62 protein-coding genes (1 of these 62 only partly in view) are annotated in these 54,177 nt (G+C 63.6%); 28 read left to right on the top strand and 34 right to left on the bottom strand.

The window, feature by feature from the left end:
- Positions 1–1,195 carry the 5' portion of an APC family permease gene (locus FDP28_RS14215; protein ID WP_144662098.1) on the bottom strand. The gene continues 155 nt to the left of window position 1, outside the view, so 1,195 of the gene's 1,350 nt are visible here — the first part of the coding sequence; its start codon is at positions 1,193–1,195; its stop codon lies off the left edge, out of view.
- Positions 1,196–1,401: 206 nt separating this feature from the next.
- Between FDP28_RS14215 and FDP28_RS14210 the strand changes: the two genes are divergently transcribed.
- Entirely contained in the window at positions 1,402–2,493 is a 1,092-nt protein-coding gene (locus tag FDP28_RS14210) for an amidohydrolase (RefSeq protein WP_144662097.1), read from the top strand.
- 12 nt (positions 2,494–2,505) lie between these two features.
- Here the strand turns inward: FDP28_RS14210 and FDP28_RS14205 are convergent, their stop codons facing one another.
- The 5 genes from FDP28_RS14205 to FDP28_RS14185 form a co-directional block, all read right to left on the bottom strand.
- Positions 2,506–3,102: a phosphatase PAP2 family protein gene (locus tag FDP28_RS14205; RefSeq protein ID WP_144662317.1), complete on the bottom strand. Its 597-nt coding sequence runs from the start codon at positions 3,100–3,102 to the stop codon at positions 2,506–2,508.
- A 37-nt stretch (positions 3,103–3,139) separates the two neighbouring features.
- Positions 3,140–4,672, bottom strand: a complete 1,533-nt coding sequence (locus FDP28_RS14200) for a dihydrolipoamide acetyltransferase family protein (RefSeq protein ID WP_144662096.1) — start codon at positions 4,670–4,672, stop codon at positions 3,140–3,142.
- A 58-nt stretch (positions 4,673–4,730) separates the two neighbouring features.
- Positions 4,731–5,711 carry an alpha-ketoacid dehydrogenase subunit beta gene (locus FDP28_RS14195; protein WP_144662095.1) on the bottom strand — a complete coding sequence of 327 codons (981 nt, stop codon included), beginning with the start codon at positions 5,709–5,711 and terminating at the stop codon, positions 4,731–4,733.
- Complete coding sequence (gene pdhA, locus FDP28_RS14190; protein WP_144662094.1) at positions 5,711–6,904, bottom strand: pyruvate dehydrogenase (acetyl-transferring) E1 component subunit alpha; 1,194 nt, start codon at positions 6,902–6,904, stop codon at positions 5,711–5,713. The genes FDP28_RS14195 and pdhA overlap by 1 nt, the downstream gene beginning before the upstream one ends.
- 150 nt (positions 6,905–7,054) lie before the next feature.
- Positions 7,055–8,173, bottom strand: coding sequence for a histidinol-phosphate transaminase (locus tag FDP28_RS14185; protein ID WP_186313637.1), 1,119 nt, complete (start codon positions 8,171–8,173; stop codon positions 7,055–7,057).
- Positions 8,174–8,263: 90 nt separating this feature from the next.
- Here FDP28_RS14185 and FDP28_RS14180 point away from each other — a divergent pair, with 90 nt between their 5' ends.
- Positions 8,264–8,692, top strand: coding sequence for a phage holin family protein (locus tag FDP28_RS14180; protein ID WP_144662092.1), 429 nt, complete (start codon positions 8,264–8,266; stop codon positions 8,690–8,692).
- Between the two features lie 3 nt (positions 8,693–8,695).
- Here the strand turns inward: FDP28_RS14180 and FDP28_RS14175 are convergent, their stop codons facing one another.
- Together FDP28_RS14175 and FDP28_RS14170 are read right to left on the bottom strand one after the other, a co-directional pair.
- Complete coding sequence (locus tag FDP28_RS14175; protein WP_144662091.1) at positions 8,696–10,042, bottom strand: alpha/beta fold hydrolase; 1,347 nt, start codon at positions 10,040–10,042, stop codon at positions 8,696–8,698.
- Positions 10,042–10,353 (bottom strand): hypothetical protein, encoded by a 312-nt coding sequence (locus FDP28_RS14170; protein WP_144662090.1) that lies wholly within the window; start codon positions 10,351–10,353, stop codon positions 10,042–10,044. The genes FDP28_RS14175 and FDP28_RS14170 overlap by 1 nt, the downstream gene beginning before the upstream one ends.
- Before the next feature lie 166 nt (positions 10,354–10,519).
- On the opposite strand from FDP28_RS14170, the gene purB reads away from it, so the two are divergent.
- The 4 genes from purB (at position 10,520) to FDP28_RS14150 (ending at position 14,072) form a co-directional block, all read left to right on the top strand.
- Positions 10,520–11,926, top strand: coding sequence for an adenylosuccinate lyase (purB, locus tag FDP28_RS14165; RefSeq protein ID WP_144662089.1), 1,407 nt, complete (start codon positions 10,520–10,522; stop codon positions 11,924–11,926).
- A gap of 308 nt (positions 11,927–12,234) precedes the next feature.
- Complete coding sequence (locus tag FDP28_RS14160) at positions 12,235–12,891, top strand: histidine phosphatase family protein (protein ID WP_144662088.1); 657 nt, start codon at positions 12,235–12,237, stop codon at positions 12,889–12,891.
- A gap of 182 nt (positions 12,892–13,073) precedes the next feature.
- A complete protein-coding gene (locus tag FDP28_RS14155; protein WP_144662087.1) occupies positions 13,074–13,577 on the top strand; it encodes a GNAT family N-acetyltransferase in 504 nt (167 codons plus the stop codon).
- 60 nt (positions 13,578–13,637) lie between these two features.
- Positions 13,638–14,072, top strand: coding sequence for an acyl-CoA thioesterase (locus FDP28_RS14150; RefSeq protein ID WP_144662086.1), 435 nt, complete (start codon positions 13,638–13,640; stop codon positions 14,070–14,072).
- A gap of 136 nt (positions 14,073–14,208) precedes the next feature.
- On the opposite strand, the gene FDP28_RS14145 is transcribed toward FDP28_RS14150, so the two are convergent.
- The 5 genes from FDP28_RS14145 to FDP28_RS14125 all read right to left on the bottom strand — a co-directional run bounded on the left by FDP28_RS14145 (position 14,209) and on the right by FDP28_RS14125 (position 18,971).
- A complete protein-coding gene (locus FDP28_RS14145; protein ID WP_144662085.1) occupies positions 14,209–14,958 on the bottom strand; it encodes an SDR family oxidoreductase in 750 nt (249 codons plus the stop codon).
- A gap of 68 nt (positions 14,959–15,026) precedes the next feature.
- Positions 15,027–16,367 carry an MFS transporter gene (locus FDP28_RS14140; protein ID WP_144662084.1) on the bottom strand — a complete coding sequence of 447 codons (1,341 nt, stop codon included), beginning with the start codon at positions 16,365–16,367 and terminating at the stop codon, positions 15,027–15,029.
- A 57-nt stretch (positions 16,368–16,424) separates the two neighbouring features.
- On the bottom strand, positions 16,425–17,438 hold the full coding sequence (locus FDP28_RS14135; RefSeq protein ID WP_144662083.1) for a 5-oxoprolinase subunit C family protein: 1,014 nt from the start codon (positions 17,436–17,438) through the stop codon (positions 16,425–16,427).
- A complete protein-coding gene (locus FDP28_RS14130; protein WP_144662082.1) occupies positions 17,435–18,181 on the bottom strand; it encodes a 5-oxoprolinase subunit B family protein in 747 nt (248 codons plus the stop codon). Before FDP28_RS14130 ends, FDP28_RS14135 begins: the two co-directional genes overlap by 4 nt.
- Position 18,182: 1 nt before the next feature.
- Positions 18,183–18,971, bottom strand: a complete 789-nt coding sequence (locus FDP28_RS14125; protein WP_144662081.1) for a LamB/YcsF family protein — start codon at positions 18,969–18,971, stop codon at positions 18,183–18,185.
- Between the two features lie 265 nt (positions 18,972–19,236).
- Between FDP28_RS14125 and FDP28_RS14120 the strand changes: the two genes are divergently transcribed.
- On the top strand, positions 19,237–20,181 hold the full coding sequence (locus tag FDP28_RS14120) for a LysR substrate-binding domain-containing protein (protein ID WP_144662080.1): 945 nt from the start codon (positions 19,237–19,239) through the stop codon (positions 20,179–20,181).
- A gap of 126 nt (positions 20,182–20,307) precedes the next feature.
- Entirely contained in the window at positions 20,308–20,529 is a 222-nt protein-coding gene (locus FDP28_RS14115) for a hypothetical protein (RefSeq protein ID WP_144662079.1), read from the top strand.
- Between the two features lie 199 nt (positions 20,530–20,728).
- Here the strand turns inward: FDP28_RS14115 and FDP28_RS14110 are convergent, their stop codons facing one another.
- Positions 20,729–21,403, bottom strand: coding sequence for a 4-carboxy-4-hydroxy-2-oxoadipate aldolase/oxaloacetate decarboxylase (locus FDP28_RS14110; RefSeq protein ID WP_144662078.1), 675 nt, complete (start codon positions 21,401–21,403; stop codon positions 20,729–20,731).
- Between the two features lie 22 nt (positions 21,404–21,425).
- A complete protein-coding gene (locus FDP28_RS14105; protein ID WP_144662077.1) occupies positions 21,426–22,634 on the bottom strand; it encodes an aspartate transaminase in 1,209 nt (402 codons plus the stop codon).
- Between the two features lie 286 nt (positions 22,635–22,920).
- Between FDP28_RS14105 and FDP28_RS20815 the strand changes: the two genes are divergently transcribed.
- The gene (locus tag FDP28_RS20815) at positions 22,921–23,421 is read left to right on the top strand and encodes a hypothetical protein (protein WP_260842477.1); all 501 of its coding nucleotides are present in this window, start codon (positions 22,921–22,923) and stop codon (positions 23,419–23,421) included.
- Between the two features lie 31 nt (positions 23,422–23,452).
- A complete protein-coding gene (locus FDP28_RS14095; protein WP_144662076.1) occupies positions 23,453–23,812 on the top strand; it encodes a nuclear transport factor 2 family protein in 360 nt (119 codons plus the stop codon).
- Positions 23,813–23,825: 13 nt separating this feature from the next.
- Here the strand turns inward: FDP28_RS14095 and FDP28_RS14090 are convergent, their stop codons facing one another.
- The 7 genes from FDP28_RS14090 to FDP28_RS14060 all read right to left on the bottom strand — a co-directional run bounded on the left by FDP28_RS14090 (position 23,826) and on the right by FDP28_RS14060 (position 31,171).
- Positions 23,826–24,635 carry an aldolase/citrate lyase family protein gene (locus FDP28_RS14090; RefSeq protein WP_144662075.1) on the bottom strand — a complete coding sequence of 270 codons (810 nt, stop codon included), beginning with the start codon at positions 24,633–24,635 and terminating at the stop codon, positions 23,826–23,828.
- 87 nt (positions 24,636–24,722) lie between these two features.
- On the bottom strand, positions 24,723–25,526 hold the full coding sequence (locus FDP28_RS14085) for an HpcH/HpaI aldolase family protein (protein WP_144662074.1): 804 nt from the start codon (positions 25,524–25,526) through the stop codon (positions 24,723–24,725).
- Positions 25,511–26,296 carry a 2-oxo-hept-4-ene-1,7-dioate hydratase gene (gene hpaH, locus FDP28_RS14080; protein ID WP_144662073.1) on the bottom strand — a complete coding sequence of 262 codons (786 nt, stop codon included), beginning with the start codon at positions 26,294–26,296 and terminating at the stop codon, positions 25,511–25,513. The genes FDP28_RS14085 and hpaH overlap by 16 nt, the downstream gene beginning before the upstream one ends.
- A gap of 3 nt (positions 26,297–26,299) precedes the next feature.
- Positions 26,300–27,388, bottom strand: a complete 1,089-nt coding sequence (gene hpaD, locus FDP28_RS14075) for a 3,4-dihydroxyphenylacetate 2,3-dioxygenase (protein ID WP_144662072.1) — start codon at positions 27,386–27,388, stop codon at positions 26,300–26,302.
- Positions 27,389–27,419: 31 nt separating this feature from the next.
- Positions 27,420–28,931 (bottom strand): 5-carboxymethyl-2-hydroxymuconate semialdehyde dehydrogenase, encoded by a 1,512-nt coding sequence (gene hpaE / locus FDP28_RS14070; RefSeq protein WP_144662071.1) that lies wholly within the window; start codon positions 28,929–28,931, stop codon positions 27,420–27,422.
- Between the two features lie 85 nt (positions 28,932–29,016).
- The gene (locus FDP28_RS14065) at positions 29,017–29,682 is read right to left on the bottom strand and encodes a GntR family transcriptional regulator (RefSeq protein ID WP_144662070.1); all 666 of its coding nucleotides are present in this window, start codon (positions 29,680–29,682) and stop codon (positions 29,017–29,019) included.
- On the bottom strand, positions 29,675–31,171 hold the full coding sequence (locus FDP28_RS14060; RefSeq protein WP_144662069.1) for a fumarylacetoacetate hydrolase family protein: 1,497 nt from the start codon (positions 31,169–31,171) through the stop codon (positions 29,675–29,677). The genes FDP28_RS14065 and FDP28_RS14060 overlap by 8 nt, the downstream gene beginning before the upstream one ends.
- A 157-nt stretch (positions 31,172–31,328) precedes the next feature.
- Here FDP28_RS14060 and FDP28_RS14055 point away from each other — a divergent pair, with 157 nt between their 5' ends.
- The gene (locus tag FDP28_RS14055) at positions 31,329–32,033 is read left to right on the top strand and encodes an alpha/beta fold hydrolase (RefSeq protein WP_144662068.1); all 705 of its coding nucleotides are present in this window, start codon (positions 31,329–31,331) and stop codon (positions 32,031–32,033) included.
- Positions 32,034–32,097: 64 nt separating this feature from the next.
- On the opposite strand, the gene FDP28_RS14050 is transcribed toward FDP28_RS14055, so the two are convergent.
- Entirely contained in the window at positions 32,098–32,523 is a 426-nt protein-coding gene (locus tag FDP28_RS14050) for a hypothetical protein (protein WP_144662067.1), read from the bottom strand.
- Between the two features lie 208 nt (positions 32,524–32,731).
- Between FDP28_RS14050 and FDP28_RS14045 the strand changes: the two genes are divergently transcribed.
- Positions 32,732–33,001 carry a GlsB/YeaQ/YmgE family stress response membrane protein gene (locus FDP28_RS14045; protein ID WP_144662066.1) on the top strand — a complete coding sequence of 90 codons (270 nt, stop codon included), beginning with the start codon at positions 32,732–32,734 and terminating at the stop codon, positions 32,999–33,001.
- Positions 32,994–33,254 carry a hypothetical protein gene (locus FDP28_RS14040; RefSeq protein ID WP_144662065.1) on the top strand — a complete coding sequence of 87 codons (261 nt, stop codon included), beginning with the start codon at positions 32,994–32,996 and terminating at the stop codon, positions 33,252–33,254. The genes FDP28_RS14045 and FDP28_RS14040 overlap by 8 nt, the downstream gene beginning before the upstream one ends.
- Positions 33,255–33,353: 99 nt before the next feature.
- On the opposite strand, the gene FDP28_RS14035 is transcribed toward FDP28_RS14040, so the two are convergent.
- The 5 genes from FDP28_RS14035 to FDP28_RS14015 form a co-directional block, all read right to left on the bottom strand.
- The gene (locus FDP28_RS14035; RefSeq protein ID WP_144662064.1) at positions 33,354–33,914 is read right to left on the bottom strand and encodes a cysteine hydrolase family protein; all 561 of its coding nucleotides are present in this window, start codon (positions 33,912–33,914) and stop codon (positions 33,354–33,356) included.
- Between the two features lies 1 nt (position 33,915).
- On the bottom strand, positions 33,916–34,851 hold the full coding sequence (locus tag FDP28_RS14030; protein ID WP_144662063.1) for an SDR family oxidoreductase: 936 nt from the start codon (positions 34,849–34,851) through the stop codon (positions 33,916–33,918).
- A gap of 86 nt (positions 34,852–34,937) precedes the next feature.
- Positions 34,938–35,738, bottom strand: coding sequence for a DUF1206 domain-containing protein (locus FDP28_RS14025; protein WP_144662062.1), 801 nt, complete (start codon positions 35,736–35,738; stop codon positions 34,938–34,940).
- 129 nt (positions 35,739–35,867) lie between these two features.
- The gene (locus FDP28_RS14020; protein WP_144662061.1) at positions 35,868–36,053 is read right to left on the bottom strand and encodes a hypothetical protein; all 186 of its coding nucleotides are present in this window, start codon (positions 36,051–36,053) and stop codon (positions 35,868–35,870) included.
- A gap of 118 nt (positions 36,054–36,171) precedes the next feature.
- Complete coding sequence (locus FDP28_RS14015) at positions 36,172–36,444, bottom strand: hypothetical protein (RefSeq protein ID WP_144662060.1); 273 nt, start codon at positions 36,442–36,444, stop codon at positions 36,172–36,174.
- Between the two features lie 189 nt (positions 36,445–36,633).
- Between FDP28_RS14015 and FDP28_RS14010 the strand changes: the two genes are divergently transcribed.
- The 9 genes from FDP28_RS14010 to FDP28_RS13970 all read left to right on the top strand — a co-directional run bounded on the left by FDP28_RS14010 (position 36,634) and on the right by FDP28_RS13970 (position 41,786).
- A complete protein-coding gene (locus FDP28_RS14010; RefSeq protein ID WP_144662059.1) occupies positions 36,634–37,116 on the top strand; it encodes an Asp23/Gls24 family envelope stress response protein in 483 nt (160 codons plus the stop codon).
- Positions 37,113–37,304 (top strand): DUF2273 domain-containing protein, encoded by a 192-nt coding sequence (locus tag FDP28_RS14005; RefSeq protein ID WP_144662058.1) that lies wholly within the window; start codon positions 37,113–37,115, stop codon positions 37,302–37,304. The genes FDP28_RS14010 and FDP28_RS14005 overlap by 4 nt, the downstream gene beginning before the upstream one ends.
- Positions 37,301–37,696 carry a hypothetical protein gene (locus FDP28_RS14000; RefSeq protein ID WP_144662057.1) on the top strand — a complete coding sequence of 132 codons (396 nt, stop codon included), beginning with the start codon at positions 37,301–37,303 and terminating at the stop codon, positions 37,694–37,696. The genes FDP28_RS14005 and FDP28_RS14000 overlap by 4 nt, the downstream gene beginning before the upstream one ends.
- Complete coding sequence (locus FDP28_RS13995) at positions 37,693–38,274, top strand: Asp23/Gls24 family envelope stress response protein (protein ID WP_144662056.1); 582 nt, start codon at positions 37,693–37,695, stop codon at positions 38,272–38,274. The genes FDP28_RS14000 and FDP28_RS13995 overlap by 4 nt, the downstream gene beginning before the upstream one ends.
- A 13-nt stretch (positions 38,275–38,287) precedes the next feature.
- Positions 38,288–38,893, top strand: a complete 606-nt coding sequence (locus FDP28_RS13990; RefSeq protein ID WP_144662055.1) for a hypothetical protein — start codon at positions 38,288–38,290, stop codon at positions 38,891–38,893.
- Positions 38,894–38,962: 69 nt separating this feature from the next.
- The gene (locus FDP28_RS13985; protein ID WP_144662054.1) at positions 38,963–39,559 is read left to right on the top strand and encodes an RNA polymerase sigma factor; all 597 of its coding nucleotides are present in this window, start codon (positions 38,963–38,965) and stop codon (positions 39,557–39,559) included.
- Positions 39,556–40,161: an Asp23/Gls24 family envelope stress response protein gene (locus FDP28_RS13980; protein WP_144662053.1), complete on the top strand. Its 606-nt coding sequence runs from the start codon at positions 39,556–39,558 to the stop codon at positions 40,159–40,161. Before FDP28_RS13985 ends, FDP28_RS13980 begins: the two co-directional genes overlap by 4 nt.
- Entirely contained in the window at positions 40,158–40,487 is a 330-nt protein-coding gene (locus FDP28_RS13975) for a hypothetical protein (RefSeq protein ID WP_144662052.1), read from the top strand. The genes FDP28_RS13980 and FDP28_RS13975 overlap by 4 nt, the downstream gene beginning before the upstream one ends.
- Positions 40,488–40,556: 69 nt before the next feature.
- Positions 40,557–41,786 carry a GAF domain-containing sensor histidine kinase gene (locus FDP28_RS13970; protein ID WP_144662051.1) on the top strand — a complete coding sequence of 410 codons (1,230 nt, stop codon included), beginning with the start codon at positions 40,557–40,559 and terminating at the stop codon, positions 41,784–41,786.
- A 12-nt stretch (positions 41,787–41,798) separates the two neighbouring features.
- Here the strand turns inward: FDP28_RS13970 and FDP28_RS13965 are convergent, their stop codons facing one another.
- Complete coding sequence (locus FDP28_RS13965) at positions 41,799–43,211, bottom strand: serine/threonine-protein kinase (RefSeq protein ID WP_260842476.1); 1,413 nt, start codon at positions 43,209–43,211, stop codon at positions 41,799–41,801.
- Between the two features lie 305 nt (positions 43,212–43,516).
- Here FDP28_RS13965 and FDP28_RS13960 point away from each other — a divergent pair, with 305 nt between their 5' ends.
- Positions 43,517–44,110: a histidine phosphatase family protein gene (locus FDP28_RS13960; RefSeq protein ID WP_144662050.1), complete on the top strand. Its 594-nt coding sequence runs from the start codon at positions 43,517–43,519 to the stop codon at positions 44,108–44,110.
- Between the two features lie 340 nt (positions 44,111–44,450).
- On the opposite strand, the gene FDP28_RS13955 is transcribed toward FDP28_RS13960, so the two are convergent.
- The 3 genes from FDP28_RS13955 to FDP28_RS13945 all read right to left on the bottom strand — a co-directional run bounded on the left by FDP28_RS13955 (position 44,451) and on the right by FDP28_RS13945 (position 46,097).
- A complete protein-coding gene (locus FDP28_RS13955) occupies positions 44,451–44,735 on the bottom strand; it encodes a hypothetical protein (protein ID WP_144662049.1) in 285 nt (94 codons plus the stop codon).
- Positions 44,736–44,842: 107 nt separating this feature from the next.
- The gene (locus tag FDP28_RS13950; protein WP_144662048.1) at positions 44,843–45,073 is read right to left on the bottom strand and encodes a DUF6458 family protein; all 231 of its coding nucleotides are present in this window, start codon (positions 45,071–45,073) and stop codon (positions 44,843–44,845) included.
- Between the two features lie 127 nt (positions 45,074–45,200).
- A complete protein-coding gene (locus FDP28_RS13945) occupies positions 45,201–46,097 on the bottom strand; it encodes an SDR family oxidoreductase (protein WP_144662047.1) in 897 nt (298 codons plus the stop codon).
- Between the two features lie 134 nt (positions 46,098–46,231).
- On the opposite strand from FDP28_RS13945, the gene FDP28_RS13940 reads away from it, so the two are divergent.
- Together FDP28_RS13940 and FDP28_RS20575 are read left to right on the top strand one after the other, a co-directional pair.
- On the top strand, positions 46,232–48,082 hold the full coding sequence (locus FDP28_RS13940; protein WP_144662046.1) for a glycoside hydrolase family 15 protein: 1,851 nt from the start codon (positions 46,232–46,234) through the stop codon (positions 48,080–48,082).
- 10 nt (positions 48,083–48,092) lie between these two features.
- Complete coding sequence (locus tag FDP28_RS20575; protein WP_186313636.1) at positions 48,093–48,281, top strand: hypothetical protein; 189 nt, start codon at positions 48,093–48,095, stop codon at positions 48,279–48,281.
- 149 nt (positions 48,282–48,430) lie between these two features.
- Here the strand turns inward: FDP28_RS20575 and FDP28_RS13930 are convergent, their stop codons facing one another.
- Positions 48,431–49,267 carry a DUF2382 domain-containing protein gene (locus FDP28_RS13930; protein WP_144662044.1) on the bottom strand — a complete coding sequence of 279 codons (837 nt, stop codon included), beginning with the start codon at positions 49,265–49,267 and terminating at the stop codon, positions 48,431–48,433.
- Positions 49,268–49,597: 330 nt separating this feature from the next.
- On the opposite strand from FDP28_RS13930, the gene FDP28_RS13925 reads away from it, so the two are divergent.
- Together FDP28_RS13925 and FDP28_RS13920 are read left to right on the top strand one after the other, a co-directional pair.
- Positions 49,598–50,998, top strand: a complete 1,401-nt coding sequence (locus tag FDP28_RS13925; protein ID WP_144662043.1) for a glutamate decarboxylase — start codon at positions 49,598–49,600, stop codon at positions 50,996–50,998.
- 21 nt (positions 50,999–51,019) lie between these two features.
- The gene (locus tag FDP28_RS13920; protein ID WP_144662042.1) at positions 51,020–51,877 is read left to right on the top strand and encodes a class II glutamine amidotransferase; all 858 of its coding nucleotides are present in this window, start codon (positions 51,020–51,022) and stop codon (positions 51,875–51,877) included.
- 232 nt (positions 51,878–52,109) lie between these two features.
- On the opposite strand, the gene FDP28_RS13915 is transcribed toward FDP28_RS13920, so the two are convergent.
- On the bottom strand, positions 52,110–52,784 hold the full coding sequence (locus FDP28_RS13915) for an HAD family hydrolase (protein ID WP_186313635.1): 675 nt from the start codon (positions 52,782–52,784) through the stop codon (positions 52,110–52,112).
- Positions 52,785–53,089: 305 nt separating this feature from the next.
- Here FDP28_RS13915 and FDP28_RS13910 point away from each other — a divergent pair.
- Positions 53,090–54,177: 13E12 repeat family protein (locus FDP28_RS13910; protein WP_260842475.1), on the top strand; the 1,088-nt coding region annotated here is incomplete at its 3' end.

The raw sequence follows: 54,177 nt of genomic DNA, 5'->3' as shown, positions 1-54,177 counted from the left end.
GAACCAGATTACGGGCGGTTCCCCGGAACCCTCGGCTGCGCAGGTCGAAGAACAGGACCTTGATCGTGGCAAGGTTCACCACCGCGAAGGCGATCAACGCTCCGAAGTTGATCATGTAGACCGCTTGTTCGAGCGTGATGAACAACGCCACCAGCGACACCGCGGAAACCAGCAGGGCCGCGACAAAGGGCGTACGGAAGCGCGGCTGGAGCTTTGCAAGTACCCCGGGCAGGATGCGGTCCCTGCCCATGGCGTAGATGACCCGACTGACGCTCATTTGGGCCGCCGTGCCGCAGAGCACCAGGCCGGCAAGGTTCACCAGCACGAACACCACCATCAGGACATCTCCCCCGGCACGCTGCATGAGTTCGGTCCCTGCGGCGTCGAGATTCGCAATCGACCGCCAATCCGGGGCGATCAGGCTTCCCGCCACTGAAAACAACGTGTAGCCCAAGCCCGCGAAAAGCGTGGACAAGATAATGCCCCGCGGAACGTCCCGCTTGGGATGGCGCGTTTCCTCCGAGAGTGTGGAAACGCCGTCAAACCCCAGAAAAGCAAAGGCGACGATAGCGGCGGCGGCCATAACGGGTGCGATCCCGCCCGCCCCGGGAGTCAAGGGCCGAGCGAGGCTTTCCATCGAGAGTTCCGGGGCATTGAGGATAGCCAGAACAACAAACGCGAGGATGACCAGCACTGATGCGCCCACCACGACGAGATTCATCTTCTTGATCCACCCGACGCCGATCACACTGAAGAGCCCAACGACCAGCAGACACACAAGGACTGCCAGCTGGGGCGGTATGCCGGGCACCAGACTGTTGAGATAAAGGCCGAACAACAGGAAGTTCACCATCGGCAGGAACAAGTAGTCCAGCATCATGGCCCACCCCACCAGGAAGCCGATCGGCTTGCCGAAGGCACTGGATGCATACGCATAAGCCCCGCCGGTCACGGGAACATGCCGTGCCATCTGGCCATAGCTGTGCGCGGTAAACAGCATGGCGACCAGGGCAGCGACGTAGGCAGCAGGCAGATGACCGTCACTGATCTCGGTTCCAGCCCCGTACACCGCCACCACGGACAAAATGCCCATGGAGGTCAGGCCAAAGGCAACCAGCGACGGCAGTCCTAGAACGCGCCTCAGTGCAGGTTCCGTCGTCGGAGCCTCCGGGGCGGCTGTTGGGGTGTGGTACATGGCGCCTCCTTGATGCGATACGCATCACATAAATGAATGGTGTTCATTAGATTAGGGTGTCGGGTGCCCGATGTACATACTTTGGTATTCCAAAATTATGCTCTTTGCTGCAGGTGGTGGAAACGATGGGCGACCAGGCTGGCTCCCAGCCGCTTCGCCCGCTGCGTTTGTCGCTTTGGTATACCATCAAGGCAGAAGGGACACCGATGACTGAACTCTTGCCACTCAACCCAACCAATGCAGATCCCAACAATGGTCAGCCCATCCTGCATACGCCGGGCTTCGTGGATGCGCATATCCATCCCGACAAGACCTCTTGGGGTACTCCCTGGCTGTCCAGGCAAACAGCGCACAGCCTCGGGGACTTCATAGTCAATGACCTGCGCACACAGCTCGCTTTCCAGACCACCGTTGAGGAACGCGCTCTTGCCCTCATGAAGCAGGCCGTCATGAATGGGACCATGGCGATGCGCGCCCATGTGGACATTGCTCCCCAGATCGGCCTGCGTAACGTCCATGGAGTGCGGGCTGCGGCCGAACAACTGGCCGCCTACCTGGATGTACAGATCGTTGCGTTTCCGCAGTTCGGCCTGCTCAGCAACCCGGGCACACTGGAACTCATGGAAGCCTCCCTGGCTGAGGGGGCGGACCTTGTGGGCGGGATTGATCCCCTGTCACTGGACGGGAACCTGGCGGGTCATCTGGACGCCGTCTTTGGACTCGCAGGCAAATACGGAAGGGATCTGGACATACACCTTCACGACGGCGGACAGGGGGGCCTTTCCCAAATCCGGACGATCGCCGAACGCACCGTGGCGGAAGGAATGCAGGGGCGGGTCACCATCGGCCACGGCTTTGCGCTCTGCGAGGGCTCGCAAGCGGAACTTGGGGCAACGCTTGACGCAATGGCAACCGCCGGGATGTGGATGGCGACCTGTGCCCTTGGAGCCGACCCCGTCCCGGCCCTGGATCTTTTGGAAAAGCACGGTGTTCGGGTCGCCCTGGGGTCTGACGGCGTTCGCGATGCCTGGTCGCCGTTCGGGTCCGGAAGCATGATGGACCGCGCACACCTGCTCGGTTACCGGACTGGAGCCATGACTGACACGGAATTGGAGAGGTGCTTCCGGATCGCAACGGCTGCCGGGGCGGAACTTGTTGGATCGGCGGCAGTTGCAGGATACTCCGGACCCGGGTGCGCCGACCGGCTGGAATTCGCTGCCCACTCAATACCTCAGTTGGTGGTGGACCGGCCTTCACCGCTCAAGGTGGTCCGGGCAGGTCAGGCTGTGGCCTTGTGAACCCGTCCCCTTCTACAGCATCCACTCCCGCAGGAGCCACCACAGTCCGGCGATGACGATGCCACCAAACAAGGACCCTGCGATGACCTGACCCAGGGTGTGGGCGCGAAGGACCAAACGGGACCAGCCCACCGCCGGGACGAGGACGAACAGGGGAAGCCACGCCGGTCCGAACATGAGGACGGCGATGACGACCGCGGCCGCGAGGGCGGAGGCGTGCCCGCTCATCTTCCAGAAAGCGCTGACGACGGCCAAAACCGCGATCCCGGCGATCAGCGCGATGATCATCACCGAGACGCTCACAGGCCCGCCGATCAACTGCAGCACCAACCATCCGGTCACCACGGAGACCAGAGCCATCAAGAGCAGCGCCGGCCGCTGCCTCCGGTCGCTGACATGATGGTCCGAAATCCGGCCCAGCTTCACCATCACCAGCACGTAGGCCAGCGGAAGTACGCAAACGAAGAAGGCTCCCAGCAAGCCGAACCACATGGTCCCCGGAAATCCGGGTTCTATTGCCGGGCTTATCAGCAACAGGACCAGGACAACGACCGGTGGCTGGAAAACCTCAGTCAGAATGCGGGCAAAGGTTCGCCAGGGACCTGTCAGCAGCTGCGGAGGCGTGTGTACCGGTTCTGCCTTCTGGTCAATCAAGCAACAGTGCCGGTTCTTCGAGAATGGCCGCGACATCTGCCATGAAGCGTGCCGACAAGTCGCCGTCCACCACGCGGTGGTCGAAGGAACCACCCAGGGTGGTGATCCACCGCGGAATTACTTCGCCGTCCAGTACCCACGGCTTCTGCTTGATGGTTCCAAACGCAATGATGGCCACCTCGCCCGGATTAATGATCGGCGTGCCCGTATCAATGCCCAGGGCGCCGATGTTGGTGATGGTCAAGGTTCCGCCCTGCATCTCGGCAGGCTGAGTCTTACCCGCCCGGGCCTTGGTAGCCAGCTCATTAAGTGCCAGCGCCAGCTCCTTGAGGGAAAGGTCCTGTGCATCCTTGATGTTGGGAACCATGAGCCCGCGCGGGGTTGCTGCTGCGATGCCCAGATTCATGAAGTGCTTGATCTGGATCTCGGCGCCACCCTTGCCATCAGCATCTTCCACCCATGTGGCGTTGACGCTGGGGTTGCGGGCTGCCGCCCAAATGACCGCCTTGGCGAGGATAAGCAGCGGCGAGATCTTGATGCCCTCGAAATCGCGGGAAACCTTCAGGCGCTTGACGAACTCCATGGTCCGGCTGGCATCGACATCCACGAAAATGCTCACGTGGGGCGCCGAAAACGCTGAGTCCACCATTGCCTTGGCGGTCGCTTTACGCACGCCCTTGACCGGAACGCGCTCCACCCGCTGGTCCTGCGGCTTCCTTGAGGCGCCCCAGAAAGTGTCGGCCTGATCGTGCTCAGCATCGCGCTGGGCCTGGTAGCTCACCAGGTCCTCCCGGGTCACCTCACCCCGTTGCCCGGTAGCGACAACGTCAGCGAGGTCGATGCCAAGATCCCGGGCGAACTTGCGCACCGGCGGCTTCGCCAAAACCTTGTTGACCAGACCACTGATGGTGCCGCTGATAGCGGCACCGCGGGTCGCTGCCGGCTGCTGCACCGCCGGGGACGGCACCTGCTGTGCAGGCTCGACGACGGCGCGTGCCGCCGTCGGACGATGCGGGACGGGTGTTTCGGCTGCTTTTGCCGCCAGAACCGCTTGGTTGTCCTGGACGGCACCTTCGGCGTTTTCGGCGACGCCGGCGGCCTCAACGACTGCGCCGGTTGGCCGTTTGCGGGCACGGCGTTTGACGGCGTCGGCCTTGGGTCCGGAACCCACCAATGGACCGCCGGCCGGCTGCTCCCCGGCCTCCGCCGTGAGCTTGCCGTAGACGGGGGTGAAGGTTTCTTCCGCTCCGGGAGCCTCCGGTGCGGTGCCGTTGACGCCTTCCTGGCCCTCCGAAACGGCGATGATCGCCGTGCCCACCTCCACGGTGATGCCTTCCTCGACCAGCAACTCGGTGACCGTGCCGGCAAACGGGGACGGCAACTCAACGAGCGACTTGGCGGTCTCGATCTCGCAGAGGACGTCGTTGATGGCAACGGTGTCGCCCGGCTTGACCTTCCAGGCAACTACCTCGGCCTCGGTCAGGCCTTCTCCGACATCCGGCAGGTTGAATTTCTTTACAGTCACAGTGGTCCTCGATTTCCGGTTACCAGGCAGAGATGCCGGGCAGGATCAGGGCAGGTTTTCAGTAGGCCAGGGAGCGGTCCAGGGCTTCGAGGATCTTGTCGATGTCCGGCAAGTAGTCCTCCTCCACCTTGGCGACCGGGTAGGGCATGTGGAAGCCGCCCACACGGATTACCGGGGCTTCGAGGTGCAGGAACGCCCGCTCGCTGATGCGTGCCGCGATCTCACCGCCGATCCCGCCGAAGGTTGGGGCCTCGTGGGCGACAATCAACCTGCCGGTCTTCTTGACCGAAGCTTCCACCGTGTCGAAATCCAAGGGGGAGATGGAACGGAGGTCGATGACCTCGATGCTTCGTCCGTCCTCCGTGGCAGCGTTTGCTGCCGCCAACGCGACGGGCACCAACGGGCCGTACGCCACGATGGTGGCGTCGGTACCTTCACGGACGACGTGGGCCTTGAACGGGTCCTCGGAAAGACCCGGGCTCTCGACGTCGACCTCGCCCTTGAGCCAATACCGGCGCTTTGGTTCGAAGAAGATCACCGGGTCCTTGCACTCCACGGCCTTCTGGATCATCCAGTAAGCGTCATGGGCGTTGGAAGGGCTGATGATGCGCAGGCCCGCGGTGTGGGCAAAGAGTGCTTCCGGCGACTCTGAGTGGTGCTCGATGGAGCCGATCCCTCCGCCGTACGGAATTCGGATGACAACAGGAACAGTCAGCTTGCCCAGGCTCCGGGCATGGATTTTTGCAAGCTGGGTGGTGATCTGGTTGAAAGCCGGGTAGACGAAGCCGTCGAACTGGATCTCACACACTGGCGAGTATCCCCGCAGGGCAAGTCCGATGGCAGTGCCCACGATGCCGGACTCAGCCAGTGGGGTGTCAAGGACGCGGTCGTCGCCGAATTCCTTGATGAGGCCATCAGTAACCCGGTAAACGCCACCCAGGTGGCCGATATCCTCACCCATCAGGAGCGACTTGGGGTTCTTCGTCAACGTTGCGCGGAGACCCTCGTTGATGGCCTTGGCGATGGTCATTGTTGCCATCAGTTGGATGCCTCCTGGTCGCTCTCGAAGCCGGCCGAGTACTCCTCGAACCAGGCCAATTCCTCTGCAATCAGCGGATGCTGCTCGGCGTAGACGCTGGCAAACGCCTGGCGGATGTCCGGGACTTCCAGCCCGTGCGTGGTGCTGCGAACGTACTTGGCCAGTTCGTCGCCTTCGGCCTTGACCTGGTCGAAGAACGCATCGTCGGCGAGACCTTCGGCACGAAGGTATTTCTCCAAACGGTCCAGCGGATCCTTTTCCCGCCAAGCGGCTTCTTCGGCGGACTCCCTGTATTTGGTGGGGTCGTCGGCCGTGGTGTGTGCACCCACCCGGTAGGTGTATGCCTCAATCAGGACCGGGCCACGCCCTTCGCGGGCGTGCTCCAGGGCCCATTCGGTGACGGCATGGACGGCAATGACATCGTTGCCGTCCACCCGAATACCCGGGAAACCATAGCCCTTGGCACGGTTGGAGAGTGGAACCTTGGTCTGAACCTCGGTTGGTACGGAAATTGCCCAGTGGTTGTTTTGGCAGAAGAACACCACCGGTGCGTCATAGGAGGCAGCAAACACCATGGACTCATGGACGTCGCCTTCCGAGCTGGCGCCATCCCCGAAGTAGGCCATGACGGCGGCTTTGGGATCCGTTGAATCCGTGGCGGCCGCTGTTTTCTGGTCCCGTTGGACGCCCATGGCATAGCCCACGGCATGAAGCGTCTGCGCTGCGAGTACGAGTGTGTACAGGTGGAAATTGTTCTCGCGCGGATCCCATCCACCGTTGGACACCCCACGAAACTGCTTCAACAACTCTGCGAGGTCTACGTTCCGGACAAGGGCCACTCCGTGCTCACGGTACGTGGGGAAAATGTAGTCCTGCGGTTGGCTGGCGTGACCGGAGCCGATCTGGGCCGCTTCCTGGCCCGTCAGGGGGACCCACAAAGCGAGCTCGCCCTGGCGCTGGAGGGCGGTGGATTCCTGGTCGAAGCGACGGATCTTTGCCATGTCGGTGTAGAAAACACGGAGCTTTTCCGGATCAATTCGCTTGGCGTAGTCCGAGAAGATCGGGTCCGAGCCCAGCGTCCCGTCGGGTCCGAGCAACTGCACCATGTCCGTGGCTTCGCCTGGTGCGGCTGCCAACGCGGTGGTCGCCGCGAGAGAGTCTTCCGTCCCGGGGGGCAGTTGTGTCGAGCCCATTCCGTCTCCTTGCTTTGCCGTGGCTAACGCCGGGCAATGTCTGTCGCTGGGATATATGCCCGTTCCGGAATGCATTCCGGAACGGGCATACTTTTGGCTTTCGTCCCTTACTTTATCGGCAGTAAGTTCGGATTCCGCATTTGTTAACCGCTAGGAACCCAGCGGCGCCTTTGTATAACCTGCACAGAGATTCAGGAATCGGGTGTTGGCTTCCACCTCACCGATGCTGACGCGGACTCCTTCATTGGCGAAGGCGCGCACGGACAAAGCTTGTTCACCTGCCAAGGCCGCAAACTCAGCACTGTTCTCGCCGAGATTCAACCAAATGAAGTTGCCTTGAGCCTCGGGGACAAACCAACCCAAGTCCCGCAGCCCTGCCGTCACCCGGTCCCGTTCGACCACCAGGCTTTGTACCCTTTCCACAACCTGGTCGAAATTCTCAAGTGAAGTGACTGCGGCGCGCTCCGCGATTTGTGATACCGCAAAGGGCGTGGCCGTCACCCGGAGATGTTGGGTGAGAGCCGGCCCGGAAACGCTGTACCCCACGCGCAGGCCAGCAAGGCCATGGGCCTTCGAGAATGTCCGGAGAACTATGACATTGGGGTATTTCCGGTACAACTTGATGCCGTCTACAGCTTCCGGGTCACGTACGAATTCCTGATAGGCCTCATCAATGACCACCACCACATGCGGCGGAACCGAGCGGATAAAGCGTTCCGTTTCCTCGGCGGTGAGGATGGGCCCGGTGGGGTTGTTGGGCGTGCACAACAGGATCACCTTGGTGCGGACAGTAACTGCCGCCGCCATGGTGTCGAGATCATGGCGGCCGTCTGCCAGCAAGGGAATCTGCACACTGGCTGCGCCTGCGAGGCCGACACAGATGGGGTAGGCCTCGAACGAACGCCAGGCATAGATCACCTCATCTGCCTTGCCATCGTCATTTTGGCCGGCGAAGGTGGCAAGGATCTGGTTCAGTGCCCCCAGGCTTCCGGCGCCCGTGACGACATCGTCAGCTGGGACGTCAAGGAATCCTGCAAGGGCCGTCCTGAGCTTCGTTGCCAAGGGGTCAGGGTAGCGGTTGATGTCGGTCTGGTCCGCGATTGCCTGCAACACTGCAGGTATCGGGGCCAGCGGGTTTTCATTGGACGACAATTTGTAGCTGGTAAGGCCTTCAATCGCTGCTGGCGGTTTACCTGCGGCGTATTTGGGAAGCCTGTCCACGACCGGTCGAGGGAGTACGCCCTCCGGTGCGTTGTCAGTAGTAGTCATGGCTTCAAGCCTACTTGTACCCTCGCCGCGAACGCAGAGGCTTGGGGAGTCGCCCAGCCAGGGCACAGGTGCGTGTGGAACGATGGACCTATGGGTTCATTCATCATCCGCGTCCTCGTTAATGGGCTGGCTCTTTGGGTTGCTACCTGGCTGTTGCCAGGTATGGACATCAACACCACCGCTACGGAGTCAGCAGCGGCACATGCAGGGCTCACGCAGGGCGCCGACACGGCCGGCATTATTCTGGGATACCTGTTTATCGGGCTCATTTTCGGTGTGGTCAACGCATTCGTTCGCCCCTTGGTGAAGATTTTGTCGCTGCCGGTGACGATCCTGACCTTGGGCCTTTTTACGATCGTGATCAACGCGGCAATGTTGTACCTCACTGCATGGTTGAGCAGTTTCACACCGGTGCATTTGACCCTTGATTCCTTCTTCTGGACTGCGATCCTCGCGTCAATCATCATCAGCATCATCTCCATGGTGGCGGGACTCATTCCGGGCGCACGCAAGCGGTAGGAATCATCGGGAACCAGCCGTAGAACGCGATTCGGGAAGGCCGGGAACCGTCAAGCTGTTCCGACGATCAGGGAGCGGATCACGGGTGAGCTTGAACCTGGTGACCTTGGCTGCGCCGCCAGCTCCGACCACGCCCGCGAACGCCGCAGTGGATGCCACTAGTGATGGATCGTCGCTGGCCGCGACCAATTCGGCTCCCTTCGCATAGTTCTCTTGGTTGTGCCCTGGGCCCAAGCCTGGTCCTTCCCCTTCAGGCGTCTGAACGTGCTCGGTCAGCGTTACCGTCACCCGGTCCTTGGTGTCCGGGTTCATGTGGCCATCTGTTCCCGGGACCCAGTCCTGCACGTGCTCCAAGTGAAGGGAACTGATGCCGGGCTCTGGAACGATGCCCCCAACGGGTGCCCCGGCAGTGAGAACAAATTTGAGGTCGAATTCACTGAGAAACGCCTTGTCCCGGCTCAAGTTCATGGCGTGTACGCCGCCTTGGCTGTGCCCTACCGCCACCACCTGGTCCCCCGCCTCCGCCCCCGCTTCACGCAAGGCCTGCGCGACGGCGGGAGCGACATCCTCGGAGCGATAGCCGACTGCTTCGCCGATTCCCTGGATGTCGAAAGGATTGCTTGAGGGCGTATTGGGCTGCGTGCCCGGAATCAGGACCATCCAGGAAGATGAACCGCTGTTGTCGAACTCAATAACCTCAATCTCGCCGTTGTTCCTGTCGTAGACCTTCTCAAGGCGGCGGAGACTCCCGGCCAAGGAAGGCTGCACGTCCTCGGCGGTTTCTCCGACCTTCGTCACGCTGACCGGGCGGGGTTGAAAGGCTGCAAGCAACGGCGAGCCCACCATGAGGCCGAGTACTTGCTCCGCTTCAAGACCCGGGCTGACTACAAGGTTCAAGATGTCCTCAGTGAGGTCACGGCCCAGGGGGAAGAGGTGGCCCGGGTCCGGGAACATCATCGCCCCGGGCCCAAAAAGATGGAGTCGTGTGTTCCCCGCTTCAGTTTCCACATAATCCCGGTGGCTGGCCAGTACGCTTGCGCTGACGTCGCCCAGGGCCTGGCGCAACCGGCCTACGTCTTTGCGGCTTTCGGCTACCTCGTCGATGGCGAGACAGCCTGACTCGAAGGAGTCGGGCAGATACGGCATAAGTGCATCCTGAACGCGACGTGCCTCTTCTTCGATACCCAGCAGCTGCCCAACCATGGCGTCGAGGTGGTCAGCTCCGCGCACCAGTTCTTCGAGCTGGAAAGAGATCCCGCCAACTCCTCCCTGAATGCGGAGGCTGCCGTCCGGCGGCGGCGGTGAAGGCCTCGGTGCTGCTCCGGCCCCGATGGGGGCTGCGTCGGCCATCAGTTCCCCCTCTCACCGGAGACAGAGACGTTCTGCGAATGCCGAAGGACCACAGCTGCTGCGCCATCGAGCCTCTCCCTGGTCCTCATCAGCGCGGAGGCATGGACGGCAAGTGTGGTCCGGAAGGCCCGGCCGGCCGGGGACTGCCAGTCGTCCAACTGCAGCTTCCGCAGTGATGCGAGGACGCTGTCTGCCTGATCAACGCAATCCTTCATTCGCCATGCGAGCCGCTGGACCTCGTGGCTTCGGGAGGCACATTCCGAAGGATCGAAGATGGGCGGATTGGCGGCAGGCATCAAGCCGAGGCTCATGACGGGTGTACTCCAGTGGTCGTTCTGCTGATCGGTAGCCAAAACGCTACGGATGGGCAGGCACGGAAGGAAGGAATGAAGTTGCGTATGTGGATAACCTGACGTTCATCCACATAGCGCCGTCATCGACTCAGGCCTCTGTGCCGGGCATGAAAGAATAGGGACCATGGCTGAATCCCCTCGTGTGTCCCTCGCTTCCGAACCCCTGGCCCTTGGCGCCCTTGATGGCCGCTACCGTGCCGCCGTCGCACCCCTCGTTGATTACTTGTCCGAGGCCGCGCTGAACCGCGATCGCGTTCACGTCGAAGTTGAGTGGCTTATCCACCTGACCAGCCAGTCCGTTCTTCCGGGCGCCGGCCCGCTGTCCGAGTCCCAGATTGCGCAGCTGCGCGCCATCGTCACCGAATTCGATGCTTCCTCGGTCAATGAGCTCGCCGAGATCGAGGCTGTCACCGTTCACGACGTCAAGGCCGTCGAGTACTACATCGCCCGCCGCCTGCCCGCGATTGGCATCGAGAACCTGACTGCCATGGTTCACTTCGGCTGCACCTCCGAGGACATCAACAACCTCTCCTACGCAGTGGGAATCAAGGGTGCCGTGGAGGACGTCTGGTTGCCCAACGCCACTGCATTGGTGAAGCAGATCGAGGCCATGGCGGAGGAAAACCGCTCAGTGCCCATGTTGTCCCGTACGCACGGCCAGCCCGCCACCCCCACCACGCTGGGCAAGGAACTGGCCGTCATCGCGCACCGCTTGAACCGCCAGCTCTCACGCATCGCCAAGACCGAGTTCCTTGGCAAGATCAACGGCGCCACCGGCACCTACGCCGCCCACGTCGCATCCGTGCCGGGAGCTGATTGGGAAGCTGTGGCAAAGTCCTTCGTCGAAGGCCTGGGCCTCACGTGGAACCCGCTCACCACTCAGATCGAAAGCCACGACTGGCAGGCCGAGCTGTACGCCGACATCGCCCGCTTCAACCGCATCCTGCACAACGTCTGCACGGACATCTGGAGCTACATCTCCATCGGCTACTTCCGCCAGATCCCGGTTGCAGGCGCCACGGGTTCCTCGACCATGCCCCACAAGGTAAACCCGATCCGCTTCGAGAACGCCGAAGCCAACCTGGAGATCTCCAACGGCCTTCTGGACACCCTCGCCGCAACGCTGGTGACCTCCCGCTGGCAGCGCGACCTGACCGATTCCTCCTCGCAGCGCAACATTGGTGTGGCTTTCGGCCACTCACTGCTTGCCATCTCCAACGTCGCCAAGGGCCTCAAGGCACTGGACGTCGCCGAGGAAGTCCTGGCAGGCGACCTCGATACCAACTGGGAAGTCCTGGGCGAAGCCATCCAGATGGTCATGCGCGCCGAGGCCATTGCCGGCGTCGAAGGCATGGAGAACCCGTACGAACGCCTCAAGGACCTCACCCGTGGACAGCGCGTGGACGGTGCCCGCATGCAGGAATTCGTCCAGAGCCTCGGGCTTTCCGCCGACGCTGAAGCCCGCTTGCTTGCGCTGACCCCGGGCAAGTACACCGGTATCGCCGACAAGTTGGTGGACCACCTGAAGTAGCCATACTTCAGCGAAAAACGCTCGACGACGGCGGGCGGGGCTGGGTGCCCCGCCCGCCGTCGTGCGCTTAACCGGCCGCCCGCTCAGCCGGACGTCGTCGTGCCAGAGAAATCCGGCTCGACCGTCCCGGAGGCCGGACGCGCCCGCTCCTTACAGTTGCTGTTCACCGCGTCCGGCGTCGAGCCTGAGAACACGGCGTGTCGGGCTGTTTCAGGGCCCCGGCGACTGATTGGCTGGAGGGAGCCCGTCTGGAACGCGCGGCCGGATGAGCACGCCCCCGGACAAAACGATGTGAGGAGCGGAGCACCATGAAGCTCCTGTTGGTCAGGCACGGACAAACCCCCGGCAATGTGGCAGGTGAGCTGGACACGGCCTTTCCCGGCCCAGGGTTGACTGCGATCGGGGAACGCCAGGCGGCCGCACTGCCGGAAGCGCTGGCAGATGAAACCATCGATGCCCTGTACACCTCCACCCTCCTCCGCACCCAGCGCACCGTGGTTCCGCTGGCGAAAGCCACAGGCCTGCAACCGACGGTTCTGGCCGGCGTCCACGAGATCGAAGCCGGAAGCCTGGAGAAGAAGACAGACCACGAGTCGCACCTGCGCTATATGAGCACGGTGTTCGCCTGGACGGACGGTGACTTGGACGTCCGCATGCCCGGAGCGTTCAACGGACACGACTTCTTTGCCCGGTTCGACGCATCGGTGGACGAGGTGGTGGCGGCTGGACATCGGACAGCTGTGATCGTCAGTCACGGTGCGGCGATACGTTGCTGGGCGGGACGCAGGGCGACTGACATCGACACCGCGTTCGCGCAAACGCACCAGTTGCCCAACACCGGAATCGTGGCGTTGGAAGGCGACCCGGAAAACGGGTGGAAGGTGCTGCATTGGGACCAGATCCCTGTTGGCGGCATGGCTTTGGCGGACCAAACCGCCGAGGACCCGACAGGCGAGGCCCTCTAGAGACGTTGTGGGGCCCGGTGTGCGCCCCAAACGTTTGGGAAAGCGCGCAGAGCGGGCCCCACAACGCATGGCGAGCCAGCATTTCTCCGGACGCTTACGCGAAGGAAACACCCCGGTAACCCCGTCTCCCTAGGGTTAACACGCATAGACACCTCCCAGAAACCCGGCGAATCGAGGCGCAAATGCAGACCAACCCCCGGCTCAATATCCGGCAGGTCACGTGGGCCAACCCCGTGGGCGCCGACCTCCGGGCCGCGCAGCAGGCAGAACTGGATAATCGCTTCGGAAGCACTGACCACGAGCCCGGGCCACCGCCGTCGGAAGCTGACACCGCAGTATTTGTGGTGGCGTACGAAAAATGTTCGGGCCAGCCACTCGGCTGCGGCGGGCTGAGGATGCTCGATGAAAAGACGGCAGAGATCAAGCGGCTGTACGTGGTGCCGTACGCACGTGGGTCGGGAGTCGCGAGCTCGATCCTGGCTGCCCTTGAAGCCCAGGCGCATTCACACGGGTTCACCGTGATCGCAGCCGAGGCTGGTTCGGCCCAGTCGGATGGCCGCAGCTTCTACGAGAGTGCGGGCTTTGCCGCGGTGCCCAACTTTGGTCCCTACGTCGGCGTCGAGGAATCGTATTGCTATTCCAAGCGGCTCGATTCACACAGCGCGGCACACACCGCCATGGCCTAGGAGGAGGATGTCCGGCGCAACATCCAGCAGGGGGTTGCGCCGGTTCGATAATCTCGGATTATGGAAAAAGCAGACATCACCTTCCGCACCCGCAAATGGGTGCGGCCCGAGGACCTCAACGCCAATGGCACTCTGTTCGGCGGCAGCCTGCTGAAGTGGATCGATGAAGAGGCAGCGATCTACGCCATCCTCCAATTGGGCAACGGCCGCGCGGTCACCAAGTACATCTCCGAAATCAACTTCGTCAGCTCGGCCGTCCAGGGCGACCTGATCGAGATGGGACTAACCGCAAAGCGCTTCGGCCGGACGTCACTGACCATGCGTGCCGAAGTCCGGAACATGATCACCCGTCAGGCCATCCTGACCATCGACGAGATCGTGTTCGTCAACCTCGGCTCCGACGGGCGTCCCCAGCCCCATGGTTACACCGAAATCACGTACGACCGCGACCGGATCCCGACTCATCACCTGACCGAAACGTTGGACGAGGACTGAACCACCCGCCGTCGTAATCCCCGAATGCAAACCTTAAACGGGTGCTGGCGGCCGCGAATACGCGGCCGCCAGCCTGTATTTCCGGCGACGGGAGTGAGTGCCGCCGGAACCTAAGGGGCGCTGGTTTGAAACAGGCTCAGCGCCGGTCGAACACCAAGCCGCCGGGGACCTGGAACGTCGGCATGAGTTCGAGCATTCCAACGTTGACGTGCCGCGGGGTTTCGATCGCGTAGTCCAGGGCGTTGACGATGTCGTCCGTGGTGAGCGATTCGTAGCCTTCGTAGTAGGTCTTCCAGGCTTCTTCCATGGCCTCTGGCGTGCCGCCGAGGTTGCGCCCAAAGATTTCGGTCTCCACGCGGCCCGGACAGATCTCCGTCACGCGGATCCGCTTGCCAACGGTGTCGTTGCGGAGCTGGCGGGAAATCTGGTGCACTGCCGCCTTGGTGGCGTGGTAGACCGTGTGGCCGTAGAAGTTGTACACACCGGCAATCGAGCTGATGTTGATGACGTGGCCAAGGTCGCGCTCCACCATGCCGGGAAGGACCAGCCGGGTGAGCTGAAGGAGGCCCCGGAGGTTCACGTCCACCAGCTCGTCAATGTCGGCTTCCGATGAATCCAGGATGTTGCCCGGGCGGGAAACACCGGCACAGTTCACCAGGACGTCCACCTTGAGTTCACTCACGACGGCGGCCAGCGCGGCTGTGTCGGTCAGGTCCACCACGTGCGGGACTGCTCCGGTACGGTCGGCAAGTTCAGCGAGGCGTTCGGCGTTGCGTGCCACGGCGTGGACGGTGAGTCCGCGCTTTGCCAGGCGCTCCGCGATGGCTGCACCCATGCCGGTGGAAGCGCCGGTGACGAGGGCGGTGGTGTAGTCGGAAAAAGACATTGGGTCCTCCAAAAGGCGGGGAAGGGGCGGGTGCCATCAGTAAGACGGCACCCGCCAGGGGTAAACACTTAGGCGTCGCGGAGCGGTTCGTGGGCACGGTCCTTGACGGTGCTCACTGCGATGAGCGTGCCGAGGGCGGTGATGACTGCGTAGAACGCCGGCATGTAGATGTTGTTGGTGCTGCTGATCAGCCAGGTCATGAGCAGCGGGGCGGTACCGCCGAACAGGGCCGAGGAGATGTTGTACCCCAGGCCGTAGGCCGAGTAGCGGACGCGGGTGGGGAAGAGCTCGACGATCAAGATGTGGATCACCGCGGTGTGGCCGGCGAAGACGATGGCCATGATGCTGGCGCCGAGGATGGCCAAGCCCATCTCACCGGTGGCGATGAGGGCGTAGGAGGGAATTCCAAGAACAGCCATTGCGATGGCGGAACCGGCGATGACTTTCTTCCGGCCAACCCGATCCGACAGGGCGCCCATGAAGGGGATGGCGATGCAGATGACAACCAGGCTGCAGGCCGTGACAAGCAGTGCCTCGCCGATGGTGAAGTTGAGTTGCTTGCCCTTGAGGAAGGTGGGCATGTAGGAGAACAGGACGTAGTAGCCCGAGCCGTTCATCAGCGGGATGAAGAGGGCCAGCAGCATGGCGCGGCGGTGTTCCTTGGACTGGAAGGCTTCCTTGAGCGGGTTCTTGGAGAGGCCGCCCTCTTCCTTCAGCTTTTCGAAGTTGGGGGTATCGCTGATGGCTTTGCGGATGTACCAGCCGATGATGCCCATGGGGATGGCGACCAGGAACGGAATGCGCCAGGCGAAGGAACCGAAGCCGCCGCCGTCGATCGCTGCCTGGGTCAGCCAAGGCGACATGGAATAAGCCACCAAAGTACCGGTCAGCAGCGCCGCGAACGAGGCGATCTGTGCGTAGGAGGTGATGATGCCGCGCTTGCCTTCGGGAGCGTGCTCGGCGAGGAACGTCATGGCACCGGCAGCTTCACCGCCGACGGAGAAGCCCTGCAGGAGCCGCAGGAGGACCAGGAGAATGGGGGCGGCAACGCCAATGGCGGCGTACGGGGGCAACAGGCCGATACCGGCCGTGGCAACGCTGATCAGCAGGATCACAAAGACCAGTAGTTTTTGCCTGCCAATCCGGTCACCGAGGTAGCCGCAGACCACTGCACCCAGCGGGCGGACGAAGAATGAGACCGCATACCCTGCGAACACGAAAAGCAGGGCATTGTCCGGGTTTCCGGGGGCCAGGAAGACGAGTGCCAGCGTTCCCGCCATGAAGGCGAAAATGCCGTTGTCGTACAGTTCCACGAAGATGCCCACACAACCCGCGGTGACAACCTTGCGGGTTTGGCGGCCCGTGAGCCGCTCATGCTGCGTTGGCGCAGCGTTGGTGCTTGCGGTCATGACTTTTCCTTACTGGGATGAGCGTAGCAACGCCTACGAGGTATTACGACAGGTTCCTTAGCTGCATGCCGCAACCGGCAGGTCCTGCCACTGGGGACGGCATCCGATGCCAAGGAGTCCGAAGACGGTGTTGACGGATTCGCGGAGGGTTTCAAGCTGGGCCCGCGAGCGCCGGTGGGCGGCAGTTGCTTCTGCCACTGTGGTTTTCCGAAAACGGACTTTGTCCCCTGGCCGCGCCTGGGCCAGGACATCCAGTCCGGTGCTGGTAACCACTGCGAGAACGGGGTACCCGGCGGTGACGCCGCGTCCCCGGTGCAGTACCAGCAGCTCTTCCCTTGAGGGGACCTCGACGGCGCCCACTGGCACGCCGCGGGAAAGCACCTCACCGCTGGAGGTTCTTTCCGGTAGTTCCCCACCGAGCCGCAGGCCGATGTGGTTGCTGCGTCCGCTGACGGTGTACTCGGAAAAGAAGAGCAGATCACCGGACGCGCCGAACTCGGCAACGTCCGGCCCGTCGGTCACATCGACCGACAAGTCTGAGCCCATGCTTGGCCGTTCGAGGCCAAGCCGGAAAAGGGGGAGGTCGAAGTACGGCTGGCGTACGGGGCCGACGCTGCGCCGGGTGGCCAGTGCGGTGCCTTCCCTCAGCTGAAGCCCGAAGCCCACAACGGTGTCCGGGGCTGCACTGCCAAGCAGCGTCTCTGCCTCGAGCGAGCCATGGACAGCGAGGTAGGCGCGGAGGCCCCGGTTGATTCCGCGGATGGAAACCGACTCGCCTGCGCGTACCGAGACCGGCTCCCACTGGCTGCAGGGGCGTCCACCCACCGTCAGGGTAAGTGGCGCACCCGTCACGGCGATCAGGAGGTCGGTGTTGGCTTTCATGCGGAAATCGAGCGCCGTGATCTCCACCAGGGGGTCGTTGTCCAGGTTTCCAGCCAGGATGTTCGCTGCCCTTGCGGAGTATTGATCGAGGGCGCCGTTGACGGGGAGGCCGAAGCGTGGGCCCCGGGTCCTGCCGAGGTCCGTGACCACGGAGTTGCCAGGCTGCTGAACCAGGATCCCGGCGCTCACGGCTGCGGCTCCAGGTTTTCCAAGGCCAGCGGCTCCAGGTCCCGGCCGGCGTAGGCACTGAAGTCCTCGGCGCCGATCTGCCTGAACCTGAGGATGTCGCCTGGCTTGTAAGGGACCAAGGGTTCACGCCGGATGTTCAGAACGGACAGGGGCGTCTGGCCAATGACGCACCAGCCGCCGGGGGCGGTCGCAGGTGCGATCACTGCCTGCCGGCCGGCTACTGACACCGCACCTGCAGGAACGCTGAGGCGCGGATCCTTCAGCCGCGGTACGGGCTTGGGGAAGGCAGGTCCGTCCATCATGGGTGAGCCCGCGGGCGCGCCAAGACAGCGCACGGTGTAGGTCTTTTCGCTATGGAGGCGGATGATTTCCTCGACGGAGATTCCCTGGTGCTCTGCGACGCGTTCCAGGTCCGGGCCGTACTCCCCTCCGTAGACGACGGGAACGTCGAACTCACGAGGTGCCTTGAGTGATTCATCGGCGTGGGCAAGTTCCAGGAGTCCGAGTTTGACGAAGGCGCGCACCTGGCGGGCCGATACCAATACCGGATCGAATTCCACCAGGACGGAGTCGTAGGTTGGTACGGCACCGTGAAGACCTTCGGCGCCGCAGCCTTCGAGCCAATCCGCCAGGCGGTGGACCGTCACCCAATTGTCTTCGCTGGCCTCGGAAATGGCCACCACGCGCAGTGCTGAGTCACCGGATTCGTAGACCTCTGTGGGGGCCGTTGAGAGCACGGACATGTCAGGCCGCCTTCTTCTTCGCGTCCATGACCTGGGCAAGAGGGGCGACACGCACACCGGCGGAGGTGAGTTCCGTTCGGATCCGACGGGCCAGTTCAACAGCCCCCGGGTTGTCTCCGTGCAGGAGGAGGGTGTCGACGTCGATATCCATATCCACGCCGTTGGCACAGCGGAGCTTGCCGTCGACCACCATGCGGAGGGTACGGTCGATGATTTCCGCGGGATCGTGCAGAACCGCGCCGGGCTTGCTGCGGGGAACCAGCGTGCCATCTTCCTGGTAGGCGCGGTCCACTATCCCCACGATCGCTACGTCCAGCCCTGCCTCCCGTGAGGCCGAAGCCAGTTCGCCATCCTGGGCCACGACAATCAGCTCGCGGTCCAGGCGGGCCGCCGCTTCTGCTACTGCCCGTGCGTAGTCGGGGCGAACGGCAACGAGGTTGCCGAGCCTGCCATGGGGTGCCAAGTGTGTGACCTTGGTGCCGTGGAATCCGGCAAAGCCATTCAGCGCACCCAGCTGGTACAGGACATCGTTCTGGACTTCGCCCGCAGAAAGACCCATGTCCCGGCGGCCGAATCCACGCAGATCCGGGAAGCTGGGGTGGGCCCCAATGCCTACTCCGCGTCGAACGCATTCAGCCACAGTGGCCGCCATGATGTCAGGGTCGCCGGCATGAAACCCGCAGGCGATATTTGCACTTGTGACGATCTCCAGGAGTTCGGAATCGTCGCCAATGGTGTAGGCGCCAAATCCCTCTCCAAGATCCGCTACAAGATCAATAATCGGGTTCACGTGGTTCTCTTTCCATGGATTATGCAGGGGAATTTAATTCCGGGTAAATGGTGAACGCCTGGCGATTCCAAAGCGTTGCCTGAAGTTCTTTCCAAAAGTCTCGCACCGTTCATCCATGCGGCACAAAGACCTATTAGCTATCCCGTAATAGCTCTCCGTTATGACCTGCGCCACCCTGTACTGTGGCAGGGGTCGCACCCACCGCGCGACTAGAATTTTCCTATGCACGCCACCTGGGGACGTGGCTCTCCAGGAAGGCAGAAACATGGACACTCGAAAGCTCGCATACTTCGTCCAGATCGTCGATTCGGGAAGCATCACCAAAGCTGCCGCGGCACTCCACGTCGCCCAGCCGGCCCTGAGCCAGCAGGTTTCCGCGCTTGAAAACGACCTCAAGCAGAGGCTCCTCATCCGCAGCAAGCAAGGCGTTGAACCCACCGCTGCGGGCCATACGTTGTACCGGCATGCGCAGTCCATTCTTCGATTGGTGGAGCAGGCACGGCAGGACGTTGCGACGTCCGGCGCTGCGCCATCCGGGAGGGTGTCCATCGCTATCGCGCCCTACAGCATGGCCTCCAGCCTCACACCCCAGATCATCAGGGAAGTCGGCCGCCGTTACCCGGACATCGTGGTCCACCTGACCGAGATTTTTGGCGGTGTCCTCAGTGAAGCCATCAAGAACGGGCGCTTGGACATGGCGCTGATCTACGAGCCCGGAAAGATCCGCGGGGTGCAGTTCACCACCATGATCGTGGAGGACCTGCACTTGGTGGTCCACCCGGACCTCGATGTGAACCACGGCAAGGAGACGGTCACCCTTGCCGAAGCGAGCACTGTGGGCCTCTTCCTGCCCGAGAAGAACCACACGCTGCGCCAGATCATCGAAAAGGGCCTCGCGGACCAGGACCTTCCACTCAAACTGGTGGGCGAGGTGGAATCCGTACCTTCTTTGACCAGGCTGATCCGCGCCAACCTCGGCGGCACGGTGCTGCCTAAGTCCGCCGCGGACGCCCTCTTCCCGGACCAGGACTTCAAGGTGCTGCGGATCGTTGAGCCCGGGCTGCAGAGCAAGATCGCCCTCTGCACCCCGGACCACGAGCCCTTGTCCGAGGCAGCCTCGGCCGTGCTCCTGGTGGTCAAGGAAATGCTGCACCAACAGCTCATCTCAAAGTACGGAACGGACCCTGTGCAGCTGCCGGCGCATCCATAACAAAGTCTTATCCGGACAGACAGCATTGGTCTTATTCAAAGCCGTTTTACTTTCCTAATATCGAATTAAGAAGAAATTCGAAATACAGCCCACGGAACACCGCGGGCCTGTTCAAAGGACAGAACGGTGAAAAAGATCAGCACTTCCGGATGGGTCTCGAATCCAACCCGTGGAACGGTCAGCGCACGTACCGGCTTTCACTGCCCCCGAAACGGCTTTTGGCGGCCGGTCGGCGGCATTGGTGAACCACTGTTCGTGTTTGAAGGATCCCTGATGCCGGCACACTCCGGGAACAGCATCGAGTGGCACCTGGTGGATACCCGCCCCGGACACTCCGGCCTGGACTGACCCGCACCCCCTCCTGCGGCGAGAGGACCACGCAACCCGGCCCTCCGCCGTCGTACCTCCATCCAAGCCGCAGCACCCACAAGGCGCCCTGCCCTCGTAGCAACCGCACGAGGCAAGGCGCTTTTTTGTACCCAGGCCACACCAAAAGGCCGGCCGCGCGTCTTTCCCAGACGGACGGCCGGCCCTCAGCTAGGCGGAACTAGTCCTCCACAAGCAGGCCCTTCTCCTTCAGCTTCTCCGTCAGGCCGCAGAGCTCGATGGTGTTGCCTCCGTCGTGGTAGAGCTTGATGAGTTCGCGTTCGTGGTCGTCGCGGGCCTGGGAGAGCGCAATGACTTCCTCAGCCTCTTCCCGGCGGACCACGACGACGCCGTCAGCGTCGCCGCGGAGGATGTCGCCCGGGTAGATGATTTCGTCGCCGAAAACGATGGGGTGGTTGATCGGACCGAGGGTTTCCTTGACGGTGCCCTTGATGCTGACACTGCCGGAGAAAACGGGCAGGCCGAGTTCGATCAAGTCTTGGGTGTCGCGGACGCCGGAGTCGGTGACCATGGCCGCGATCCCCTTGGCCTTCATGGCGTTGCCCAGGACGTCGCCGAACGTGCCGGCCTCGGCCATTTCCTGCGCACCGACCAGGACGACGTCGCCGGCCTGTGCGTAATGGATGGCGACCTGGAGCATGAGGTTGTCCTGCGGGGCACAAGCCACGGTGACGGCTGGCCCACAGAAGGACATGGAGCGGTCGATGGGCTTGATCCTGGAGCTCAGCGCACCCCGACGGCCCTGCGCCTCGTGGATGGTGGCGGAGGAAAAGGCAGCGAGTCGTGCGACGACGTCGGCGTCCGGGCGCTCGAATTTGGTCTTGACGTGGATCATTTCTGGTTCCTTCTGTGAGGGCTTAGGAGAGGGCGTTGACGGCATCGCGAATGGAATCCACACCCGCGTTGATGGTCTCCAGCGAGGTTGCGAAGGAGATCCTGAAGTACGGGCCCAGGCCGTAGGCCGAACCCTGGATGACTGCGACGCGCGCTGCGTCCAGCAGGTAAAGCGTGAAGTCTTGATCGTTTTCGATGACCCGCCCGTCGGGAGCGGTCTTGCCGATGACGCCGGCGCAGTTCACGTAGGCGTAGAACGCACCCTCGGCCGGGGCCACGGACAGTCCGTCGATGGAGTTCAAACCCTCGACGGCGGCATCCCGGCGCTTGCGGTAGACCTCCACGCTGTCGCGGACGAAGGACTGGTCGCCCTTCAGCGCGGCGGCTGCGGCTGCCTGGCTGATCGACGACGGGCAAGAGGAGGTTTGCGACTGCAGCTTGTTCATGGCAGCGACCAACGGGGCCGGTCCGACGCCGTAGCCCAGGCGCCAACCCGTCATGGCGTACGCCTTGGATACTCCGTTGACCAGCAGGATCCGGTCCTTCAGCGCAGGAGCTGCGGTGACCAGGCTGGTGACGTGGCCTTCGCCGAAGTACACCTCGTCGTAGATCTCGTCGGTGAGGACGAAGACGTGGGGGTGTTCTTCAAGCACTGACCCGAGCGCCTGCAGCTCCTCGCGGGAGTAAACAGCGCCGGTGGGGTTGGACGGAGCGTTGAGGATCAACCACTTGGTTTTGGAGGTGATGGCTTTTTCCAGCGCCGGCGGGGTGAGCTTGAAACCTGTGTCCTCACCGCACGGGACGATCACCGGAGTGCCGTCGTTCGCCAGGACCATGTCAGGGTATGACACCCAGTACGGAGCCGGGACAATGACTTCATCGCCTTCATTGAGCGAGGCCATCAGCGCCACGTAGAGGACCTGCTTGGCACCGCCACCGATGGTCAGCTGCGCGGCTCCATAAACGTGGCCGGTGTCGCGCTCGATCTTGTTGAGGATCGCGCTTTGCAGCTCGGGGGTGCCGGTTACCGAGGTGTACTTGGTCTCGCCGGCTGTGATCGCCTCGATGGCCGCTGCCTTGATGTGGTCCGGGGTGTCGAAGTCCGGCTCTCCGACAGTGAGGTCGATGATCCGGACGCCTTCAGCTTTCAGTTCGCGGACGCGGGCGGCAGCGGCGACGCTGGCTGAGGCTTTGATGCGGGTAACCCTCGACGCCGGCAGGAACTCGGACATGTCTCCTCCAGGAATGTGGAACTCGGGACGCGCGGATTCGCGGATCCCTTTGTTCGAGACTAAGGAGGCCGGGGGCGCTCTGGATAAGACCTAATGTGCGTGGATCCATAAGGGGGTCCTATGACGTGGGCCCAGCTCGCCGGGGATGGGCCCTGCCAGAGCGCTTTTGGAGGACCATCTATGCGCTTTTCTTATGGGTTCACCGGGTATTGGTATTTCCATGCGCGGATGAACGATGCCTAGATTCGAGTGAACAGCAGCGCTCATCCGAACCGAAAGGGAGTCAATGCAAACCCGGTCAGCCACTGGACGGTACGCGTACCGGGCCAACTCCCCTGCCCGTCCAGCCACGAACCCGGATGGAGAGCACGCCAGGCTGGTCCACGCGTTGGGCGTTCATCGCCAGCTCCTCACCCATGCAGCCAGCTCCATCAGGACTTTGACCGCGGCAAGGAACGACCTGATCGCCCAGGCCGTGGAAGACGGGCTGACGCTGGCCACCATCTCAGCTGTCACCGGCGAAAACCTTCGCACTGTACGTACCATCGCTTTGGCTTATGACGATCTCCACCTGAGCGGGCTCCCACGGCAGGCACAGCTGGAGGCGTTGAGGGCCAAAAGCGATGAGCTGAAGGCCGCGGAACAGCATCGCGGGCGGATCACCGGACGCCGGGAAGCCCTTATCGCAATGGCTCTGCGGGCACAGGTCTGCGATGACTTGGAGCTCGCATCATTGACCGGCCTCACCCCGGAACACATCCGCCATGCAAGCCGCAGCCACCGTTGAACCCATGCCCAGCAGACGGTAGAACGGGTACATGACCAACGACGTGAACGCCTGGATGGACAACTACGAACGCGCGTGGACCTCAAACCAACCCGAGGACATTCGCGCCTTATTCACCGAGGACGCCGTCTACAACACCCGGCCGGACGATCCCGATGCGTGGCACGGGCACGAGGAGATCGTGAAGGAATGGTCCGGCGACTCCTCCGACAAGCCCGAGGACTGGACCTTCGAGTGGACGCTCCTGGGCAGGGACGGGGACACGGCGTTCGTGCAGGGTTTGACGACGTACCTCAACGGCCAGCCCACGTATGACAACCTCTGGGTCATCCGCTTCGCCGAGGACGGCCGGGCCCGCGAATTCACGGAGTGGTACATGGCCCGGAAATAGTCCTATCGGAGGATCAGTAGCTCTCCCGCTCCGCCTTCTCCGACACCGGAATGAACTTCTCCGCGAAAGCCTCCGAAGCCCGCGCCAGCACCACCACGTCCGCACCCACCAACGCAAACGCCGCACCGGCGTCGAGATACGCCCGGGCAATCTCCTCGTTGAAGGCGTTGACGCCCGCGGGCTTGCCGGCGGCGCTCGCGGCAGCGAGGCAATGCTCGACGACGGCGCGAACCAAAGGATTCTCGTGCTGTCCCAGCAGGCCCATGGAGGCGGCGAGGTCGGCCGGTCCGAGGAAGATGCCATCGACGCCGTCGACGGCAAGGATCTCCTCAACAGCTGCGGCTGCCGCTTCGGATTCCACTTGAACGGTGACGCTCACGGTGTCGCCGGCTTGGGCAAGGTAGTCGGGGATGCGGTTCCACCGCGAGGCACGTGCCAAGGCCGAACCAACGCCGCGGACACCCAGGGGCGGATACCGGACAGCGGCCACAGCGGCTTCGGCCTCCATCGCCGAGTTGACCATGGGCACCAGGAGGTTCTGCACGCCGAGGTCCAGGTACTGCTTGATGACCACAGGATCGTTGACCGGCGGCCGGACCATGATCTGCACCGGGTAGCCGCTGACACTGTGGAGTTGGCCCAGGATCGACTCGATGCCGTTGGGACTGTGCTCGGCGTCGATCAGCAGCCAGTCCAGCCCCGAGCCCGCACAGATCTCCGCGACCAACGGGCTTCCGGAGCACACCCACATGCCCACCAGCGGTCTTTCCTCGGCTTCCAGCACTGAATAGAACGTGGGATGTGGCACTGGACGGATCGACATCGCTCAGCTCCCAAAGTCCGAAACCCGCTTGGTGATAACACTGTTGTACCCCTTTGCAGGCCGGCAAAACAGACCGTGGCTCGGCCCTTAATAGCTCTGTTTCACGGCATCTTCCGCAGGCCGCACGAACGCGGTTGCCAGCGCTTCGGAGGCCCTGGCGAGCACGGCGACATCCGCACCGACCAGCACGAAGGAGGCACCGGCGTCGAGGTATGCGCGGGCGGTGTCGGGGTTGAAGGCGTTGACGCCCGCCGGCTTACCGGCCGCCGTGGCGGCATGAATACAGCGTTCGACGGCGGCCCTCACCTCGGGATGTTCCTGCTGTCCCAGCAGGCCCATGGAGGCGGCGAGGTCCGAGGGGCCCAGGAAGATACCGTCCACGCCGTCGACGGCCAGGATCTCCTCGACGGCGTTGACGGCGGCGGCGGATTCGATCTGGACGGTGACGCTGACGGTGTCACCCGCCGTCGCAAGGTAGTCCGGGACGCGGTTCCACCGCGATGCGCGGGCCAGCGCCGAACCGACCCCGCGCACCCCGTGCGGCGGGTAGCGAACGGCGGCGACAGCCGCGGCCGCCTCGAAGGCCGAGTTGACCATGGGAATGAGCAGGTTCTGCACCCCGAGGTCGAGGTATTGCTTGATGACCACGGTGTCGTTGACCGGTGGCCGGACCATGGCCTGGACGGGGTAGCCGTACATCGCCTGGAGTTGGGCGAGGATCGATTCGAGACCGTTGGGGCTGTGTTCGGCGTCCACCAGGATCCAGTCCAAGCCCGAACCCGCGCAGATCTCCGCCACGAGAGGGCTGCCGGAGCACACCCACATGCCGGCCAGGGGCCTCCCTGCTGCAGCAAGGGCCGAGTAGAAAGTAGGGCCTAGTTGAAGTGGCATGTGACAACTCCCAAGGGACCGTAGTCGGCGTGGACGGTGTCGCCCTTGTAGACCCACAGGGGCCGGGTGAAGGAGCCGGCCAGGATGATGTCGCCGGCCTTCATCGAGTCCCCGTGCGCAGCGATCTTGTTGGCCAGCCAGTGCACGCCGTTGGCCGGGTGGTCCAGGACCCCTGCGGCGACTCCGGTTTCCTCCACGGTCTGGTTTTTGTACAGGATCGCCGAGACCCAGCGGAGGTCGACGGCGTCTGGCTTTACGGGCCGTCCGCCGATCACCATGGCACCCATCGCGGCGTTGTCCGAGATCGTGTCCACGATGGTCCGGCCTTCCATTTCTATCCTGGAGTCCAGGATCTCGAGGGCCGGAACCACGTAGTCGGTGGCGTTGAGGACGTCGAAGATAGTGCAGCCGGGGCCCTTCAGCCCCTCCTTCAGCACGAAGGCCAGCTCCACCTCCACCCGGGGGTGCGTGTACTGGTCCCAGTCCACCGAACACCCGGTTTCGAGGACCATGTCGTCGAAAATCGCGCCATAGTCCGGCTCCGTGATGCCCGTGGCGGCCTGCATGGCTTTGGACGTGAGGCCGATCTTCCGCCCCACCAACGTGCGTCCGGCTTCCTCGTTCCGCTGGCGCCACAACTGCTGCACGGCGTAGGAGTCCTCCACCGTCATGCCCGGGTAGCGGGCGGTCAGGCGCGGCACCGGTTTGCGGTTCCGATGGGCTTCAAGGAGCTCGTCGGCAATGGCTTCGATCGTCTTCGCGTCCAGCATGGCTTAGACCTGCGCTCCCAACTTGAAGCCCTCGGCCGCGGTGCCTTCGGGGCGGGTGTAGGAGAAGCCGTCGGCGCCGACCGTGACGGCCATTTCCGACTTGTCTTCACGCTCGATCACCGGCTGCGGGTTGCCGTCGAGGTCCAGGACCAGGGAGGCCTCGGTGTACCAGGACGGGACGACCGGGTTGCCCCACCAGTCGCGGCGCTGGTTGTCGTGGACGTCCCAGGTGACGGTGGGGTTGTCGGGATCGCCGGTGTAGTAGTCCTGGGTGTAGATCTCCACGCGGTGGCCGTCGGGGTCCAGGATGTAGAGGTAGAACGCGTTGGAGACTCCGTGGCGTCCGGGTCCGCGTTCGATGCGGTCGCTGATGCGCAGGGCACCCATCTTGTCGCAGATCTGGATGATGTTGTGCTTCTCGTGGGTGGAGAACGCGATGTGGTGCAGGCGCGGGCCGTTGCCGCCGGTCAGGGCAGTGTCGTGCACGGTCTGCTTGCGGTGCATCCACGCGGCGTACGTGACGCCGTCGGAATCCTTGATGTCTTCGGAGACGCGGAAGCCGAGGTCCTCGAGGTACTTGCGGCCGCGCGGGACGTCCGGAGTGACCTGGTTGAAGTGGTCCAGGCGGACCAGTTCACCGGCGGAGTAGAGGTCGTAACGCTGGGTGAGGCGTTCGACGTGTTCGACGTCGTAGAAGAACTCGTAAGGGAAGCCCAGCGGGTCCTCGACCCGGACGGAATCGCCCACGCCCTTGGTGAAACCTTCCTTGCGGCGCTCCACCCGGCAACCGAGTTCGCGGTAGTAGGCCTCGGCGGCGTCGACCTCGGCCGGGGACTTCACCCGGTACGCGAAGGCAGCGGCTGCGGCAACCGGGCCTTTGCGGAGCACCAGGTTGTGGTGGATGAACTCCTCGAAGGAGCGCAGGTAGATGGTGTTCTCGTCTTCTTCGGTGACGTGCAGGCCGAGGAGGTCCACGTAGAACGCGCGGGACTTCTCCAAGTCGGTGACCACGAGTTCCAGGTAGGCGCAGCGGACGATGTCCGGAGCCGGAACACTCGGGGTAGGAATGGGGCCGGTAAACAGGTTGCTCATGATGGTCTCTCTTCGTTGAAAGCTGGGAGGGTTAGGCGCCGAACTTGGGCGTGTGGACGGATCCGAGGGTGATGTGCACGGCCTGCTGGTCGGTGTAGAAGTCGATCGAGCGGTAGCCGCCCTCGTGGCCAAGGCCCGAAGCCTTGACGCCGCCGAACGGGGTGCGGAGGTCGCGGACGTTGTGGCTGTTGAGCCACACCATGCCGGCCTCGACGTTCTGCGAGAAGTTGTGAGCCCGGGTCAGGTTCTGGGTCCAGATGTAGGCCGCCAGACCGTACTTGGTGTTGTTCGCCAAGGCGAGGGCTTCGTCGTCGTTCTCGAACGGGGTGATGGCCACGACGGGACCGAAGATCTCCTCCTGGAAGATCCGCGCGTCAGGTTCGACGTCGGCAAACACCGTGGGTGCGATGTAGTTGCCTTCGGGCAGGTGGTCGGGTCGGCCGCCGCCGGCGAGCAGCCGACCTTCGGACTTGCCGATCTCCACGTAGGAAGCGACCTTGGCGTAGTGCTCGGGGTGGACCAGCGCACCAACCTGGGTCTTGGGGTCGTGGGGATCGCCCACCACGATGTTCTTGGCGCGGGCGGCGTACTTTTCGCAGAATTCGTCGTAGATGGCACGTTCAACGAGGATGCGGGAACCGGCTGTGCAGCGTTCGCCATTCAGCGAGAAGACACCGAACAGGGCCGAGTCGATCGCTGCATCCAGGTCGGCGTCCGCGAACACGACGCACGGGGACTTGCCACCCAGTTCCATGGACAGGCCCTTGAGGTTGGCTGCGGCGTTACGGAAGATGGTCTGTCCGGTGGTGGTCTCGCCCGTGAAGGAGATCAGCGGAACGTCCGGGTGCTTCACCAGGGCATCGCCGGCTTCTTCACCCAGGCCGTTGACCAGGTTGAACACGCCATCGGGCAGTCCCGCGTCCTTGAAGATCGTGGCCCAGAGCGAGGCGGAGAGCGGGGTGAACTCGGCCGGCTTGAGGACCACCGTGTTACCGGTGGCCAGGGCCGGGGCCAGCTTCCAGGACTCGAGCATGAACGGGGTGTTCCACGGGGTGATGAGGCCCGCGACGCCGATCGGCTTGCGGTTTACGTAGTTGATCTGCGAGCCCGGGACCTTCATGGCGTCATCGAACTGGGCGACGATCAGGTCCGCGAAGAAGCGGAAGTTCTCGGCAGCGCGGAGGGCCTGGCCCTTGGCCTGGGTGATGGGCAGTCCGGTATCGAACGTTTCCAGTTCAGCCAGGCGCGCTTCCTGCGCCTCAACGGCGTCGGCAATCTTGTTCAGGACGCGGGCACGTTCGCGCGGCTTCATCTTCGGCCAAGGGCCGTTGACGAACGCTTCCCGGGCGGCAGCAACGGCGAGGTCGATGTCTTCCTTCTGGCCTGCAGCGGCGGTGGCGTAGTTCTGGTTGGAGACCGGGTCCAGGACGTCGAAGGTCTTCCCGGATACGGAGTCAACGAACTCGCCGTTGATGTAGTGCTGGATGTGCGTGGGCAAATCCTCGGGGACGTAATGCTTGGTGGTTTCTACGGAGGTCGTCATCGTTGTCTTCCTTTTTCATCCAACGCGGGGTCACTTATGGCCCCTTCGGAGTGGTTTTATGGGCCATAAGTGACCCCGCGTTGCTTTAAGTGGTGGTTGCGAGGTAGGCGTCGAGGGTGGCGGCGCGGTGTTGGCGGGCTGCTTTTTCGATGGTGTCGGCGTCGGCTCCGGACTCGATGAGCTGGAGCAGCGCCTCGTGTTCGCGCACGGATTCCTGGGCCCGGCCGGGCACGAAGCGGAACGTGGACGAGCGCAGCGACGCCAGCCGGTTCCAGCCCCGGTGCACGAGGTCCAGGATGTGCGGGTTGGGGCAGTGTTCAAAGAGGACGCTGTGGAAGTCTTGGTTCAAGGCAGTGAAACGCACGGGATCGAAGTGCTCCAGGCACTCCCGCATCTCAGCGTTGACTGCACGGGCACGTTCTATGGCAACGGCATCAACCAGCGGCGCCGACAACGCCGTCGCCGCACCTTCCACAATGCTCAGGGTCTGCATCGTGTAGAGGTACTCGGTGGGGTCGATCCCGGAAACGGCGGCTCCGACGTTGCGTTCGAACTTCACCAGCCCTTCGGCCTCAAGACGGCGGATGGCTTCGCGGACGGGAACAACGCTGAAGCCCAGGTCCTCGGCGATCTTGGCGAGCACCAGCCGGTACCCCGGCGTGTAGGTGCCCTCGACGATCCGTGCCTTGACGGCGTCATAGGCCTGCTGGGACTTGCTTTGGGGGACGCTCCCGACGGCGGTTTCAGTCACCGTAGGCTCCTTCCGTGGCTTCCCAGGCCTTGTAGCGGGCCTGCCATTCGGCGTTCATCGGGTACAGCCCATCGACGCTGTGGCCCTCCTGGACCATCTGGAAGATGAACATCTCTTCCTTCTCCTGGGCGATGCAGTCGTCCACCAACTCCTCGGCCAGTGCCGGCGGGATGACCAGGATGCCGTCGGAGTCGGCCACAATGATGTCGCCGGGCTGCACGGTGGCGCCCCCGCAGGCGATGGTGATGTCGGTGTCCCAGGGAATGTGCCGCCGTCCGAGGACGGCCGGGTGCGGGTTGGCGAAGTAGGTGGGCATTTCCAGGTCTGCCACTGTGGAGTAGTCCCGGACGCCGCCGTCAGTGATGATGGCCGCGGCACCGCGGACCTGGGCGCGCAGGGCCAGGATGTCACCCACCGTGCCAGTCCCCTTCTCGCCGCGGGCTTCCATGACCAGGATTTCGCCCTCGTTCACCGAGTCAATGGCTCTCTTCTGGGCGTTGAACCCGCCGCCGTGGGTCTTGAAGAGGTCCTCACGGTTGGGCACGTAGCGCAGGGTCCGGGCCAGGCCCACCACCTTGCGGTCCGGGCGGGTGGCCTGCAGGCCGTCAATACTGACGTTGTTCAAACCGCGCTTGCGGAGCTGGGAGGACAAGGTTGCCGTGGCGACGGATTCGAGCTTGGCCTTCAGCTCAGGCGACAGACCAGCCGACGCCGGCGCCAGTCCGGCGGCTTCGCGGGAACCATAGGCCTCTTCGCGCTGCGTGTCATCGGTCTTGGGTTGGGCACCAAAGTCCGCGAACGGCGTCGTACCTTCCGTCACTTTGGTGGTGAGGCGGCCGGTGCTGAAATCACCGCCGGTGACTTCAATTTCGACGACGTCCCCCGGCTTGGCGACGGACGCGCCGGCCGGAGTGCCGGTGAGGATGATGTCGCCCTCCTCCAGTGTCAGGAGTTGGGACAGGTCCGCGACGAGCTGGGCGAAGGGGAAGAGCAGGTCCTCGGTGGTGTCATCCTGGACCAGGTCACCGTTGTGCCAGGTGCGGATGCGCAGCTGCGTGGGGTCGACGGCGTCGGCAGGGATCAATACCGGACCCACGGGGGTGAAGCCGTCGCCGCCTTTGGACCGAACGTTCGAGCCCTTGTCGGCGTAGCGGAGGTCGTAAACCCCGAGATCGTTCGAAGCTGTCACCCACTGGACATGGCTCCAAGCATCTTCCAACCCAACCCGCCGGGCTGCCTTGCCGATGACCAGCGCGATCTCGCCCTCGTAGCCGAGCAGCTCGCAGCCTGCAGGACGTTCAACCGTGCCCGGAGCCACAGCCGACCCCAGCGCAAGGGAGGACGACGGCTTCAGGAAGTACGAAGGCTGCGCGGGAGTACGCCCACGCTGGGCGGCCCGGCTGGGGTAGTTGATATGGACAGCAATAACCTTGCGCGTCCGTTCCAGCACGTCCTGGCCAAGCTCCTGCGGTCGGAACTCCACTGTCACGAGCCGCTCCCTCCTGAATAGACTCCGATATCTGATCATCCAGCTATCGAGTACGAAATCGTATACGAAAACTATGACCCGGAAAGTGGCGCCCGTCAACCCCTTCTTCCTACTCAAAGGGGTTCATCTTGTCAGGGGGCTCCCGTAGGGTACCGGCATGGACATCATCCTGGTACCTGGTTTCTGGTTGGACGCTTCGTCATGGGAGGAGGTGACGCCGGCCCTGGAGAAGGCGGGACACGCGGTCCACCCGCTGACACTCCCCGGACTTGAATCCCGGGAGAGCCCCCGCGCGGGAATTGGCCTCCGGACGCATATCGGCGCCGTCATTGAAAAGGTGGACTCACTGGAGGGCAAAGTGGTCCTGGTGGGCCACTCCGGCGGCGGGGCCATCATCCACGGCGTGGTTGATTCACGGCCCGATCGCGTCGCCCATGCGATCTACGTGGACAGCGGCCCGCTGGGTGAGGGCGGCGTCATCAATGACGAACTGCCCGACGACGGCGACGACATCCCGCTGCCGCCGTGGGAGGGATTCGAGGAAGCGGATCTCGTGGACCTGACCGAAGAACTCCGGGAAAAGTTCCGCGCCCGCGCCATCCCCGAGCCCAAGGGCGTCGCCTACGACCAGCAGCACCTCCATGATGTCCGGCGCTACGACGTTCCGGCGACGGTCATCGCCTGCGAGTTCCCATCATCGATGCTCAACGGGATGATGGACGCCGGCCACCCCTTTACCGAGGAACTGGCACGCATCAAGGACGTGGAGCTCGTGGATCTGCCCACGGGACACTGGCCGCAATTCACCAAACCCGCCGAATTGGGCGAGGCAATCCTCAAGGCAGTCGACCGTACAGCGTAGGGTGCGGTCCGGCGTCGAGCGTTAATGCCCGACGCCGGAGCGCACCACGCGTGGTCGGCTTACGTCACGCCTTTGGCGGCGTGTTGGTTGCGGGGCCTTCAGGGGCAGCCCCGCCTTCACTGGTCCAATCGGTGCCCGTGATGTCGGCATGGGCGGGATCGGACACGACATCGCCCTTCACGGTGGACACCGTCGCAGGACGGTCATCCCCGTCCTTGGAATCCTGGCCGTTCTTTGAATCCAGGATGCCTGGAAGCGCGGCCTCGGCCTTTTCCAGGAGTTTCTTTCCTGCGGCAAACAAGTTGTCCAGGATGTCAGGAACGGATTCCTGCACCGCGTCGGCAGCCTGATGGACATTTTCCTTAACCTCAGGATTCTGCAGGACCTTTTCAGTACCACCGCGGATCCGCCGATAAACCTCCGGCCAGGACTTCGACCCCCACACGTAGCCAACAGCCACGCCAACGGCGAACAATGCTTTCCCTTTCACGCCACCCACTCCTTCCGAGGTGTTTGCTATCGACCCTATTCCCGCGCGCCGGACCCTGTCACGAGGACGTTCAGGCCCGCCAGCAGCATGTATCCGATAATAGTCAGGTTACTTGCTACTCGCTTTGGGAACAGCTAGCGTTGCAGATGTAGTACCGGACCGACACCCAATCGGCAGGATGTCCATCGACAAGAAAGCAGGAACAAAAATGGGTTTCTTTGGTTTCCTTCTGCTCGGTCTTTTGGCCGGAGCTATCGCAAAACTTATCCTTCCCGGCCGTCAGGGTGGTGGGTGGTTCGTCACCCTCATCCTGGGCGTCGTCGGCGCCCTCCTGGGCGGCTGGCTTGGCGGCCTGATCTTCCACACAGGCCTGCAGGAATTCTTCTCGCTGACAACCTGGCTGCTCGCCATCGGCGGCTCGATCATTGTGCTGCTGATCTACGGCCTGATCACCAACCGCAGGGCTACCCATGGCTGATCACCAGAACCGCGACGCCAACGGCGAAGAACTGGACGGCCAGTACACCGAGGGCGACTACGGAGACACGGGAGTGTCACCGGAAACCCTGAAGGACGACGCCGGCGGGGACTACACCGAGGGTGACTACGCCGAGAAGACGGTCCCTTCAGCGGATGCCGAACTCGACGACAAGAACACCGAGGACACGCCGCCGGACCGCCCCTTCTCCTCCGAACCGGACGAGGAAGCATCAGGCTCAAGCCGCCCCTAGTCCGCAGAGTTCGTTGTACAACTGAATCACCACAGGAACCCGGAGAACTGCTGATGCAGTCTCCGGGTTCTTCTTGCTGTAAGGGATGGTTCGGCCGCGCTACGACCGGACCGACGCCAACAGCGGATAGATTTCCTCAAGTGGCAGCACATTCTGCCGGTACTCACGCGTCAACACCCTGAGAACCGTTTCCGCAGCTTCGGCATTTTCCGTACCGATCGCTTCGGCCGCATAGATCACTTTGAGGTTGTGGGCGAACGCGTCTGCAGCCGTCTGGGCAATGCAGTTGTGGGCCGAGATTCCGGCCAGGACCACTGTATCCACTCCCCAGTTTCCCAGCCGCATGGCCAGGTCCGTGCCGAAAAATGCGCTGTCACGGGTTTTGACCAGCCGCGGAAAGTCCGCCGTGAGCAGGCCATGTACGAATCCGGCCTGCTCACTGCCCCTGAAAATGAAACCTTGGTCGTCCTCGAGCATGTTCAGGCTCCAGGTGGACTTATCCCGCTCATGCACCGTGCCCACCAGCAGCACCTTGCCGCCCGCATCCACTGCGGCGCTGGTCAGGGAATTGCAGGCGGCGACGATTTCATTCCTGCGGGAGGCCAGGGACGGGTCCTCAAAGTAGGCATTCTGCATGTCGATGACCAGGACCGCGATCATCTCAAAGCCCCTTGCCACCCGTAACGGGCAGCACTGCACCGGAGATGTAGGAGCCCTCGTCCGACGCGAGCAGAACATAGGCGGGAGCCAGTTCCGCGGGTTGACCGGCCCGACCCAAGGGTGTGTCCTGCCCGAAGGAAGGCAACTTGTCAGGCCATTCGGTGGCGGGAATCAACGGAGTCCAAATGGGACCCGGCGCCACAGCATTGACTCGGATTCCCTTGGGCCCAAGCTCCTGTGCCATGGCCTTGGTGAAAGCCACCTGCGCAGCTTTGGTCATGGCATAGTCCACCAACTGGGCCGAGGGGTTGAACGCCTGGATGGAGGCCGTGACGATGATGGAAGCTCCGGGCCGAAGATGGGGAATGGCGGCCTGGGCTGTCCAGATGAGCGAGTACAGGTTGGTCTTGAAGACGCGGTCGAACTCTTCGGTCGGGATGGTTTCCAGGCCTTCCCGGTTCTTTTGGTAAGCCGCATTCAGCACCACGATATTCAGGCCGCCGAGTTCCTGCACGGTACGTTCCACGATGTCCGCCGCGAAGCCTTCATCCCGCGCATCACCGGGCAACAGGAGAACCCGCGCCCCGCACTCACGGATCCATTCCGCCGTCGACTGTGCGTCTTCCTCCTCCTCCGGCAGGTAGCTGATGGCTACGTTGGCACCCTCGCGGGCGTATGCGATGGCCACGGCGGCGCCGATGCCGGAGTCGCCGCCGGTAATCAGTGCCGTCTTCCCCTGCAGCCGGCCGTGGCCTGCATAGCTTTTCTCCCCGTGGTCCGGTTGGGGGTCGAGGGGCTTGGTAAGGCCCGGCTGCTGCTGCTCCTGCTGGGGGAATTCCTCCGAGTAGTAACCCTTGCGCGGGTCGGAGGGCGCGGAGGCCAGCTGGTGCCCGGCCGGTTGCGGCTGGTCGTTCCGTTGCGGATCGTCATGTGTCATGGTTCTGCCCTTCAGATGGCCTGCACGGTTCGTTAGCCCTGTACCCAGCGCCCCGGGCGCCCAAACGGCAGGTGGGCCGCGCAGCGTCAGGTCCGAAGGGACTTTGCCTTGACTATCAGGAAGAGTCCGTAGGCAATCAGCCCCACGGCGACGGCGGCCAGCAGGTACGGTCCGTACGGCTGTTCCCGCAGGGCCTTCAGGCTCCCGTCCAGCCCCGTTGATTGCTGCGGCTGGGCACGCACGGCGGCGATAACCACCAGCAGGCCAACCAGGAACAGGGCGATGCCCTTGGCGATGTACCCCACCATGCCCACGCCCACTTGAAACTTCCGGACCGCTTCCTCCGAGGACAAGGAGATGTCACGCTTGAAGGTCTGCCGGAAGCCGCGTACGGCAAAGAAGATGCCCGTGACGGCGACCCCCGCACCGATGGCGACAAGCAGGAATACACCCATGGGAGCGCTCATGAGGGTTGCCGTGAAGTCGGTGCTGGACTCCCGGCTGTTCTTTCCCTTGCCCATGATGAACGAGACAATGGTGGCCGCAAGCGCCGCGAAGACGAGGGCCTGGCCCGCGGCTGAGAGCCTCTTGGTGAGTTTCTTGCTCGCGGTCCGCTCCCCCATGATCGCGTTCCCCAATTGCCACAGCGCCAGCGCCGCGCAGGCGCCAAAGCACGCCCACAGAAGCACAGGTCCCACGGGCTGGCTGGCCAGGGAGGCCACCGCCCCCGAAACGTCGGCTTCGCCGCCGCCTCCGAAGGCCAGTTGAAGCGCGATTACCCCGATCAGCACATGCAGCAGGCCGCTCACGGCGTAGCCTGCACGCGCAATGATCTCGAAAGTACGTGAGTTTGAGGCTTCCTCGGCCACGTCAGCGGCCTTCCTCATCTCCTCTTTGATGACAAGCCTCCTTAGTTCCGGTGGACACCATAGTCCCACCGGAGTAACGCGAAAGCCACGACCATTAACGACGTCGGACAGGCACCTTGGTGCCTGTCCACAGAAGTCGGAGGAAGCCTAGAATCCGACGACGGATTGGGGCCAAATACTGCGCAGTCCTGCGGCCAAGGGGTTGAACGGCTCACGCACAGCCAAACCCGTACGGGCCTGGCCCGGTACGTCCTCCGGGTGGTTTGCCGCTTCCGGGGAGCGGGTGTCCGCAGCGCTGGCACCGTTGGCCTGGGCGGTGATGTGAGCAGTCATGTCGGTCGCCTTCCTGAAAGTTCCCATCAGCTCCAATGGCTGATGTTTCAACCATCGGGCAGGGCCCTCAAGAACGACGCCGGGTCATCTCAAGATTGGCTCAAGCTTCCTGGGTGGGCTACTCCATCAGCTTCTCAATGGCCGCGAAGCTCATCCCGGACGCAATCGCGAGGTCCGGGAGTCCCGCTCCTGCCTCCACCGCACTTCGCATCGCCTGGGCCAAGGACTCTTCAGCTTCATCCATTTCCCACTGGAGGCCTTCCACGCGGGCCGCCGCCGTCCACACCACGTCCAATAAGCCGGTCCGCTTCGCCGGAGTGGAGGGGGCCACTTCCTTCGCGGTGTCCGGAAGAGCCCCGATGTTCGTCCCAGCCATAGCTACTGCAGTCATTTGGTGCCCTTTCCAGGAGGTGTAACTCGACAAACTAGTTATATGGCAAACTAACTAAGCAAGCCAGCGTGTCAGCAAGAAAGTGACTCACATCACATGGTTTTCAGCGTGAGGAATCAGCCGGCCAGCACGTCTTATTCATGACGGCGCACAGGAAGCGCCGCAAACAAACGGACAGGAGCCATCGCCATGACGATCCAAACGCACACCCCAGCAGACGTACCGGCGAAGAACAAGCAGCACGCCGACGTCGTGGACGCACCCACCCGGGACAAGGGCAAGGACGGCCGCGGTGCGACCACCGTGGCCGACGGCGTCGTCGCCAAGATCGCCGGCATCGCCATCCAGGAGATCCCGGGAGTGCATGCCTTGGGCGGCGGAGCGGCCCGCGCCATCGGCAGCCTCCGCGAAAAGGTGGGACAAAAGGACCTCACCCAAGGAGTCAACGTGGAGGTAGGCCAGACCCAGGTTGCCGTCGACGTGACCCTGGTTGTCGAATACCCGCACCCGCTCCAGGAGGTGGCGGACAACGCCCGCGACGCCGTGTATTCCGCCATCGAAGACCTGGTTGGCATGGAAGTCACCGAGGTGAACGTGACCATTACCGACATCCACGTCCCGTCAGAGGACTCCGAATCCGATGACGCCGAACGCGAACCGAGGGTCTCGTGAGCCCCACCATCGCAGGCCTGGCCATAGGAGCGGTGCTCGCCCTGGCTGGACTGGCCTTCGGGTTCTGGGGCCTGCTGCTGACAGCGCTCTTCATGGGAGTCGGGGCGATGTTGGGCCGTTCCGCCGAAGGAAAGCTTGACCTTCGCGGGGTGCTTGATGCCCTGCGGGGCAAGCGTTCCTCCTCATGAGCAGCGCGGGCGCCACGGAGCGCTTCCCGGACACGGCGGACCGGATAGGACACAACCGGCTCACGCACGCGGCGATCCGGAAAACCGTGGAAACAGTCACTGCCCAGGCGTTCCGCGTTGGTACGGGCGACGTTTCAGCAACGGTGGAGGATGACGCGGGAAAGCTTGGCGTCAAGGTTTCCATCCGTCTGCCCCTCCCGCCGCTGCTGAAGCAGTCCCCGACGCTGCGGAAGCCGCAGCCCGGTCCGGCCACAGTCTTCGAACAAGCCCGTGCCGCCCGGCAGGAAATCGTGGCCCGAGGTACGGCCATCACCGGTTTGGCCATAGGCCGGGTAGACATCCGCCTCACCGGCGGAAAGCCCGAGCGGCTTAAGGAAAGGAGCGTCGAATGAGCAAGGATGCCGCCATCCGCCGTTTGGTCCGGCGCGAAACGCACTCCTCGAGGGCGGTCCCCTCCATCGTGGTCGCCTCCCTCCTGCTAGCCGTTTTCCTCTGGCTGGCACTGGAATCCGTGCTGTGGCTGCTCAAAGACCAGCCCTTGCTCGCCAGCCCGGCGCAGATGCTCCGCTGGTTGATCGAGCTTCCGGCCAAGACAACACCGGCAGGCATGGTGGCATCAGGCGCAGGGCTGGGAATCCTGGCACTGGTGCTGTTCGGACTGGCCTTCGGGAGAGGGCGACGGCCACGCCGCGCGATCGGAAGCCAGCGCGCCGCCGTCGTGGTGGATGACGAGGTGATTGCGGCAGCGGTGTCCCGCAAGGTCCGGCGCGCAACGGGCCTCGCCCCCGGGCAGGTGACCACCACCATCGGTGGACGTTCCGTCCGCGTCCAGGTGCGTCCGACGTCGGGCGAACCGCTTGAGGCGGCAGAGATCCAGGAAACGGTCGACGGCGAACTGGCAGCCTACGCGCTGGATCGGCCAGTGCGGTCGAGCGTCAGCATTCTGAACGAAGGAGCTGTGGGCCAATGAGAAAGGCGGGGCAATGAGAAACACGAATCGGGCGCTCAACCGCATCCTGCTCACCATCCTCGGGATCGTCCTGCTGGGAGCCGGCGCCGCACTGATCGCGGCCGGAACCATGCCAGGGGTTGCAGAGTTCTGGACAACCACCGGGTCGACTGCACGGGATGGACTCCGCAATCTGGTTGGCACGGCACCCCTGCCCGACCCCGTCCGGAGCTGGTGGCTGGTGTTGGAAATCGCCGTGCTGCTGGTCGGCGCCATCCTGGGCGCGGCCTGGATCGCTTCCCAAGGAGGCGGCAAAACACCTCGATTCGCAGAGGACTCGGAAGGCAGTGCGGGCCGAACCGTGGTGGATACCGGACTGGTCTCGGCAGCCGTCAGGGAAGCCCTCACTGGTCGCCCCGACGTGCTGGCTGCCTCTGTCTCGACGTGGGAATCCCGGCGCGGCACGGCTCTGCGGCTCCGCTTGGAGGCCCGCAAGGGGGCGTGCCCCCGGGAGCTCGGTGACACGGCGGCCCAGTTGCTCCAGGAACTGGACGCCTGGCTGGGCCATCCGGCGCCCGCCCTGGTCCGAATCACGAGTGGTCCCAGAACCCGGGTGTCAGGATCGCGCCGGGCCCGGTAAAGGTGCATCCCCAAGTCCCTGGCCCTCCGGGATCACATGCCCGACACACAACACTGGAAAGGCGGAAACGTGACTGGTTCACCCGCGGCCTCCGCCGCAGCACAGCAACACCTGGACGTGGTGCCAGACGCGTTGCTGGCCGGCAGGGCAGCAGATGGCGACACTGCCGCTTTCGAAGCCCTCGCCCGGCGCCACGGGCCTTTGATGCGGGCAACGGCACGACGGTTGACGGGCACCCTGGCGGACGCGGACGACGTCGTCCAGGAGAGCCTGGTGCAGGCATGGAATCAATTGGACACTGTACGGGACCCCGCCGCAGTGAAAAGCTGGTTGCTTCGCATCGTTGGCACGCGCAGCATTGACCACCTCCGAAAACGGCGCAACCACGCTGCCTTGGACGAGCTGGAGAACCATGCCGGGGCTCCTTCCAACCAGCGGATCCCCGATCCTGAAAGCACTGCGGTCAATGCCTCCAGAATTGACGCGTTGAAATCGGCGCTCCAACGGCTTCCCGAGGAGCAGCGCCGCTGTTGGGTACTCAAGGAATTCAACGACCTGAGCTACGAGGAGATCGCACTGACCTTGAACATCAGCCCTGACAGCGTCCGTGGCCGTCTTGCCAGAGCACGTATTGCCCTGGCACGCACAATGGAGGAGTGGCGATGAAAACCCCTGGCGATGCTTTGGAATGCGGGCACAGCCTCGCGGAACTGAGCGCCTATTTGGACACGGGATACATCGCTGATCCCGAACATGTGGAGGGCTGCCCTGAATGCCAGGCCGGCCTGGCTTCCCTGCGCAGGCTCTCCGAACTGGGCCATGAACTGTTGGCCTCTGACGTGGCCGAGGCAGGATCGGGCACGGACGACTGGATGCAGAACATCCTGGACAACCTCCATTTGGAACTACGTCCCGGCCGCAGCATCCCGCTGCGTTCCGAGGACCCGCACGATGCCCTCTGGGAGACCGAAGGCTCCGTCTCAGCGTTGATCCGCTCCGTTGTCGATTCCATGCCCGGAACAGCTGCCGGTAAGTGCCGCCTGGCAGGCGACATCACGACGCCGGGGGCCGGGATCGACATCGACGTGGAGATCGCGGTGGTCTACGGATACTCCATGGAAGAGCATGCAGCGGCCCTGCGGAATGAACTGGCGGAGGTGCTGGCTGCACAGACTGAACTCACCATTCAGGCCATCAACATCACGGTCACCGATGTACTGGAGCCTCCTGCCCCGGCCATCACAGCGATCAAGGAGGACCAGCCATGACGGAGCACCTGGAAAGCAATTTCCCCGCCCTGGCCGCGGAACTGCTCGACGTCGTCGAGGCCGTTGACGGGGTCACGACCGTCTATCCTGCCCAGCCGTTGTGGCAGTCGATCGCCGGGGCGGCGGTTGCGGCGGTGACCGGTGAAGCACAGCCCCTCATCGCTCTTTCCCGCCATGGTGAAGACGTGGCGGTCAAGGCCCGGATAGGCGTCGGAATCCTCCGCCCCGCCCCGGAAGTAGCCCGGGAAGTAGCCGCCGCAGTCCGCAGGCACCTGGGAAACGCGAGCGCCGTCGTCGAAATCCTGGTGGTGAAGATAAGTCAGTAGGTAAACCGGCAGCGCTGACCTCCCGGTAGTATCGGCAGGGAATTCACAAGACGCTTGGGGGTTGGTTCAATGACGGAAATTCAGGGACAGCTGTCTTTCACTACGGACGTCGGCCGGGACAGGGAGCTCCAGGAATACGGCCTTGATCCTGCATTCGACTCGACGCTCCTTCCCAATGACGCCGTTCTGAGCGCGCTGCAAAACCTCGTACGGCTGGCCACCGAGCTCTGTGGCGCCCCGTTTGGCGTGGTCAACATCATCAGCGCCAAGTACCAGCACCAGATCGGGGCCTGGGGCGTGGAACCCGGGGTCTGCTCCCGTGAGGATTCGATGTGCGCCAAGGTCTTCCTGACCCGTGAGCGCACCGTGGTGCCTGATGCTTCCCGGGATCCACGCTTTGCCGACAACCCTTTCGTGACCGGCGAAATCGGCAACGTCCGGTTCTATGCCTCTGTGCCCCTGCAAACGGAATCCGGATTCGTGCCGGGAACCCTGTGTGTCTTTTCGGACCAGAGCAAGGAGCTGAGCCAGGAGCAGGTAGGAATGCTCGAAGTCCTGGCCAAGCAGGTGGTTGAGCTCCTGGAACTTCAGCACCGCACGGCCCAGCTGGACCGCACCTACTCCGAACTCAGGGCCAGCAACGCCAAGCTTGCCGGATTCGCCGGCCGCGTCAGCCACGACCTCCGCATCCCCCTGACCACCATCCTGGGATACGTGGAGCTGGTGGAGGACGACCCCGATATCGAGCCCAGCAGTCCCGCTGCGCGGTACCTGGACCGCATCGGTGCCAGCGGACGGCGCATGCTGGGAATGCTGGAAGACGTCCTCAATTACTCCCGTGTTGGTGGTGGCATCCAGCCAGCCCGCGTCTCCCTGCGTGAGGTCACCGAAGAGGTAGTCCGGGACCTCGGGATAGAGAACGAGGGCATCGTTGATGTCCGCGACATCACCGTTTACGCCGACCCCGGGCAGCTGCGGACGCTGCTGCAGAATCTCATTTCCAACGCGATGAACTACCGCAGCCCGGAGCGCGACCTCAAGGTCAGCGTCAGCGGAATTTCGAACTACCACGGCGCGACGGTGTACGTGGCGGATAACGGCAAGGGCATCAAACCCGAGGACCGGGACAAGGTCCTGGAGCCCTTGGTGCGCCTGCGCCGCGATGGGGACGGCCCAGGCACCGGCCTCGGGCTGGCCACCTGCAGCAGCATCGCCAAAGCCCATGGCGGGGACCTCACCATCTCCGAGACCGCTGGCGGCGGCACCACTATCGCGGTGAGCTTTCCCGCCGGAACGTAGCGCCGGCCGAGACTACTTACCGCCCTTCTCCGGCTTCTTGTCGCTCTTGCCCTCGCTCTTTGTCTTGGCGATGTCCGGGCCCTTCATATCGGAGGGAGGCCGGACCGGCTGGTTCTGGGCGGGTACGTTCTGGACCGGCACGTTCTGGGCCGGGACATTCTGGACGGGGATGTTCTGCACAACCTGCGCGGGCGTGGTCGCCTCGGGAAGGTCGACTGCCTCCGCCGGCACGGCCCCGGCCGGGGAGGAAACCGCCGGCGTCGGGAGGACCGGAGTGGCAGGCTGTGGATCGGCCTGGGATACCCCGTTGTTGGGAGCATGCGAAGGGTCGTTCGTACTTCCGGCCGACGAAAGCCCCTGGGTAAGGGCCACCAGGGCAAGCGGGATAGCCACGGCCGCAGCCGCAACCCCACGCGCCGTCTTGGGCCGGCGTTTGCTGAAGTCGCGGATGCCGGTCAGCGTTGCCGTCTTCCGGGTCCGCGGCCGGATGGGCGCAGGCCGGGCAGCACGGCCGCGGGCGCTGGGCGTCCGGGCCGTCGTCGCACTCAGCGGAGTCCGCTGCGGGACGGGAGGAAGTATCGCGGTCCTGCGCCCCGACTGGACGCCTTCCTCCGAAAGCGCCTGCTCCACCTCCTGGGCTGCAGGGCGCTTCTCCGGATCCATGTCCGTCATTGCTTCCAGGAGGGTACGCAGCGGCCCAGGCAGTTCGCAGGGTACCTGCGGCGCCCTGTGCAGACGGGCCGAAGCTGTTTCCACGGGCGTTCCCGGGTACTCCGCATGGCCCGTCAGGCATTCCAGGAGCACCAGACCCAGCGAGTAGATGTCGCTTTTCGGCGTAAGGTGCAAGCCCTGCGCCTGCTCAGGACTGAGGTACTGGGCGGTGCCCACGGTGAATCCCGTTGCCGTCAGGCGGTTGTCGTTCATCACCAACGCGACCCCGAAGTCTGCCAGCTTGACCGACTGCGCCAGCCCATCGGCGTCGGACACCAAGATGTTGGCCGGTTTGATGTCACGGTGGATGACGCCGTGTTCGTGAACCTGGGCCAGGGCTCCGGCGATCCGGATGCCGATGCGGGCGGTTTCGGGAACGGTGAGTGGACCGTCGGAAAGTATGGCACGCAGATCCCGCCCCTCGGCGAGCTCCATCACCAGGTAGGCACGTTCTTCGTCGTTGCGCGTATCGACGCCCGCGTCAAAGGCCGCAACGAGGCCCGGGTGGTCAAAAGCGGCGAGCAGCCGCATTTCGGTCTCCTGCCGTGCGCGGAAGGAATCGTCGCCTGAGCCGGGCAGGAAGATCTTGACTGCCACCTCACGGCCGAGGACCAGGTCCGTCGCCCTGTAGACAGCAGACATTGCACCCCTGCCCAGGAGCGGTCCCAGTTCGTAGCGGCCATCAAGTGCGCCGCTGCCATCCGCGCCGTTCACGGAATCGGGGGCACCCAGGCCCCGGTTTTGTCGTTGTAGCCCACGATTGTCACGTCCTTTGGGACTACCTGGCGCGTCACGGACCCAAACACTATCCGTCGGTACCAAGTAGTGCCGTCAATAACATTTCACGTTGCCGCTTGACCGATTGCTTCAGCCCTGGCGGCTTGAGCAAGTCAGCTCAAACAGCATCATCCGGTGTCACCAGATAAGTCATCAGGATACTGATTAAATCACACGAAGGACAATGGGCAGTTCACGTTACGTGACGCAGCGAACTGCGCCCGGCCGGACCGCAAGGCACAATGGAAGGCATGACCCTTACGACTTTCGCCCTCGTCCGCCATGGCCAGACCGATTGGAACGCGGAGCGCCGGTTGCAGGGGTCCACCGATATTCCCTTGAACGACGTCGGTCGCGGCCAGGCGCGCGACGCCGTCGCCTTCCTGTCGGGCCAGCAATGGGACACCGTGGTTGCGTCGCCGCTCAGCCGCGCAGCCGAAACGGCAGAAATCATCGCCGAAGGGCTGGGGCTCACGGTGGCACGGCTCGTCCCGAACCTGACGGAGCGCAGCTTCGGGCCGGCTGAGGGATTGCAGGCCGGGCCGGAGCTGGAAGCGCTGCGCATCCCCGGCGGCTTCCGTGGCGGCGAGAGCGACGACGACGCCGCGGCGCGGGGGATCGCCGCGCTCGAGGAACTGGCCCAGGAGTTCGCGGGCAAACGAGTGCTGGTGGTAGCCCATGGCACCTTGATCCGGCTGACCCTTAGCCGTGCGATTGGCCGCACGCTGGACAGCGTCCAGAACGCGGTGCTGAACCTTGCCCACCATCACCCGACGGACGGTTGGCAACTGGAATACTTCAACGGCGAGCGCATCACCGCGGACCTTCAGGCCTGAACAGGCTTTCCCTGGGCGATCCTCCCGACCTCCGCCAGCAGGCCGGACACCCATTCGTCCATGGCGCCGCTGAGATGGCGGCCAACGAAGGTTCCGGCTCCGGGGATGTCGAAGACCGCGACAGCCTGGTTTCCATCTTTTCCGGGCCCGGCGTAAATCGTGACCTTCCCGCGATGGATCCCTGCGATGTCGAAGCAAAGCTCCGTCCTGGACTGCAGGGACGACGCCCAAGCCGCGACCGATTCAGGTGTGTAGGTGTGGATGGCCGCTACTCCCTCGAACGCCGGCTGACAGGACGAAGGTTAAGTAGCGGAAAGCCCCCGATCGTGACGTGGAAGCACTACCGGGCTTGGAGGCGCTGCTTCAATTGCTCGGTGTAGCCCGTGTAGGCGGCGGCAATTTCTTCCAGGTCCACGGTCTGGGGGAAGTCGATGACAGGCTGGTGCTCGGCCAGGTACGTGGCGGTTTCTTCCACAATCAGCTGCTCATCGAAGCCTTCAAGCCCGGCGTCGGCCAGGAAGTCGGGATTCGTGTGGACCAGCGATTCCCCGGACTGCCCTTCCGATGCCCATCGCACCAGGTACTCGTTCTGATTCACCAATTCGATGTCGAATGTCTGCTCCATGGAAGCAGCCTACGCCGTCGGGCAGCAGGGCCTGAATCTCGCCAGAGGCAAGAAACGCACGACGGCGACAGCCCGCCGTCGTGCGTTTCCTCCGTAGCTTGCGGCTGCTAGATTTCCGGGCGACGCTCCACAACGGTGTGTGGATCACCGCGCCGTTCGACTACTGTGCGGCGGGTCCTGTTGGACATGGCAATCGAAACGATGAGGCCGATGATGCCCACCGCGATCAGGATGTAGCCAACCAGGACCTGGTCAAGGAAGGGGATGATGCCTGGGGCGAGCGCGAAAGCCAGAATAGCTCCGATGGCGATCAGGGCAATGGAAGAACCGATTCTCATAGCGTGCTCCTCATGTTGGTCCGGCGCATGGTCAGGGGCAGCGCCGGTGCGTGTCATCAGGATACTTACGATTTACCTTGCCCGCCAGCCACCAGGCCGCTGGAATCAGGAGCCGAACCGCTCAACGTCAGTGGCCGTACCGCTCAGCCACCCGGCCGATGGCATCCTCAGGTGTCGGTGCCGGACCGAACACCTGCTCCTGCCGGGAAGTGTCCGCGACGTACTTCCCCGTCTCGAACCACGCCACCATGCTGGCCATATCCGACACCAGGGGAAGGACCTTGGCGGTCGCCTTGCCGAGTCCTGTAATTGCGCCAGTGGGCACGGACATGACTTTGACCGGCTTGCCGGCCCGCCTGCCCGCAAGCTCCGCGGCTTCCTGCATGCTCACCGGCCGCGTCCAGCCGATGTCGATGCGCTCACCGTCAACGACGTCGGCATCGACGGCGGCCGCCAAGTAGCCGGCGAGGTCGCTCGCCAGAACGAACGTCAGCTTGGCCTCCTTGGAGCCAAGCCACACAAAGCGACCCTTCGCGAAGGGATCGCCACCCATCCCCACGGCCTGGTCGAAGAAGGCACCCGGCCGCAGCGCGACGAACGGAACCCCGAGCTCCTCGAACTTGTCTTCAGCCAGCTTTTTGTTCCAAAAGTGCGGGATCTGGGGTGTCTGGTCGCACGTGAGGATACTGATCAGCACAAACCGTGGAACGGCCGCATACTTGGCTGCGACGGCCAGGTTGCTGTTGCCGTAACTGTCGATGAGCTTGGTGTTCTTGTCATTCCTGGTGTAGCCGGCGGCGGTCGAGATCGCTCCTGAAACACCCGTCATGGCCGTGATCAGCGAGGCCGTGTCCAACATGTCTCCGCGGGCAATTTCCACGCCTTTGGCCTCAAGCTTGGCGGCTTTCGATCCAGGACGCACCAGCGCCCGGACCTTCTTGCCGCGTTTCAGGAGCTCATCCACCACTTGGCCGCCCAGGAATCCGGTAGCGCCAACAACAAGGACAGGCAGATCTTCGGCCACAGCATCTCCTCGGGTTTGTTCCTACGTCAGTGGTAGCACGCACCCGGAAACGAGACCAGACCCAACCCGCCAAGGCGAGTGCCGCCGTCGAGCCTCTCCCGCGGCTGCCAGCGACGCAGACTAGGATCTGTCCCATGGCGAGGATCGAGGACTACGCAATCATCGGGGATTTGAACACCGCGGCCCTGGTGGGACAAAGCGGGTCCATTGACTGGATGTGCCTCCCGAGGTTCGACTCGCCCGCCTGCTTCGCGGCGTTGCTGGACAAGCCCGAGGCGGGACGGTGGCTGTTGGCACCTGCCGGGACTCCCGACGGCGGCAACTGCACCCGCCGCCAATACCGGGGAGACACCCTCATCCTGGAGACGGTGTGGGAAGTGGCCGGCGGTTCGGTGAAGGTGATCGACTTCATGCCGGTCCGCGACGACGCCGTGGACCTGGTGCGGATTGTCGAAGGTGTGTCCGGCGAGGTGGACATGCACATGGAACTGGTCCTGCGCTTCGACTACGGCAGCGTCGTTCCCTGGGTACGTCACAGCAAGCACGGCATCAGCGCGGTCGCGGGGCCCGATTCGGCGTACGTTACTACCCACGCCCCGCTTGTCGGGCGGGACAACCGGACCTACAGCGACTTCACGGTCCGCGCCGGAGACAAGGTCCCCTTTGTCCTTCGCTGGGCTCCGAGCCATGAACGCGAGCCCCGCAGGATCGATCCCCTTCGGGCGCTCAATGCGACGGAGTCGTACTGGCTGGAGTGGATCGGCCGGAGCAAGATAGTGGGCAAGTACAAGGAGCCGGTGGAGAGATCACTCATCACCCTCAAAGCCCTCACGTACGAACCCACCGGCGGCATCGTGGCCGCCGCCACCACGTCCCTGCCCGAGCAGATCGGCGGACCACGGAACTGGGATTACCGGTTCTGCTGGCTGCGGGATGCGACACTGACGCTGCAGTCGCTTCTCGCCGCCGGCTACACGGAAGAGGCCTCCGCTTGGCGGGATTGGCTGCTCAGGGCGATCGCCGGCGACCCGTCCCAGCTTCAGATCGTGTACGGACTCGACGGCGCCCGGAGGCTTCCGGAGGCGAGCATCCCCTGGCTTGCCGGTTATGAAGGGTCCATGCCCGTACGTACGGGGAATGCGGCCGCTCCGCAGCTCCAACTGGACGTCTGGGGTGAAGTCCTGGATGGCCTCTCGCTGACCCGGGCCGCCTCCCCTGACGGCACGGTGGACAATTCCTGGGACATCCAGGTGGCCTTGATGGAATACCTCGAAGGGGCCTGGAACCAGCCGGACAACGGGCTATGGGAAATGCGCGGACCCCGGCGCCACTTCACGCATTCCAAGGTCATGGCCTGGGTAGCGGCAGACCGCATGGTCAAAGCCGTACGGACCTCCGGCCTGCCCGGCCCGCATGACCGATGGGCGGCGCTTCGCAGCGAAATCCATAACGACGTCATGACCAGGGGCTTCGACGAGGACCTCAACAGCTTCGTTCAGTCCTACGGCAGCAAGGAACTGGATGCGAGCCTGCTGCTGGTGCCCCGCGTAGGCTTCCTGCCGCACCGGCATCCGCGCGTTGCCGGAACGGTGGAGGCTATTCAAAAAGGACTCACGGAGGACGGCCTGGTTCTCAGATACCGGACCCAATCCGGCCACGACGGCCTGCCCGGGAACGAAGGGGTATTCCTGGCGTGTTCGTTCTGGCTGGTGGATGCGCTGCTGGGTATCGGCCGAAGCGGTGAAGCTACAGAACTCTTCGAGCGGCTCCTCAGCCTGCGCAATGACGTGGGTCTTCTCAGTGAAGAATGGGATCCCCGCGCCCGGAGGCAGCTCGGAAACACTCCCCAGGCGTTCAGTCATTTCCCGCTGATCCACAGCGCCTTGCAGTTGCACCACGGGGAGGCCCACAAGAGCGACACCCCGTTCGGCAACGGCGGACACTCCGGCGCATCTACCCTTCGGAATGATCCACGCCTTCAGTAGTTTCACCCTTATGGCGGGCTTCTTCCAGGTGGATATCGAGCTTCCGTTCCGCTTCGCGCCGGCGCTGCCCGACGGTCCGAAGCTGCTGCGTTGTTGGCGCGCCCGCGTCCTCTGCCGCAATCCCTGCCGGCTCGGAGGGCTGGTGTTTCTCTTGTTCGCCCATATGAAAATCGTCCCATCGTCGCCGCTTTTGCGATAGCGGCAGTTGTTTCGCGGCCGGCGTGTCTCCTGCAGTAGGTCCGCCGCCGGCGCTTCCGCCTTCTGTGCTTCCGCAGCCGGTGGGTTGACGTCCGACGGCGACCTGCCGCCGTCGGACGTCAACCGCGCCTAACGCGCGTCCCGGGTGGGTCAGCGACGGATGTCGTCCCTGTCCGTTCCGTCGGTTTCAATGCGTTCCTTGCGAACCTCTTCTTCCACCTCGACGTCGTCCCTGACCGTCTCCTTTTCGAGGCGAACGCGCTCTACGGGCACGGTTTCCTTCTCCACTACGGGACGTTCCTCGTGGAGGGTCACTACGTGCTCGCTCTCAGTGAGGTCGGGACCGGACAGGGCGTCACCGGCGTTGGAATCAGTGATGGGTTCACGCTCCAGCCGGACTTCCTCGCGCTCCACGGGGACTGTGGTGGTGACGTTTTCCGTGGTGATGTACTTGCGGAGGCGGGCCCGCCCCGTGGCCTGCTTCTCCGTGCCAACGTTGAGGCGCTCTTCCGAACGGGTCATTGCGGCGTCATCACGGCTGGTGTCGGTGGTGTCGGTGGTGTCGGTGTAGTCCGTGCGGGTGGTGTCGGCGTAGTCAGCCGTGCCGGTTGTGGCGGCGGTGCCGGCCGCGAAGTCCGTGCCGCGCGCGTGGCCGTCGTTGCCGTATGCCCCCTCGAGACCGTAGTGGTTGTAGAGCCGGCTTTCCTCACCGGGATCAAGGTGTCCGTCATCGGCAACCCTCGGGGCATCCTTGATGTGGTCCTTGCTGAACGGAACAACGACGTCGTCGCCCTCCACGGCGGCCTCCCGCAACGGGACAAACGATTCCGAGCTGCCGAAGAGGCCGGTCTTGACGGTGACCCAGGTGGGCTCCCCGGTATCGTCGTCGGTGTAGAAAGTGCCGATGGACCCAACTTTGTCGCCCTCCGTGGTGCGGACGTTACCGTCGAGGCCCAACAAACGGTCAATGTTTTCCCTTGCGAGCATTTCGTCTCCTTGGAATGCGGTTCTCTTGTGTGGATCGCCAAGCGGGCTGCATCACCAGGCATGGTTTCCAGTCGCTGGTACGGGGAAGCTTCAACCCGTCAGCTTTAAGGAACACCAATACCATAAGCATGCTTACTGTTTTCTTCGCAAGTCTTTTCGGGAAATTCCCAGCTATGGCTGAAGGTCGTCCCAGCCGCCTTCCGAGCCGTTTCCCAGGATTCTTGGAGCGGCAGCCGTAGAACGTTCGGAAAGCTTGGGTGGGCGACCCACGCCGGGTAGCGTGAGCCGCAGACGAGTAGCCCCGCGCGAACGAATCCAAGGAGCTGGCCCATGAGCAGAGCCCACCGCACGTCCCACCACGAGCCGGACACCGCCGTCGAACTCAATCCCCTGTTCAGCAGGCCTGGAGAGTCCACCATCTTTCCCCGATTCACCCTGCCCGAAGGTGAATCCCTGCCGGCCACCGCCTACCAGGTTGTCCACGACGAAGCGATGTTGGACGGCAATTCCCGCCTGAACCTGGCAACGTTCGTGGGGACGTGGATGGAAACCGAAGCGTCCGCCCTGTACGCGGAAACGTTCGACAAGAACATGATCGACAAGGACGAATACCCCCAAACGGCACTCATCGAGACACGGTGCTGGCGAATGCTCGCTGACCTGTGGAACGCGCCGGATCCTTCGAAAAGCATCGGCACGTCCACCATCGGATCCTCGGAAGCATGCATGCTGGGCGGCTTGGCCCTGAAACGCCGCTGGCAACACGCACGCCGCGCAGCAGGCAAGCCAACGGACAAACCCAATCTCGTGCTCAGCTCCGCAGTCCAGGTGTGCTGGGAAAAGTTCTGCAATTACTGGGAAGTCGAACCGCGCTTTGTGCCGGTCTCCACCGAACATCCCACCCTGGACGGCCATGACCTGGACCAGTACGTCGACGAAAACACGATCGGCGTCGTCGCCATCCTGGGCGTCACCTACACCGGGCTCTACGAGCCCGTAAAACTCATCTCCGAAGCATTGGACGAGATCCAGGGCCGCCGCGGCCTGGACATCCCCATCCACGTCGATGGAGCGTCCGGCGCCATGGTTGCACCTTTCCTGCAGCCCGAAATGGCGTGGGATTTCAGGCTTCCCCGAGTAGCGTCGATCAATACCTCCGGCCACAAATACGGCTTGGTGTATCCCGGCCTGGGCTGGGTGGTGTGGCGTGACGCGGAGGCCCTCCCGGAAGACCTGATCTTCCATGTCAGCTACCTGGGCGGGGACATGCCCACCTTTGCCTTGAACTTTTCCAGGCCCGGCGCACAGGTTCTCCTGCAGTACTACCTGTTCCTGCGGCTCGGCTTTGCGGGGTACAGATCCGTCCAGGCCACTTCGCGCGATGTGGCGCTCTACCTTTCCGGCGCGATCGGAGCCATGGACGCTTTCACCCTATGGAGCGACGGCTCGGACATCCCCGTGTTCGCCTGGCAGCTCACCGAGGGTTACACAGAGCACTGGAACCTCCACCACCTTTCCGAACGCCTGCGCATGAACGGGTGGCTGGTGCCGGCCTACCCGTTGCCCGATGGATTGAGCGAGGTAACAGTCCAGAGGATCGTCGTACGGAACGGTTTTACCCGCGACCTCGCCTCCAGCTTCCTGGCCGACCTCACCAAAGCCGTGGACTACCTGGACAGCCTCACCTCGCCCATGCCCACGGACAGGCAGTCCGAGGTCTTCCACCACTGATTCTTGCGACAGGAGGCCGCAATGTGCCGACTCTTCGGGCTGCATGCCGGCGCCTACCCAGTCCGCGCCACGTTCTGGCTGCTGAACGCGCCGGACAGCCTCTCGATCCAGAGCCGGAAGGAACCTGATGGCGCAGGAATAGGGACCTTCGACGCGGCAGGCAACCCCCATGTAGCCAAACAACCGCTGGCAGCATGGGAGGACCACGCCTTTGCCCGCGAAGCCCGCGACCTTAAAAGCACCACCTTCCTGGCACACGTGCGGTACGCCAGTACCGGCGCCCTCACCCTCGTCAACACCCACCCTTTCGAGCAAGACGGCCGGATCTTCGCCCACAACGGGGTGCTCCGGGGGCTGGAAAAGCTTGATTCCCGCCTTGTTGAGCTCGGCGCGATGGACCTGGTGCAGGGCCAATCGGACAGCGAGCGTCTTTTCGCACTGATCACTGCGGAGACCCGGGCCGCCGACGGGGATGTCCGCGCTGGGATCCTGGGCGCCGTCAGGTGGATCGCCAGGGAACTTCCGGTGTTCAGTCTCAATTTCATCCTGACGACGGCCACCGACATGTGGGCGCTCAGGTACCCGGCGACGCACGAACTGTTCATGTTGGAACGGCATCCGGTCGAACCCAGCCCGCTCGACGCACGAAGTGAACGCATCCGCTCCCGCAGCACCGAACTCTCCCGGTCGGCGCATGTCCTCTTCGCCACCGAACCAATGGACCACAATCCCGGCTGGCGGCCCCTGGCGTCCGGCGAACTGGTGCATGTCGGACCGGACCTGGAGGTCACGTCCAGTATCGCCTTCCCTGATCCCCCGGCCCACCTCCTCGCGCTCGATGACTTGGAACCAGCGGCGGCGGCTTCGCAGGCGCCGTAAGTCTCCGCGCCTCGGGCGAGCAACGCACCTCAGCCGAGTACCGCACCTCAGCCGAGTACCGCACGACGGCGACCTGGCGCCGTTGGGGGGGGGACCGGCGTCGTGCGGTGGGGGTGCCCCCGTGCGGTGGGGGCGCCGCCGTGCGGTGGGGGTGCCGCCGTGCGGTGGGGGCCGTCGTCGTGCGGTGGGGGCCGTCGTCGTGGACATGCCGTTCACGGGGGTCCTGCGTCCCTCAGACTTGCTGCCCACAGACGACCGCATTGATGGCTTCCGCAGCCGTCGGAGCAACCAGATCCGGGGCGGCAAGGCCCAGGGAGCCAGTGTCCCCGGCCCAGGTTTTGCCTCGCGAGACCCAGGCCGTTTTCAGTCCCGCCCGTCGGCCGCCCGCGATGTCTGCGGTTGGGTGGTCGCCAACCATCCAACCGGTTACTCCGGTTGCGCCGGTTGCGCCGAGACTGGCGGTGGCAATTCGGAAGATTTCGGGGTCTGGTTTCTTCACCCCCACGGCCTCGGAAATAATGACGGCATCCACAAAGGCTTCGAGACCGAGCCGACGGATCTTGAGCGTTTGCTGCTTTGTCGCGCCGTTGGTAACGATGCCTATTTTCCATCCCGCTTCACGGGCATTTCCCAGAGCGGATGTGACGCTTTGGTCCAGGGTCATCAGGGGCACGTGGTCAAACAGCAACATATGCCTGATTTCCCCGGTATCCGGTGCCGTCTCGAATCGCTGCCCGATGGCATGGGCAAGGGAATCCCGGGACTCGTAGCCGTCTTGGTCCGCGTCGATGAGCCACTCTGCGTCAGTCGCGGGTCCCCCCAATGTCCCGATGAACGAGCGTGCCCAAGCATTGAAGGCCGCGGCCCTGTCGACCAAGGTGTTGTCGAGGTCCACAAGCAGCAGCATGGCTAAAGAATACGCACGCCAAGTGGCGGGTGCGGCGAAAGCGGCCGTTGTCCACATAGGGTGGTTTGTCCACATACGGGGGTTGTGGGCTTATGGGGTTTCTGCCGGGGTGACAGGCTTGATTCATGGATGGGATGGGGCGGCTTAGTGGACTTGGGACGGCGTCCCAGGATACTGGAGGAGCGCTCTTGGGTCATGGAGGACCGTCGGGTGGCGGTGGAGCGGCGTCACCGGGGCTGTTGCTTCACGTGAGGGACTCCCCTGCGCTGCAACCGCCCAACGACGGCCGTGCGGGACACCCCCCTTTGACACTTCCAGACGATACCCGCATTCTGCCCCGGCTTGGTGACGCGGATGCGAACAGCGTGGCCCCCGCCGGGTCTGCCCCAGAGGTCGGCGCTTTCCTTGATGATGCGGTGGAGGCGTTGGCCGGTTTGCGGGGTGCTGCTGTGGCGGATGCCCGGTTGTTCGGGTTCGTGGAGGCGGCGGATTTCGCGGGCAGGGTCGAGGAGATCTCACGGGTCCTTGAGTACGTTCAGGTGATTGCGGCCCAAGCCGTGGAACGGACCCGGAACCAGGCGCGGTTGCAGGTGCAGGGATCGGCCGCGCCGGAGTGGCGTACAGGGCGGACCGAGCCTGCAGCAAATGGGGGCGCGACTGGTGCTGGGGCGGGTACAGGCGCTGATAGTGCCGGCGCTAGTGCGGGCAGTGTCCTTGATGACGGGTACCGGAACGCGGCGGAGTTCCTTCGGGCACGGCTACGGATCGGGATCGGCGAAGCCCGCCGCCGGTTATCACTGGCCGCAGATGCCCTACCCGGAACGGCAATGACCGGCCAACAGGTCCCGGCACGGCGCGAACACCTCGCCCAAGCCCTCGCAACAGCCCACATACCCTCCCGGTCCGCCACGATCATCGCCACCGCCCTGGACAAGATCCAACACCTCACCGACCAGGACACCATCACCCGGATGGAACACGCCCTGACCCGCACCGCCACCCAGTCCGACCCCGACTTCCTCACCACCATGACCCGACGCTGGACCGACCGCATCGACCAAGACGGCCCCGAACCCTCCGAAGAAGCCCTCCGCCACACCCAAGGCGCGTTCCTGCGCCGCCGACACCGCTACGGACTCCACCACCTCGAAATCTTCGCCACCGCCGAACAATACGAAACCCTCACCACCGCCATGAACACCGCCACCAACCCCCGACTCACCACCACAGGGGCCGACACCACAAAACCAGACACCAACACCCGCACCAGCACCGGCACCAGCACCGGCACAGCAGACCCAGACACTGCCCCCGAAGCCAACCACGGGCCGGTACTGGACCGGCGCTCCCGCGCCCAGAAACTCCTCGACGGACTCGTCGGAGCCTGCGCCGT

Source organism: Paenarthrobacter nicotinovorans (assembly GCF_007670255.1).
GTDB lineage: Bacteria > Actinomycetota > Actinomycetes > Actinomycetales > Micrococcaceae > Arthrobacter > Arthrobacter nicotinovorans_B.
Note: the sequence above shows the minus strand (reverse complement) of the source record. Positions and strands in the feature narration are given on the sequence as shown.

What these genes read in the sequence shown, in the direction of transcription:
- FDP28_RS14210 (WP_144662097.1), top strand. Translation starts at nt 1,402, where the DNA reads ATGACTGAACTCTTGCCACTCAACCCAACCAATGCAGATCCCAACAAT.
- FDP28_RS14195 (WP_144662095.1), bottom strand. Translation starts at nt 5,711, where the DNA reads ATGGCAACAATGACCATCGCCAAGGCCATCAACGAGGGTCTCCGCGCA.
- pdhA (WP_144662094.1), bottom strand. Translation starts at nt 6,904, where the DNA reads ATGGGCTCGACACAACTGCCCCCCGGGACGGAAGACTCTCTCGCGGCG.
- FDP28_RS14185 (WP_186313637.1), bottom strand. Translation starts at nt 8,173, where the DNA reads ATGACTACTACTGACAACGCACCGGAGGGCGTACTCCCTCGACCGGTC.
- FDP28_RS14180 (WP_144662092.1), top strand. Translation starts at nt 8,264, where the DNA reads ATGGGTTCATTCATCATCCGCGTCCTCGTTAATGGGCTGGCTCTTTGG.
- FDP28_RS14175 (WP_144662091.1), bottom strand. Translation starts at nt 10,042, where the DNA reads ATGGCCGACGCAGCCCCCATCGGGGCCGGAGCAGCACCGAGGCCTTCA.
- FDP28_RS14170 (WP_144662090.1), bottom strand. Translation starts at nt 10,353, where the DNA reads ATGAGCCTCGGCTTGATGCCTGCCGCCAATCCGCCCATCTTCGATCCT.
- purB (WP_144662089.1), top strand. Translation starts at nt 10,520, where the DNA reads ATGGCTGAATCCCCTCGTGTGTCCCTCGCTTCCGAACCCCTGGCCCTT.
- FDP28_RS14160 (WP_144662088.1), top strand. Translation starts at nt 12,235, where the DNA reads ATGAAGCTCCTGTTGGTCAGGCACGGACAAACCCCCGGCAATGTGGCA.
- FDP28_RS14155 (WP_144662087.1), top strand. Translation starts at nt 13,074, where the DNA reads ATGCAGACCAACCCCCGGCTCAATATCCGGCAGGTCACGTGGGCCAAC.
- FDP28_RS14150 (WP_144662086.1), top strand. Translation starts at nt 13,638, where the DNA reads ATGGAAAAAGCAGACATCACCTTCCGCACCCGCAAATGGGTGCGGCCC.
- FDP28_RS14145 (WP_144662085.1), bottom strand. Translation starts at nt 14,958, where the DNA reads ATGTCTTTTTCCGACTACACCACCGCCCTCGTCACCGGCGCTTCCACC.
- FDP28_RS14140 (WP_144662084.1), bottom strand. Translation starts at nt 16,367, where the DNA reads ATGACCGCAAGCACCAACGCTGCGCCAACGCAGCATGAGCGGCTCACG.
- FDP28_RS14130 (WP_144662082.1), bottom strand. Translation starts at nt 18,181, where the DNA reads ATGTCCGTGCTCTCAACGGCCCCCACAGAGGTCTACGAATCCGGTGAC.
- FDP28_RS14120 (WP_144662080.1), top strand. Translation starts at nt 19,237, where the DNA reads ATGGACACTCGAAAGCTCGCATACTTCGTCCAGATCGTCGATTCGGGA.
- FDP28_RS14110 (WP_144662078.1), bottom strand. Translation starts at nt 21,403, where the DNA reads ATGATCCACGTCAAGACCAAATTCGAGCGCCCGGACGCCGACGTCGTC.
- FDP28_RS14105 (WP_144662077.1), bottom strand. Translation starts at nt 22,634, where the DNA reads ATGTCCGAGTTCCTGCCGGCGTCGAGGGTTACCCGCATCAAAGCCTCA.
- FDP28_RS20815 (WP_260842477.1), top strand. Translation starts at nt 22,921, where the DNA reads ATGCAAACCCGGTCAGCCACTGGACGGTACGCGTACCGGGCCAACTCC.
- FDP28_RS14095 (WP_144662076.1), top strand. Translation starts at nt 23,453, where the DNA reads ATGACCAACGACGTGAACGCCTGGATGGACAACTACGAACGCGCGTGG.
- FDP28_RS14090 (WP_144662075.1), bottom strand. Translation starts at nt 24,635, where the DNA reads ATGTCGATCCGTCCAGTGCCACATCCCACGTTCTATTCAGTGCTGGAA.
- FDP28_RS14085 (WP_144662074.1), bottom strand. Translation starts at nt 25,526, where the DNA reads ATGCCACTTCAACTAGGCCCTACTTTCTACTCGGCCCTTGCTGCAGCA.
- hpaH (WP_144662073.1), bottom strand. Translation starts at nt 26,296, where the DNA reads ATGCTGGACGCGAAGACGATCGAAGCCATTGCCGACGAGCTCCTTGAA.
- hpaD (WP_144662072.1), bottom strand. Translation starts at nt 27,388, where the DNA reads ATGAGCAACCTGTTTACCGGCCCCATTCCTACCCCGAGTGTTCCGGCT.
- hpaE (WP_144662071.1), bottom strand. Translation starts at nt 28,931, where the DNA reads ATGACGACCTCCGTAGAAACCACCAAGCATTACGTCCCCGAGGATTTG.
- FDP28_RS14055 (WP_144662068.1), top strand. Translation starts at nt 31,329, where the DNA reads ATGGACATCATCCTGGTACCTGGTTTCTGGTTGGACGCTTCGTCATGG.
- FDP28_RS14045 (WP_144662066.1), top strand. Translation starts at nt 32,732, where the DNA reads ATGGGTTTCTTTGGTTTCCTTCTGCTCGGTCTTTTGGCCGGAGCTATC.
- FDP28_RS14040 (WP_144662065.1), top strand. Translation starts at nt 32,994, where the DNA reads ATGGCTGATCACCAGAACCGCGACGCCAACGGCGAAGAACTGGACGGC.
- FDP28_RS14035 (WP_144662064.1), bottom strand. Translation starts at nt 33,914, where the DNA reads ATGATCGCGGTCCTGGTCATCGACATGCAGAATGCCTACTTTGAGGAC.
- FDP28_RS14030 (WP_144662063.1), bottom strand. Translation starts at nt 34,851, where the DNA reads ATGACACATGACGATCCGCAACGGAACGACCAGCCGCAACCGGCCGGG.
- FDP28_RS14025 (WP_144662062.1), bottom strand. Translation starts at nt 35,738, where the DNA reads ATGAGGAAGGCCGCTGACGTGGCCGAGGAAGCCTCAAACTCACGTACT.
- FDP28_RS14020 (WP_144662061.1), bottom strand. Translation starts at nt 36,053, where the DNA reads ATGACTGCTCACATCACCGCCCAGGCCAACGGTGCCAGCGCTGCGGAC.
- FDP28_RS14015 (WP_144662060.1), bottom strand. Translation starts at nt 36,444, where the DNA reads ATGACTGCAGTAGCTATGGCTGGGACGAACATCGGGGCTCTTCCGGAC.
- FDP28_RS14010 (WP_144662059.1), top strand. Translation starts at nt 36,634, where the DNA reads ATGACGATCCAAACGCACACCCCAGCAGACGTACCGGCGAAGAACAAG.
- FDP28_RS14000 (WP_144662057.1), top strand. Translation starts at nt 37,301, where the DNA reads ATGAGCAGCGCGGGCGCCACGGAGCGCTTCCCGGACACGGCGGACCGG.
- FDP28_RS13995 (WP_144662056.1), top strand. Translation starts at nt 37,693, where the DNA reads ATGAGCAAGGATGCCGCCATCCGCCGTTTGGTCCGGCGCGAAACGCAC.
- FDP28_RS13990 (WP_144662055.1), top strand. Translation starts at nt 38,288, where the DNA reads ATGAGAAACACGAATCGGGCGCTCAACCGCATCCTGCTCACCATCCTC.
- FDP28_RS13980 (WP_144662053.1), top strand. Translation starts at nt 39,556, where the DNA reads ATGAAAACCCCTGGCGATGCTTTGGAATGCGGGCACAGCCTCGCGGAA.
- FDP28_RS13975 (WP_144662052.1), top strand. Translation starts at nt 40,158, where the DNA reads ATGACGGAGCACCTGGAAAGCAATTTCCCCGCCCTGGCCGCGGAACTG.
- FDP28_RS13970 (WP_144662051.1), top strand. Translation starts at nt 40,557, where the DNA reads ATGACGGAAATTCAGGGACAGCTGTCTTTCACTACGGACGTCGGCCGG.
- FDP28_RS13960 (WP_144662050.1), top strand. Translation starts at nt 43,517, where the DNA reads ATGGAAGGCATGACCCTTACGACTTTCGCCCTCGTCCGCCATGGCCAG.
- FDP28_RS13955 (WP_144662049.1), bottom strand. Translation starts at nt 44,735, where the DNA reads ATGGAGCAGACATTCGACATCGAATTGGTGAATCAGAACGAGTACCTG.
- FDP28_RS13950 (WP_144662048.1), bottom strand. Translation starts at nt 45,073, where the DNA reads ATGAGAATCGGTTCTTCCATTGCCCTGATCGCCATCGGAGCTATTCTG.
- FDP28_RS13940 (WP_144662046.1), top strand. Translation starts at nt 46,232, where the DNA reads ATGGCGAGGATCGAGGACTACGCAATCATCGGGGATTTGAACACCGCG.
- FDP28_RS20575 (WP_186313636.1), top strand. Translation starts at nt 48,093, where the DNA reads ATGGCGGGCTTCTTCCAGGTGGATATCGAGCTTCCGTTCCGCTTCGCG.
- FDP28_RS13930 (WP_144662044.1), bottom strand. Translation starts at nt 49,267, where the DNA reads ATGCTCGCAAGGGAAAACATTGACCGTTTGTTGGGCCTCGACGGTAAC.
- FDP28_RS13925 (WP_144662043.1), top strand. Translation starts at nt 49,598, where the DNA reads ATGAGCAGAGCCCACCGCACGTCCCACCACGAGCCGGACACCGCCGTC.
- FDP28_RS13920 (WP_144662042.1), top strand. Translation starts at nt 51,020, where the DNA reads ATGTGCCGACTCTTCGGGCTGCATGCCGGCGCCTACCCAGTCCGCGCC.
- FDP28_RS13915 (WP_186313635.1), bottom strand. Translation starts at nt 52,784, where the DNA reads ATGCTGCTGCTTGTGGACCTCGACAACACCTTGGTCGACAGGGCCGCG.